This window comes from Pseudonocardia bannensis (assembly GCF_012911875.1).
In the GTDB taxonomy this organism is placed as follows: Bacteria; Actinomycetota; Actinomycetes; order Mycobacteriales; family Pseudonocardiaceae; genus Pseudonocardia; species Pseudonocardia bannensis.
Map to the genome: position 1 here is coordinate 1 of NZ_JAAXKZ010000044.1, position 41,784 is coordinate 41,784.

Annotated in this window: 40 protein-coding genes; 22 read left to right on the forward strand and 18 right to left on the reverse strand. The window is 73.2% G+C overall.

Annotation, left to right across the window (positions count from 1 at the left end):
• Window positions 1-272 precede the first annotated feature (272 nt).
• The 4 genes from dnaK to HF519_RS13800 are packed head-to-tail and all read left to right on the forward strand — an operon-like array spanning window position 273 to window position 4,556.
• Window positions 273-2,141 (forward strand): molecular chaperone DnaK, encoded by a 1,869-nt coding sequence (gene dnaK, locus HF519_RS13785; protein ID WP_169413330.1) that lies wholly within the window; start codon window positions 273-275, stop codon window positions 2,139-2,141.
• Complete coding sequence (gene grpE, locus HF519_RS13790; protein ID WP_169413331.1) at window positions 2,138-2,848, forward strand: nucleotide exchange factor GrpE; 711 nt, start codon at window positions 2,138-2,140, stop codon at window positions 2,846-2,848. Before dnaK ends, grpE begins: the two co-directional genes overlap by 4 nt.
• A gap of 29 nt (window positions 2,849-2,877) precedes the next feature.
• A complete protein-coding gene (gene dnaJ, locus HF519_RS13795; RefSeq protein ID WP_169413332.1) occupies window positions 2,878-4,080 on the forward strand; it encodes a molecular chaperone DnaJ in 1,203 nt (400 codons plus the stop codon).
• A gap of 14 nt (window positions 4,081-4,094) precedes the next feature.
• A complete protein-coding gene (locus HF519_RS13800) occupies window positions 4,095-4,556 on the forward strand; it encodes a heat shock protein transcriptional repressor HspR (RefSeq protein WP_169413361.1) in 462 nt (153 codons plus the stop codon).
• A 69-nt stretch (window positions 4,557-4,625) separates the two neighbouring features.
• Here HF519_RS13800 and HF519_RS13805 read toward each other — a convergent pair whose 3' ends face one another.
• The gene (locus HF519_RS13805; RefSeq protein WP_169413333.1) at window positions 4,626-5,798 is read right to left on the reverse strand and encodes a globin domain-containing protein; all 1,173 of its coding nucleotides are present in this window, start codon (window positions 5,796-5,798) and stop codon (window positions 4,626-4,628) included.
• Window positions 5,799-6,022: 224 nt separating this feature from the next.
• Here HF519_RS13805 and HF519_RS13810 point away from each other — a divergent pair, with 224 nt between their 5' ends.
• From HF519_RS13810 to pyrE, 5 genes are all read left to right on the forward strand, one after another.
• Complete coding sequence (locus HF519_RS13810; RefSeq protein ID WP_312860096.1) at window positions 6,023-6,871, forward strand: pyridoxamine 5'-phosphate oxidase family protein; 849 nt, start codon at window positions 6,023-6,025, stop codon at window positions 6,869-6,871.
• 138 nt (window positions 6,872-7,009) lie between these two features.
• On the forward strand, window positions 7,010-9,631 hold the full coding sequence (gene clpB / locus HF519_RS13815; RefSeq protein ID WP_169413334.1) for an ATP-dependent chaperone ClpB: 2,622 nt from the start codon (window positions 7,010-7,012) through the stop codon (window positions 9,629-9,631).
• Window positions 9,632-10,082: 451 nt separating this feature from the next.
• Window positions 10,083-10,742 (forward strand): TtfA family protein, encoded by a 660-nt coding sequence (locus HF519_RS13820; RefSeq protein ID WP_169413335.1) that lies wholly within the window; start codon window positions 10,083-10,085, stop codon window positions 10,740-10,742.
• A 90-nt stretch (window positions 10,743-10,832) separates the two neighbouring features.
• Window positions 10,833-11,606 (forward strand): SDR family NAD(P)-dependent oxidoreductase, encoded by a 774-nt coding sequence (locus HF519_RS13825; protein WP_169413336.1) that lies wholly within the window; start codon window positions 10,833-10,835, stop codon window positions 11,604-11,606.
• A 41-nt stretch (window positions 11,607-11,647) separates the two neighbouring features.
• Window positions 11,648-12,217: an orotate phosphoribosyltransferase gene (gene pyrE / locus HF519_RS13830; protein WP_169413337.1), complete on the forward strand. Its 570-nt coding sequence runs from the start codon at window positions 11,648-11,650 to the stop codon at window positions 12,215-12,217.
• A gap of 25 nt (window positions 12,218-12,242) precedes the next feature.
• Here pyrE and HF519_RS13835 read toward each other — a convergent pair whose 3' ends face one another.
• On the reverse strand, window positions 12,243-13,163 hold the full coding sequence (locus HF519_RS13835) for a DUF4142 domain-containing protein (protein WP_169413338.1): 921 nt from the start codon (window positions 13,161-13,163) through the stop codon (window positions 12,243-12,245).
• A 24-nt stretch (window positions 13,164-13,187) separates the two neighbouring features.
• Complete coding sequence (locus HF519_RS13840; RefSeq protein ID WP_169413339.1) at window positions 13,188-14,510, reverse strand: ferredoxin reductase family protein; 1,323 nt, start codon at window positions 14,508-14,510, stop codon at window positions 13,188-13,190.
• Window positions 14,511-14,900: 390 nt separating this feature from the next.
• Between HF519_RS13840 and HF519_RS13845 the strand changes: the two genes are divergently transcribed.
• From HF519_RS13845 to HF519_RS13855, 3 genes are all read left to right on the forward strand, one after another.
• Window positions 14,901-15,590 (forward strand): hypothetical protein, encoded by a 690-nt coding sequence (locus tag HF519_RS13845; RefSeq protein WP_169413340.1) that lies wholly within the window; start codon window positions 14,901-14,903, stop codon window positions 15,588-15,590.
• Complete coding sequence (locus tag HF519_RS13850; RefSeq protein WP_169413341.1) at window positions 15,587-17,983, forward strand: AAA family ATPase; 2,397 nt, start codon at window positions 15,587-15,589, stop codon at window positions 17,981-17,983. The genes HF519_RS13845 and HF519_RS13850 overlap by 4 nt, the downstream gene beginning before the upstream one ends.
• Window positions 17,984-18,084: 101 nt before the next feature.
• Window positions 18,085-18,768, forward strand: coding sequence for a TrmH family RNA methyltransferase (locus HF519_RS13855; protein WP_169413342.1), 684 nt, complete (start codon window positions 18,085-18,087; stop codon window positions 18,766-18,768).
• A 9-nt stretch (window positions 18,769-18,777) separates the two neighbouring features.
• On the opposite strand, the gene HF519_RS13860 is transcribed toward HF519_RS13855, so the two are convergent.
• Both HF519_RS13860 and HF519_RS13865 read right to left on the reverse strand, forming a co-directional pair.
• Window positions 18,778-19,416, reverse strand: coding sequence for a DJ-1/PfpI family protein (locus HF519_RS13860; protein ID WP_169413343.1), 639 nt, complete (start codon window positions 19,414-19,416; stop codon window positions 18,778-18,780).
• Window positions 19,417-19,429: 13 nt separating this feature from the next.
• Complete coding sequence (locus HF519_RS13865) at window positions 19,430-20,410, reverse strand: GlxA family transcriptional regulator (protein WP_312860097.1); 981 nt, start codon at window positions 20,408-20,410, stop codon at window positions 19,430-19,432.
• Window positions 20,411-20,563: 153 nt separating this feature from the next.
• Between HF519_RS13865 and HF519_RS13870 the strand changes: the two genes are divergently transcribed.
• Complete coding sequence (locus tag HF519_RS13870) at window positions 20,564-21,634, forward strand: glycoside hydrolase family 76 protein (RefSeq protein WP_169413345.1); 1,071 nt, start codon at window positions 20,564-20,566, stop codon at window positions 21,632-21,634.
• 12 nt (window positions 21,635-21,646) lie between these two features.
• Here HF519_RS13870 and HF519_RS13875 read toward each other — a convergent pair whose 3' ends face one another.
• The 4 genes from HF519_RS13875 to HF519_RS13890 all read right to left on the reverse strand — a co-directional run bounded on the left by HF519_RS13875 (window position 21,647) and on the right by HF519_RS13890 (window position 24,044).
• On the reverse strand, window positions 21,647-22,366 hold the full coding sequence (locus HF519_RS13875; RefSeq protein WP_169413346.1) for a DedA family protein: 720 nt from the start codon (window positions 22,364-22,366) through the stop codon (window positions 21,647-21,649).
• Window positions 22,367-22,434: 68 nt separating this feature from the next.
• Window positions 22,435-23,091 carry a DedA family protein gene (locus HF519_RS13880; RefSeq protein ID WP_169413347.1) on the reverse strand — a complete coding sequence of 219 codons (657 nt, stop codon included), beginning with the start codon at window positions 23,089-23,091 and terminating at the stop codon, window positions 22,435-22,437.
• A gap of 28 nt (window positions 23,092-23,119) precedes the next feature.
• Window positions 23,120-23,389 carry a hypothetical protein gene (locus tag HF519_RS13885; protein WP_169413348.1) on the reverse strand — a complete coding sequence of 90 codons (270 nt, stop codon included), beginning with the start codon at window positions 23,387-23,389 and terminating at the stop codon, window positions 23,120-23,122.
• A 37-nt stretch (window positions 23,390-23,426) separates the two neighbouring features.
• The gene (locus tag HF519_RS13890; RefSeq protein WP_169413349.1) at window positions 23,427-24,044 is read right to left on the reverse strand and encodes a SigE family RNA polymerase sigma factor; all 618 of its coding nucleotides are present in this window, start codon (window positions 24,042-24,044) and stop codon (window positions 23,427-23,429) included.
• A gap of 100 nt (window positions 24,045-24,144) precedes the next feature.
• Here HF519_RS13890 and fbaA point away from each other — a divergent pair, with 100 nt between their 5' ends.
• Genes fbaA through HF519_RS13905 form a run of 3 tightly spaced genes read left to right on the forward strand, consistent with a single transcriptional unit; the run spans window position 24,145 to window position 26,807 of the window.
• Window positions 24,145-25,179 carry a class II fructose-bisphosphate aldolase gene (gene fbaA / locus HF519_RS13895; RefSeq protein ID WP_169413350.1) on the forward strand — a complete coding sequence of 345 codons (1,035 nt, stop codon included), beginning with the start codon at window positions 24,145-24,147 and terminating at the stop codon, window positions 25,177-25,179.
• 56 nt (window positions 25,180-25,235) lie between these two features.
• Window positions 25,236-25,649: a DUF3151 domain-containing protein gene (locus HF519_RS13900; RefSeq protein WP_169413351.1), complete on the forward strand. Its 414-nt coding sequence runs from the start codon at window positions 25,236-25,238 to the stop codon at window positions 25,647-25,649.
• An 18-nt stretch (window positions 25,650-25,667) separates the two neighbouring features.
• A complete protein-coding gene (locus tag HF519_RS13905) occupies window positions 25,668-26,807 on the forward strand; it encodes an FUSC family protein (protein WP_312860098.1) in 1,140 nt (379 codons plus the stop codon).
• Between the two features lie 56 nt (window positions 26,808-26,863).
• Here the strand turns inward: HF519_RS13905 and HF519_RS13910 are convergent, their stop codons facing one another.
• Window positions 26,864-28,498: an ABC-F family ATP-binding cassette domain-containing protein gene (locus HF519_RS13910; protein ID WP_246243509.1), complete on the reverse strand. Its 1,635-nt coding sequence runs from the start codon at window positions 28,496-28,498 to the stop codon at window positions 26,864-26,866.
• 264 nt (window positions 28,499-28,762) lie between these two features.
• Between HF519_RS13910 and HF519_RS13915 the strand changes: the two genes are divergently transcribed.
• Window positions 28,763-29,437 carry a lysophospholipid acyltransferase family protein gene (locus tag HF519_RS13915; RefSeq protein ID WP_169413352.1) on the forward strand — a complete coding sequence of 225 codons (675 nt, stop codon included), beginning with the start codon at window positions 28,763-28,765 and terminating at the stop codon, window positions 29,435-29,437.
• A gap of 7 nt (window positions 29,438-29,444) precedes the next feature.
• Here HF519_RS13915 and HF519_RS13920 read toward each other — a convergent pair whose 3' ends face one another.
• Window positions 29,445-30,146, reverse strand: coding sequence for a hypothetical protein (locus HF519_RS13920; protein WP_312860099.1), 702 nt, complete (start codon window positions 30,144-30,146; stop codon window positions 29,445-29,447).
• Between the two features lie 43 nt (window positions 30,147-30,189).
• Between HF519_RS13920 and HF519_RS13925 the strand changes: the two genes are divergently transcribed.
• Window positions 30,190-31,470: an adenylosuccinate synthase gene (locus HF519_RS13925; RefSeq protein WP_169413353.1), complete on the forward strand. Its 1,281-nt coding sequence runs from the start codon at window positions 30,190-30,192 to the stop codon at window positions 31,468-31,470.
• Between the two features lie 300 nt (window positions 31,471-31,770).
• Here HF519_RS13925 and HF519_RS13930 read toward each other — a convergent pair whose 3' ends face one another.
• From HF519_RS13930 to nth, 4 genes are read right to left on the reverse strand one after another with little or no spacing between them, the layout of a single operon-like run.
• Entirely contained in the window at window positions 31,771-32,967 is a 1,197-nt protein-coding gene (locus HF519_RS13930; RefSeq protein ID WP_169413354.1) for a MarP family serine protease, read from the reverse strand.
• 24 nt (window positions 32,968-32,991) lie between these two features.
• Entirely contained in the window at window positions 32,992-33,681 is a 690-nt protein-coding gene (locus HF519_RS13935) for an NUDIX hydrolase (protein WP_169413355.1), read from the reverse strand.
• Window positions 33,678-34,316 carry a TlpA family protein disulfide reductase gene (locus HF519_RS13940; RefSeq protein WP_211169991.1) on the reverse strand — a complete coding sequence of 213 codons (639 nt, stop codon included), beginning with the start codon at window positions 34,314-34,316 and terminating at the stop codon, window positions 33,678-33,680. The genes HF519_RS13935 and HF519_RS13940 overlap by 4 nt, the downstream gene beginning before the upstream one ends.
• Before the next feature lie 44 nt (window positions 34,317-34,360).
• The gene (nth, locus tag HF519_RS13945; RefSeq protein ID WP_312860100.1) at window positions 34,361-35,170 is read right to left on the reverse strand and encodes an endonuclease III; all 810 of its coding nucleotides are present in this window, start codon (window positions 35,168-35,170) and stop codon (window positions 34,361-34,363) included.
• Between the two features lie 182 nt (window positions 35,171-35,352).
• Here nth and HF519_RS13950 point away from each other — a divergent pair, with 182 nt between their 5' ends.
• From HF519_RS13950 to HF519_RS13960, 3 genes are all read left to right on the forward strand, one after another.
• Window positions 35,353-35,607: a hypothetical protein gene (locus tag HF519_RS13950; protein ID WP_169413357.1), complete on the forward strand. Its 255-nt coding sequence runs from the start codon at window positions 35,353-35,355 to the stop codon at window positions 35,605-35,607.
• Between the two features lie 183 nt (window positions 35,608-35,790).
• Window positions 35,791-36,465, forward strand: coding sequence for a Crp/Fnr family transcriptional regulator (locus HF519_RS13955; protein WP_169384272.1), 675 nt, complete (start codon window positions 35,791-35,793; stop codon window positions 36,463-36,465).
• An 89-nt stretch (window positions 36,466-36,554) separates the two neighbouring features.
• Window positions 36,555-37,796, forward strand: a complete 1,242-nt coding sequence (locus HF519_RS13960) for an MFS transporter (protein ID WP_312860101.1) — start codon at window positions 36,555-36,557, stop codon at window positions 37,794-37,796.
• A gap of 25 nt (window positions 37,797-37,821) precedes the next feature.
• On the opposite strand, the gene HF519_RS13965 is transcribed toward HF519_RS13960, so the two are convergent.
• Complete coding sequence (locus tag HF519_RS13965; RefSeq protein ID WP_312860102.1) at window positions 37,822-38,649, reverse strand: MBL fold metallo-hydrolase; 828 nt, start codon at window positions 38,647-38,649, stop codon at window positions 37,822-37,824.
• On the reverse strand, window positions 38,646-39,503 hold the full coding sequence (locus HF519_RS13970) for an NUDIX hydrolase (protein ID WP_169413358.1): 858 nt from the start codon (window positions 39,501-39,503) through the stop codon (window positions 38,646-38,648). Before HF519_RS13970 ends, HF519_RS13965 begins: the two co-directional genes overlap by 4 nt.
• Window positions 39,504-39,591: 88 nt before the next feature.
• Between HF519_RS13970 and HF519_RS13975 the strand changes: the two genes are divergently transcribed.
• On the forward strand, window positions 39,592-40,491 hold the full coding sequence (locus tag HF519_RS13975; RefSeq protein WP_169413359.1) for a Gfo/Idh/MocA family protein: 900 nt from the start codon (window positions 39,592-39,594) through the stop codon (window positions 40,489-40,491).
• A gap of 15 nt (window positions 40,492-40,506) precedes the next feature.
• Here HF519_RS13975 and HF519_RS13980 read toward each other — a convergent pair.
• On the reverse strand, window positions 40,507-41,784 hold a 1,278-nt coding region (locus tag HF519_RS13980), incomplete at its 5' end, for a hypothetical protein (protein ID WP_211169993.1).

The window sequence follows — 41,784 nt, forward strand, 5'->3', positions numbered from 1 at the left end:
CCCCGGAACCCCGACTCGCGCTCGCGCAGACCCCGACTCGCGCTCGCGCAGACCCCGACTCGCGCTCGCGCAGACCCCGACTCGCGGGGAAGTTGAGTGTGGTGGGAACAAGGTCGCCTTCCGGGTCGTTGGGCGAATCGGGATCAAGTTGAGCGAGGCCGACTCAAGCCGGGTTTGACGGCGGGGGCAGGATCTTGTAGAGACTTGAGTCAAGGCAACTCAAGAACGCCGCAGCAACTTCACATCAGCAGTAACACACGGAGGCAACCACCATGGCTCGTGCGGTCGGTATCGACCTCGGGACCACCAACTCCGTCGTCGCCGTCCTGGAGGGTGGCGAGCCGACGGTGATCGCGAACTCCGAGGGTTCGCGCACCACCCCCTCGGTCGTGGCGTTCGCGCGCAACGGCGAGGTCCTCGTCGGGCAGTCGGCGAAGAACCAGGCCGTGACGAACGTCGACCGGACGATCCGTTCGGTCAAGCGTCACATGGGCACGGGCTGGTCGACGGACGAGATCGACAGCAAGAAGTACTCCGCGCAGGAGATCAGCGCGCGCGTGCTGCAGAAGCTCAAGCGTGACGCCGAGTCCTACCTGGGTGAGGAGATCACCGACGCGGTGATCACGGTCCCGGCCTACTTCGAGGACGCGCAGCGCCAGGCCACCAAGGAGGCCGGCCAGATCGCGGGCCTCAACGTGCTGCGGATCGTCAACGAGCCCACCGCCGCCGCGCTGGCCTACGGCCTGGACAAGGGCGAGAAGGAGCAGACCATCCTGGTCTTCGACCTGGGTGGCGGCACCTTCGACGTCTCGCTGCTGGAGATCGGCGAGGGCGTCGTCGAGGTCAAGGCGACCAACGGCGACAACCACCTCGGTGGCGACGACTGGGACGAGCGGATCATCAGCTGGCTCGTCGACAAGTTCAAGTCCGCGCAGGGCATCGACCTGACCAAGGACAAGATGGCCATGCAGCGGCTGCGTGAGGCCGCGGAGAAGGCCAAGATCGAGCTGTCCAGCAGCTCGAGCGCCACGATCAACCTGCCGTACATCACGGTCGACGCGGACAAGAACCCGCTGTTCCTGGACGAGACGCTGTCGCGTGCGGAGTTCCAGCGGATCACCTCCGACCTGCTCGACCGCACCCGCGCCCCGTTCAACCAGGTGGTCAAGGACGCCGGCATCTCCGTCGGCGAGATCGACCACGTGGTGCTCGTCGGTGGCTCCACCCGCATGCCCGCCGTCACCGACCTGGTCAAGGAGCTGACCGGCGGCAAGGAGCCCAACAAGGGCGTGAACCCGGACGAGGTCGTCGCCGTCGGCGCCGCCCTGCAGGCTGGTGTGCTGCGCGGTGAGGTCAAGGACGTCCTGCTGCTCGACGTCACCCCGCTGTCCCTGGGCATCGAGACCAAGGGCGGCGTGATGACCAAGCTCATCGAGCGCAACACCACGATCCCGACCAAGCGTTCGGAGATCTTCACGACGGCCGACGACAACCAGCCGTCCGTCCAGATCCAGGTGTTCCAGGGCGAGCGCGAGATCGCGGCGTACAACAAGAAGCTCGGCATGTTCGAGCTGACCGGTCTGCCGCCGGCCCCGCGGGGCGTGCCGCAGATCGAGGTCTCCTTCGACATCGACGCCAACGGCATCGTGAACGTCTCCGCGAAGGACCTGGGCACCGGCAAGAGCCAGGCCATGACCATCACCGGCGGATCCGCCCTGGGCAAGGACGAGATCGACCGGATGATGCGCGAGGCCGAGCAGCACGCCGAGGAGGACAAGCGCCGCCGCGAGGAGGCCGAGGTCCGCAACCAGGCCGAGTCGCTCGTCTACCAGACGGAGAAGTTCGTCAAGGAGAACGACGAGAAGCTCCCCGGTGACGTCAAGGACGGAGTGAACGCCGCCCTCGGCGAGGCCCAGGAGGCCTTGAAGGGCACCGACACCGACGCCATCAAGGCCGCCATGGAGAAGCTCGCCACCGAGTCGCAGAAGCTCGGCGCCGCGCTCTACCAGCAGCAGGGCGCCGACGGTGCCGCTGCCGCGGGTGCTCCCGGTGACGCCGGCGCGTCGAGCCAGCAGGCCGACGACGTCGTCGACGCCGAGATCGTGGACGAGGACGACAAGAGCGACGGAGCCAAGAAGTGACCTCCCCCTACGACGGTCCCAACGGAAACGCGGGGGTCGACGGTGAGGGCGAGCGGATCGTCGTGCGCGACCGGCGCCGGATCGACCCGGTGACCGGAGAGGTCCGCACCCCGGGCGGCGAGACGCCGCCCGGGCCCTCCGGCCCGGCCGAGTCCTCTGCGGACGCCGCGCCGGCCCCCGAGGCGAACCCCGAGCTCGCCGAGCTCGCGGCGCAGGTCGCCGAGCGCACGTCCGACCTGCAGCGCGTCACGGCCGAGTACGCCAACTACCGGCGCCGGGTCGACCGGGACCGGGAGGGCGTTCTCGTGGGCGCTCGCGTGCACTTCGTGTCCGAGCTGCTCACCGTGCTCGACGACCTCGACCGCGCGGAGGCGCACGGCGACCTGACCGGCCCCTTCAAGTCGGTCGGGGACAAGGTCGTCGGCGTGGTCACCAAGCTCGGCCTGGAGGCCTTCGGCGAGGAGGGCGAGCCGTTCGACCCGTCCCTGCACGAGGCCGTCCAGCACGAGACCGCCGCCGACGCCGGCACCGGCCCGACGGTCACCGTCATCTCGACGGTGCTTCGCCGGGGCTACCGGATGGCCGACCGGGTGCTGCGTCCCGCGATGGTCACGGTGGTGGACCGGGCCGAGCAGCCCGGCACCGCACCCGCGACCGGCACCGAGGGCACCGCGGCGGCCGAGCAGCCACCCACCGACCCGGCCTGAGCTGATCTGACATCGCGAGAGGAGGCGGAGTGACCCAGCGCGACTGGATCGAGAAGGACTTCTACCGCGAGCTGGGCGTCGACTCTGGCGCGTCTGCGGACGAGATCAAGAAGGCCTACCGGAAGCTCGCCCGTGAGCTGCACCCGGACGCCAACCCGGGCGACGCCAGGGCCGAGGCGCGGTTCAAGTCCGTGTCCGAGGCCTACGGCGTGCTCTCCGACGACAAGAAGCGCCGCGAGTACGACGAGACGCGGGCGCTGTTCGCCGGCGGAGCCTTCTCGGGCGGCCCGGGCGCCGGCGGCTTCCCCGGCGGCGGCTTCGGCACCGGTGCACAGAGCTTCGACCTCGGAGACCTGTTCGCCCGGTCCGGTGCCGCCGGCCCGGGTGGCGCCGGTGGGCTCGGCGACCTGTTCGGCGGGCTGTTCGGCAACCGGGGCGGGGCCACGGGCGCCCGCACCACCGCGAACCGGCCGCAGCGCGGCGCCGATGTGGAGAGCGAGCTGCGCATCGACTTCATCGACGCCGTTCGCGGTGCCGAGGTGCAGATCCGGCTGTCCTCCCCCGGCCGCTGCGATCGCTGCGGCGGGACCGGGGCCCGGCCGGGCAGCACGCCGCGGACGTGCCCGACCTGCAACGGCGTCGGGCTCGTCAGCACCAGCCAGGGGGCGTTCGCGTTCTCCGAGCCGTGCCGCGACTGCCGCGGCACCGGCCGCATCATCGACGACCCGTGCGCGGAGTGCGGCGGCGACGGTGTGGCGACCCGGACCCGGACCCTGACCGTCCGGGTGCCGGCCGGCGTCGACGACGGGCAGAAGATCCGGCTGGCCGGTCAGGGGGAGCCGGGCCGCGGCGGCGCCCCGGCGGGAGACCTGTACGTCAAGGTCCACGTCACCCCGCACCGGATCTTCGGCCGGTCCGCCAAGAACGCCGACGACCTGACCCTGAAGGTCCCGGTGACCTTCCCGGAGCTGGCGCTGGGCGCCACGCTGACCGTCCCGACGCTGGACGGGACGGTGTCGCTCAAGGTCCCACCGGGCACGGCCAGCGGCCGGACGCTGCGGGTCCGCGGGCGCGGTGTGCAGCGGCGCAACGGCAAGACCGGTGACCTGCTGGTCACGGTCGAGGTGGCGGTCCCGGCCAGGCTCGACGACGCGGCCACGGAGGCCCTGCAGGCCTACGCGGACGCGACGAAGTCCTTCGACCCCCGGGCCGAGCTGCTCGGCGGGAGGTGATCGGTGCGATGAGCATGCGGCCCCCCGCGGGCGGCGCGCCGGACGAGTCCACCGTCCTGCCGCCGGGCGCCAGCCCCGACAGCCCGGTGTTCGTCATCTCGGTGGCGGCGGAGCTGGCCGGGCTGCACGCCCAGACCCTGCGCAGCTACGACCGGCTGGGGCTCGTCAGCCCGGGCCGGTCCGCGGGAGGCGGGCGTCGCTACTCGGCGCGCGACATCGCGCTGCTCCGCGAGGTGCAGCGGCTGTCGCAGATCGACGGTGTGAACCTGGCCGGCATCAAGCGGATCATCGAGCTCGAGCAGATGGTCGACGAGCTGCGGAGCCGCGTCGAGGAGCTCACCGAGGAGCTCGCCGCCGCCCAGGCGGCGGCCGAGCACGCCGCGGCCATGGTCCACCAGTCCTACCGGCGCGACCTCGTGCCGGTCGACCGGCGCTCCGCGCTGGTGGTCTGGCGGCCCAAGCCCCGCCCCGAATAGACACCCGACAGCCTCGCCCCGCTCATCGGCTTCCGATGGGCGGGGCGAGGCTGTTCGTCGTGGTCGGGGTCAGTCAATGGTGAACGGGTCGTACGTGATGCGGTCGAGCGGCGTGCCCGCGACCAGCATCCGCGACACCGTGGCCCGGATCATCGATGGCGACCCGCACACCAGCACGTCGTGGTCGGCCCACGCGCCGTAGCGCGTGACCACGTCGGCGAGGGTTCCGTGCTCCGCACCCGACGCGCCGTCGTCCTTCTCGACGACGGGGATGACGTCCAGCCACGGGTTGCTGTACGAGAGCTTGCGCAGCGCGCCGAAGTCGTACAGGTCCTCCCAGGTGCGGCCGCCCAAGAAGACCTGGGTGCGGGGCTGGTCCGCCTGCCGGCCGAGGTCGTCGAGCAGCGCCTTGATCGGGGCCATCCCGGTACCCCCGGCGACCATGAGCAACTCGCGCCCGGTGCCCTGGTTGATGCTCATGCGGCCCATCGGCGGGCCGATCCGCCAGGTGTCGCCGATCCGGGAGTGCGCCACGATGGCCCGGCTGACCCAGCCGTTGGTCACCGCGCGCACGTGGAACTCGAGGGTCCCGTCCTCCCGCGGCGCGTTGGCCGGCGACAGGTAGCGCCACAGCCGGGGACGCTGCGGGGTCTCCACGCTGAGGTACTGGCCGGCGCGGTACGGGATGGGCTCGCTGGTCTGGACGGTGATCACGGCGAGGTCCCAGCCGACGCGCCGGTGGTCGACCACGCGGCCCATCCAGGACGCGGGGCCACGCTCGGCATCGGCCGCGACGCTCATCGCCTCGGCGGACAGGTCGTAGGCGTCACGCCACGCCTTGGCCACCGGAGGGGTCCAGGCGTCACCCGCGAAGGTCTCGACCGCGCTGAGCAGCGCGTCGCCCACCGCCCCGTAGTGCTCGGCGAGGACCCCGAACTTGCGATGGTCCCGCCCGAGCTGCTGCAGGAAGGGGATCAGCTCGTCGGGCTGGTCGACCATCTGCACGACGTGCACCAGGGCCCGCAGCAGCCGGCTGCGCTGCACCTCCATGTTGACCGGGAAGAGGTCCCGGGTGTCGGGCGCGGTGGAGAAGAGCGTCGCGTAGAAGTGGCGACCGATCTCGTCGGCCCGCTCCTCCATCCCGGCCCAGCTGGCCCGGATGGTCTTGACCGTTCTCGATGCCTCGGTCGCCGGGAAGAAGGCCGCGGGGAGGTCGGCGGCGAGCAGCTGTTCGGCGGTCATCGGTGGCCGACACCCTCCTCGATAGTGCTCCCTCGGGATGGCGACCCGCGCCGGACGGCGGCCGGGCCCAGGGCCTTCGGCGCGCGCGGCACTACACCGGTCATGTTCATCCGTTCGGGGACGGCGGTCACGCGGAGTGATACCGCTAGTGGTATCAGCAATCAAGCGTAGCGCCTGGAGATGCCGGGGATGACTCCCTGGGTACGGACTGGCACGGTGAGGACGTGCCGTTCCGAACATCCGCCCTTCTGCGCCCCGTCTCGACGCGGCGCCGTGGCATCTCCGTCGCCGCCGTCCCGCCACCGTCGATCACCCTGGAAGGGCAGGTAGAAGGCCCTGTCGACGTGCGCCCAGGGTCCGCAGGAGAGCATCTGCTGCAGTGCGCCTTCGGGACCCAGGACCGCGCCGACCGGTTCTACGCCGAACAGTTGCGCGACCGACTGCTGCCGCGCATGGTCGAGTTCATCACCCGAATGGACATGCTCTTCGTCGCGTCTTCGGATACGCAGGGTGAGTGCGATGCCTCGCTGCGCGCCGGTCCGCCCGGGTTCATCCGGGTGCTCGACGACCGGACGCTGGCCTACCCCGAGTACCGCGGCAACGGCGTGCACGCCAGTCTCGGCAACATCAGTGAGAACGCCCACGTGGGTCTGCTGATGGTCGACTTCGTCTCCGACCTGATCGGGCTGCACGTCAACGGCACCGCCCGGATCGTCGAGGACGCGACCTTCCGTGCCGAGTTCCCCGAGGTGCACGGTGAGCAGGTGCCGGGACGGCGGGCCGAGCGCTGGGTGGTGGTCGGCGTCGAGGAGGCCTACATCCACTGCCGCAAGCACATCCCGCGGATGGAGCGGCTCTCGCAACGCCGCGAGTGGGGCACCGACGACCCCGCGCGCAAGGGCGGGGACTACTTCCACGCCAAGGGCACGGCCGCGGTCGCGCCCGGCTCCGAGCGGCGGTCCTACCCGCCGCTGCGCCGGCGGTTCCCCAGCACCACGCACCTGAGCAGTGGCTCCGCCCGGGCACTGCGACCCCGTCCCGCCGAACCGGCTCGGCGCGTCCTGCCGGGCTGACCGGATCGGGTGTACTGATCACGAAACTCGTACCTGAGCGGAACAGACTCAACTTTCCTGACGTTGGTCCGGTAGAGGATCACACCGGGCGAGGGGCACGATGGTGCCCAGCGACATGACGACGCAGGAGGACGGGGGATGGACTCCTTCAACCCCACCACGAAGACACAGCAGGCGATCTCGGCGGCGGTGCAGGCAGCCACTCTCGCCGGCAACCCCGACGTCGGCCCCACGCACCTGCTCGGCGCGCTGCTCGCCCAGGGCGACGGCATCGCCGCGCCGCTGCTCGCCGCCGTCGGAGCCGACGCCGCGGCCGTGCGCGCCGAGCTGACCAAGCTCGGCAACCGGCTGCCCTCGGCCGCCGGTTCCACCGTGAGTGCCCCCCAGCTCAGCCGCGATGCGCTGGCCGCTATCACCGCCGCCCAGCAGCTGGCCACCGAGATGGGTGACGAGTACGTCTCCACCGAGCACCTGCTCGTCGGGCTCGCTTCGAGCGGCGGCCCGGTCGCCGAGCTGCTGCGCCGCAACGGGGCCACCCCCGAGGCGCTGCGCGACGCGTTCACCACGGTGCGCGGCTCGTCCCGGGTGACCAGCCCGGACCCCGAGGGCACCTACCAGGCGCTGGAGAAGTACGGCGTCGACCTGACCGGGCGGGCGCGCTCCGGCGAGCTCGACCCCGTGATCGGCCGCGACACCGAGATCCGCCGCGTCGTCCAGGTGCTGTCCCGGCGGACCAAGAACAACCCGGTGCTGATCGGCGAGCCGGGCGTCGGCAAGACCGCGATCGTCGAGGGCCTGGCCCAGCGGATCGTGGCGGGCGACGTCCCGGAGTCGCTGCGCGGCAAGCGGGTCGTCGCGCTGGACCTCGGCTCGATGGTCGCCGGCGCGAAGTACCGCGGCGAGTTCGAGGAGCGGCTCAAGGCCGTCCTCAAGGAGATCACCGACTCCGCGGGCCAGGTCATCACCTTCATCGACGAGCTGCACACCATCGTCGGTGCGGGCGCGACCGGCGAGGGCGCGATGGACGCCGGCAACATGATCAAGCCGATGCTGGCCCGCGGTGAGCTGCGGATGGTCGGCGCGACCACATTGGACGAGTACCGCCAGCACATCGAGAAGGACCCGGCCCTGGAGCGCCGGTTCCAGCAGGTGCTGGTCGGCGAACCGTCCGTCGAGGACACCGTCGGCATCCTGCGCGGTCTCAAGGAGCGCTACGAGGTGCACCACGGCGTGCGGATCACCGACGCCGCGCTGGTGGCTGCCGCGACCCTGTCCGACCGCTACATCACCGCGCGGTTCCTCCCGGACAAGGCGATCGACCTCGTCGACGAGGCCGCCTCGCGGCTCCGGATGGAGATCGACTCCCGGCCCGTCGAGATCGACACCGTGGAGCGGGCCGTGCGCCGGCTCGAGATCGAGGAGATGGCGCTGGAGAAGGAGTCCGACGCCGCCTCCGTCGACCGGCTGGCCGCGCTGCGTGCCGAGCTCGCCGAGAAGAAGGAGGAGCTCGCCGCCCTGACCGCGCGCTGGCAGAACGAGCGCGGCGCGATCGAGTCGGTGCGCGAGCTCAAGGAGCAGCTCGAGGCGCTGCGCGGGGAGTCCGAGCGGGCCGAGCGCGACGGCGATCTCGGCCGGGCCGCCGAGCTGCGCTACGGAAAGATCCCGGGGATCGAGAAGCGGCTCGACGAGCTGACCGCGGCCGGGGCGCCCGCCTCGGGCGACGTGATGCTCAAGGAGGAGGTCGGCCCGGACGACGTGGCCGACGTCGTCTCCGCCTGGACCGGGATCCCGGCCGGCCGGATGCTGGAGGGTGAGACGGCCAAGCTGCTGCGGATGGAGGACGAGCTGCGCAAGCGGGTCGTCGGCCAGGCCGACGCCGTGCGCGCGGTGTCCGACGCCGTGCGCCGGGCCCGGGCCGGGATCGCGGACGAGGACCGTCCGACCGGCTCGTTCCTGTTCCTCGGCCCCACCGGCGTCGGCAAGACCGAGCTGGCGAAGGCGCTCGCGGAGTTCCTGTTCGACGACGAGCGGGCCATGGTCCGCATCGACATGAGCGAGTACTCCGAGAAGCACAGCGTGGCCCGGCTCGTCGGCGCCCCGCCCGGCTACGTCGGCTACGACCAGGGCGGGCAGCTCACCGAGGCCGTGCGCCGCCGTCCGTACACGGTCGTGCTGTTCGACGAGGTGGAGAAGGCCCACCCGGACGTGTTCGACACGCTGCTGCAGGTGCTCGACGACGGACGGCTCACCGACGGCCAGGGCCGCACCGTCGACTTCCGCAACACCATCCTGGTGCTCACCTCGAACCTCGGGTCGCAGGCGATCGCCGATCCCGCGCTCGACGAGCAGGGCCGCAAGGACGCGGTGATGGCGGTGGTGCAGCGCCACTTCAAGCCGGAGTTCCTCAACCGGCTCGACGACGTCGTGGTCTTCCACGCGCTGTCCACCGAGGAGCTCACGTACATCGTGGACATCCAGCTCGGTGTCCTCGAGCGTCGACTGGCCAAGCGCCGGCTCACCCTCGATGTGACCGACGCGGCCCGCGAGTGGCTGGCGATGAACGGGTTCGACCCCGTGTACGGGGCTCGGCCGCTGCGCCGGCTCGTGCAGTCGGCGATCGGTGACCAGCTGGCGAAGGAGCTGCTCTCCGGATCCGTCCGCGAGGGCGACACCGTGCAGGTCGACCTCGACCCGTCGGCCGGCGGCGGCACCGGCGGCCTGACCGTCGGCCCGGCACTGCCCGTCGCCGCCACCCAGTAACCCCGCGAGTCGCGGTATCGCCGCCACCCAGTAACCCCGCGAGTCGCGGTATCGCCGCCCGCGAGTCGCGGTATCTACGCCCGCGAGTCGGGGTGTCGTCGCTCGCGAGTCGGGGTGTCGCCGGGCGCGTGTCGGGGTGCTCCTGCGCGCGAGTTTCGAGTCGTCGTCGGCAGGCCGGCGTCGGCACCGGACTTGCAGCGCGGTCGGCACCCCGACACACGCGCCATCACCCAGCCTCGCGCATGGGATCACCGCGACTCGCGCGGAACCACCGCGACTCGCGCGCGGAACCACCGCGATTCGCGCGCGGGATCACCGCGACTCGCGCGCGGGATCACCGCGACTCGCGCGCGGGATCACCGCGACTCGCGGGGTGATCACCCGGTAGACCCCATCTGGGTGATCGTGGCGCTACCGCACGTCGCAGGACCACGGGTCTAGGCTCCGTGACGTGGGAATTCCGGCGTCGGTGTGGTTCCTCATCGCCCTGGTCGCGCTGCTGGTCGGCGGCGGCCTGCTGCTGGCCGATCGGGCCCGGGGCAGCGACGGCATGCGCGATCGCAAGCGCTGGGCCGCGTTGCGCGGGTGGGAGTACCTGGACAGCGATCCGGTGCTGCCCAGCCGCTGGCGCTACGGCACGATCCACCAGGGCGGGCCCGGGGTCGCCCGCAACCTGGTCAGCGGCTCGGTGCCCACCCCCGACGGACCGCGCCAGGCCTACGTCTTCGACCACGAGCAGGCCGGCCGGATCGGCTCGGTTCTCGCCGCCGTGCAGGTCCAGACACAGCTGCCCGCCGCGGTGGAGCTGCGGCTGCCGTCGGCCCCCCTGCCCGACGACGCCGGCCTCGACCTGCTGGAGCCGGTCGGGGACCGCTACGCCTTCGTCTCCGACGCCGAGGCGGTCAAGCCGCTGCTGACCAACCGTCTCGCCGACGCCGGCAACGCGATCGGCGACGACGTCGAGCTGCTGTGGGCCGAGGACTCCTGGGTCCTCGCGGCCGCCCCGGCGGACTCCAGCCCCGAACGCCTGCAGGACCTGCTCGCCGACATGGCCGAGGTGGCCACCGCACTCGAGCAGGGGCAGGGCGCCCGGCACCGCATGGGCCGCTGACCTGCGCCGTCGCCGCTCGAAGGGCCGGTCGGCCGGGGCGGAGGGAGATCACCGGCCGCGCCGTGCAGCGCGGCGGCTAGTGTCCCGGGCGTGCCCACCGCCCTCATCACCGGAGCCACGGCCGGCATCGGAGCCGCGTTCGCGGCCCGGCTGGCCGCCGACGGCCATGACCTTGTCCTGGTCGCGCGTGACGTCGAGCGGCTCGAGGCCACCGCCGTCCGCCTGCGTGCCCGCGGGGTCACGGTGCAGGTGCTGCCCGCCGACCTCGCCGATCGGGCCGGACGCGAGCGGGTGGCCGCACGGCTCACCGACCCCGACGTCGCCCCGGTCGACCTGCTGATCAACAACGCCGGGTTCGCGCTCAGCACCGGCTTCCTCGAAGCGGACGCGGACGCCCTGGCCCGTCAGCTCGCGGTCAACGTGACGAGCGTGCTGGAGCTGACCCGGGCGGCGCTGCCCGGGATGGTCGACCGCCGCCGCGGCGCGGTGGTCAACGTGTCGAGCGTGGCCGGCTTCCTGGCCGGGCGCGGCTCCACCTACAGCGCGGACAAGGCGTGGGTCACCACGTTCACCGAGGGTGTCGCGGCGTCGGTGGCGGGTACCGGGGTGCGTGCGCTGGTGCTCTGTCCGGGATTCGTGCGTACCGAGTTCCACTCCCGGGCCGGTATCGACGTCGGCGAGCGGACCGGCCCGCTCTGGCTCGACGCCGACCGGGTCGTGGACGAATGCCTGGCCGACCTGGCCCGGGGCCGGGTGCTCTCCGTGCCCAGCCCGCAGTACAAGGCGATCGTCGGCCTCGTCGACGTGCTGCCACGGGCGCTGCTGCGTCGGCTCACCGCCCGGTTCGACCGGGACCGCACATGAGCGAGCCCGGCCGCGCCGCCCGCCGTCGAGAAAGAGGAACCATGAGCATCGATGACACCGAGCGTGAACGGCTGGCGGCACTGGTCCGTGAGCTGGGAGTGATCCACGAGCGGGTCACGCTGTCCTCCGGAGCCGAGGCCGACTACTACGTGGATCTGCGCCGGGTGACCCTGCACCACGAGGCCGCGCCGCTGATCGGCCGGTTGCTGCGGGTGCTCACCGCGGACTGGGACTACGACGCCGTCGGCGGGCTCACCCTCGGCGCCGATCCGGTCGCCACCGCCATCCTGCACGCCACGGCCGCCGAACGGGCCGCGGCGCCCGAGACGCCACCGATCGACGCCTTCGTCGTCCGCAAGGCGACCAAGCAGCACGGCATGCAGCGCCAGGTGGAGGGCCCCGACATCGCCGGTCGCCGGGTGCTCGTCGTCGAGGACACCTCGACCACCGGCGGATCCGTGCTCACTGCGGTGAAGGCGGCCCGGGAGACCGGCGCGACCGTGGTCGGTGTCGTGACCGTCGTCGACCGCGACACCGGGGCCAAGGAGGCGATCGAGGCCGAGGACGTCCCCTACCGCGCGTTGCTCGGGCTGGCCGACATCGGCCTGTGAGCAGCGGCCGGCGGTGGATCCGGGGTCAGGACCGCCGCCGGCCCGACATCGCCTCGTCCTGGTCGAGGGACCGCAGCGGGTCGACCGATCTGCCCAGCGGGTACTGCGATGTCGCGTTGCGGCCGATCGAGTGCCGAGGCCCCTGCTCGGGCGCGAGCCGGGGGGCGGGCAGCACCACCTCCGAGCTGGTGCGGCGGCCGTCGCGGCGGTCGCTGCGGCGCTCACCCTGGCGCCCGCGCAGGGTCCGGAGCAGCCCGATGACGGTCCCGACCAGCCCCAGGAAGACGATCCCCGGCACGACCAGATCGCTGACATCGCGGTTGGCCAGCGGCGCGGGTGTCGTCTCGAGCTGCGGTTCGGGCAGTGCCTCGTAGTCGACCAGCCCGGTGCTCTCCAGGTGCTCGATGTGCCGGGCGACGAAGACCTGGGCGATGTCGGCGAAGTCGCGGATGGCCTGGTTGCGGGTCCCGGTGCGGACCTGGGCGATCACCGGCAGGACCGTTCCGTGGGCCTGGCGGAGCCGGTTGACGGCGACCCGGTCGTACTGCGACCCGGTCTGAGCCGCGATCTCGGCCATCCACCCCTGCTGCTGGTCGCTGGGCAGGCTGGGCAGGACCACCCCGAGCTGTCCTGCCGTCGCCCGCACGATGCCGTCCAGCTCGGTGTGCTCGGCGGCGAGGATGCCGCCGAGCTCGCGGACGTCCTCGCTCGTGGCCTGCTGCTGCATCTGCTGACCGGTCGGGATCTCCCAGAGCCCGGCCTGCCGGACCTTGACCAGCAGCTCGCGGTCGGCCGGGCCGAGTACACCGGTCTCGGTCTGTACCCGGCGATCCGAGAAGCCGGAACCAGGCCCGAAGGTCCAGGACTGGAACACCGACGCCGCCACGGCGACGATGATCGCGGCCAGGACGCTCCAGCGGACGGCTCGGGGGATGCGCCGCAACATGGGACTGCCTTCCTGCAGGTGATGTCAGACCATTCCGAACAGCTCGGTGTGGATCCGCTCGGCGGGAACGCCCAACGCATCGAGGGCGTCCAGGGCGGACTCGACCAGTGACGGCGGCCCGCAGATGAAGTAGTCGAGATGATCACGGCGGAAGTCGCCCGGGAGCACGGTTGCGAGCAGCGCGCCGTCGATGCCGCCGGTCTCGCCCTCCCAGCCGGCCGGGGGCCGGCGCAGCACCTCGATGACCTCGAGGTCGATCTTGCGGCGCATCTCCGCGAGCTCGCTGCGGAACAGCAGGTCGGCGGGCGTACCGGCGACGACGATGAACTTGTGCGGGCGCCGGTCCCGGCGATGGGCCAGGGTGCGCATCATGCTCATCATCGGCGTCACGCCCACCCCGCCGGCGATCAGCACCAGCCCGCTGGAGGTGACGAAGTCGGCGGTGAACGAGCCGTACGGGCCGTCCACCCACACCGAGCTGCCGGGCTGCAGCGCCCGGATCTGCTCGGTGAAGTCGCCCGCGTGCCGGATGGTGAACTCCACGGACTGGTGCTGGTGGGCGCCGGAGGCGATCGTGAACGGGTGCTCCTCCGCGGCGGTGCGCTCCAGCCGTAACCAGGCGAACTGGCCGGGCGCGAACTGGAGGGCCGGGGCGGTCCCGGCGCGCCGCCGGGGTTCGAGCACGAGGGTGCTGATCGACGGGTTCTCCGGGCGGACCTCGCGGACCAGGAACTCCGACGCCGGGTCGAGCATGGACCGCCACACCCAGCGCATCGTGAACACCCCGAGCAGGAGCATGCCGAGCAGGACCAGCACCGGGCCGATCACGCCGTCGAGGACGAGATGCTCGAGCCACCAGACGTGCAGCGCCGAGAACCCGAGCACGGCCGTGGCCAGCACGAGGTGCAGCCATCGCCAGGTCTCGTAGGGCAGGCCGAGGCGCTCCCGTCGGGCGGTCAGGGGCACCAGCGCGGCCAGCGCCAGCGAGGCGGCCGTGGCCGCCTGCGCCCGGGGCGGTGCCGTGAAGATGTTGAGCAGGGCGATCTTCGCCGGATCGGCCGCGATCACGAAGGCCAGGTGCGTGGCGATGAGCACGGCCGTCAGGACGCCGAGATAGCGGTGGATGCCGATCACGTTCTCGATGCCGAACGCCCGGGTCAGCGACCGCATCCGCGACGGCAGCGCCGCCGTGCAGATCAGCGCGGAGAGCGCCAGCAGCCCGGTGATGATCGAGAGCTGGCGCCAGAGGCCCATGGGCTCGGCTCGGGGGAGCCACAGCAGCACCGGACCGAGCAGCACGGCCAGCAACACCGCGGTCCACCCAGCCTGGGCCGTCGTCCGACTCACAGCGGGGGACCGTATGCAACGCCCCGGCGATCCGAGCCGAAGCTGAGAGATCAGCGGCCCGTGGTCGCCCACGTTCCGGGTCACCGTCGACGAGCGGCGCCCGATTGCTCCGAACGTCGTGGCAATTGCGCCGTTCGCTCTGTAACACCCTCAGGTTGGCCGTGGATCTTCTCAGCGAGCCGACCGTTCGTCGACGGAACGATCACCGCCGGCGCAGTCGAGGCAACCTCAGCCGCTCCCGCTGCCCGTCGTACCTGTCGGCTCCGACAGGTCCTCCATGGGCCGAACGGTGGGTTCGGAGCGCGGATGATCGCAGCCTGATCGGTGCAGTCCCGCAGCGGTTTCGTGGCGCATACTTCAGGTCACGGATGGGTCACGGCGGGAGGTCCGATGGCTATCCTGACTGGTAAGAGCGCTATGCGCGGGTGGTCTGGACTGTCCGTCGTGGTCTTCGTGATCCTGGCCGGATTCGGGCTCGTCGGCTGCGGAGCGCCTGCGTTCACCTACGTGACCAACTCCGGCGACCGCACCTATCTCAAGGTTCCGGCCAGCTGGCAGCAGATCGACAGCCAGGAGCTCGCCCGGGCGATCGGCGTGGACCCCTCCTCCGGCGGCCAGGCGGGCCTCTGGATGGTCGGCTACGACGCCGACATCAGCCCGTCGCCGGTGCACCTGTTCGGTCCGCACACCCCGGCGCCCGCGGTCTTCGTCGGCGTGAAGGCGATCCCGCCCGCCGCCCGCGGCCAGCTCTCGCTGGACACGCTGCGCGACATCTTCTACCCCGTGTCACCGACGGCGCGCCAGCAGCTCGGCATGAGGGCCACGTCCACGAAGACGGACTTCGCGCTGCTCGCGGACGAGGTGCTCACCCCCGGGCACGGGTTGCGCGGGGTGCACGTCGTCTACCGCTACCGGCAGGCCACCGGGCCCGCGCAGATCGTCGATCAGACCGGCTACCTCAACGACGACGCCAGCAAGCTCTACGTCGCGTTCGTGCGCTGCTCCAGTGAGTGCTACCAGCAGCGTCAGCAGGAGATCCAGAACGTGGTGTCCTCATTCACCGTCCGGGAGACCCCATGACCGCTCCGGCAGCACCGCAACCGGAGGGCCTGAGCCCTCCGGACCCCCACGAGCCGGGTCCGTCCCGGCCCCGGCCGACCCGCAAGAAGATGTCACCGTGGGACCGCATCCGGCTCCTGCTGCTGTTCGTCGTCGCCTTCCTGGTCGTGGTGTGGGCGGCGATGGCGGACAACCCGCTGCTGCCGTTCGCCGACTCCGTGCGCATCGAGGCCGTCGAGACCCGGTGGCTGCTGTGGCTGGCGGGCCTCGAGCTGCTCCGCCAGCTGCACTTCCTCGTCTGCGAGCACTGGTCGGGCTACCACCGGTTCTGGAGCGAGCGGGTGTTCGGCGGTATCGACCGGCTGCTGCGCAGGCGGTTGTCCGACTGGACCCGGTTCCGCCTGGGCCGGCTGCTCAAGATCGCGGCCTTCCTCGCGGTGTTCGCCCTGGTCGCGGCGCAGATCCTGGGCACCTCGCCGGTGCTCGCCCTGTTCCAGCTGCCGGCGTTGGTGTGGTCGGCGATGCCGTTGATCCTGCAGCTGGCGTTCGCGTTCTTCTTCATCGCGTTCCAGTTCATCGGCCTGTTCTGGCTGCTGTCGCGCGGCGGCATCGACACCTACTACCCCGACGACATCAAGACCCGCTTCCGCGGCGTCTGGGGCCAGGACCACGTCGTCGAACGGATCAAGGAGAACATCCTGTTCCTGGAGAAGCCCGACGAGATCGAGCGCAAGGGCGGCTACGTTCCCGGCGGCATCCTGCTGTGGGGACCGCCCGGCACCGGCAAGACGCTGATGGCCGAGGCGGTGGCCGGCGAGACGGGCCGACCGTACGTGTTCGTCGATCCCGGCGCGTTCATCAACATGTTCATGGGCATCGGGATCCTGAAGGTCAAGGTGCTGTTCCGGAAGCTGCGCAAGCTCGCCCTGCGCTACGGCGGGGTCATCGTCTTCTTCGACGAGGCGGACGCGCTGGGCAACCGCGGCACGCTGGCCCAGGTCGGGCCGGGTGGGGGACGCGGCATCGGGCACCGGCCCCCGTTCCAGCCGACCGGCTGCCACGGCCACACCTACCTGTCCGGGCAGACCCGGTGGCTGCTCGCCCGCGAGGCGCTCAGCAGCGCCCCGTCCGAGGAACCGGACACCCGCCGGAGTCGCTTCATGATGGGCGGGCTGGCCGGCGGCGGGGCGGGATCGGGCACCTTGCAGGCCCTGCTCACCGAACTGTCGGGGTTGAAGAAGCCGCGCGGGCTGATCAACCGCTGGGGACGCCGGGCGCTGGGCATGCGGCCCAAACCACCGCCGCAGTACCGGATCCTGGTCATGATGGCGACCAACATGCCGGAGGCCCTCGACGAGGCGCTGCTGCGGCCGGGGCGCATCGATCGCATCTACAAGGTGGGCTATCCGAGCAAGGCCGGCCGGATCCGCACCTACCAGGGCTACTTCGACCAGGTGCCGCACGAGATCACCGCCGACCAGCTCGACAAGCTGGCCACGATCACGCCCTATGCAACCGGCGCGACGATCAAGGACCTGGTCAACGAGGCACTGATCATCGCCATCCGCGACGGCCGCGACGTCATCACCTGGCGCGACGTGATCCGGGCCAAGCAGCTCAAGGACCTCGGCCCGCCCGAGGACGTCGAGTACATCGAGCGGGAGCGGCACGCCGTCGCGATGCACGAGGGCTGCCATGCCGTCGTCGCGTTCCGGGTGCGCCAGCACATGGAGATCGATCTCGCGACCATCGAGAAGGGCAGCGACTACCTCGGCATGGTCGCCAGCATCCCGCCCGAGGACCAGTTCACCCGGTGGCGCTCGGAGTTCGAGGCCGACATCCTCGTCTCGCTCGCGTCGCTGGCCGGGGAACGGATGTTCTTCGACGGCGACTCGTCGTCGGGTGTGTCCGGCGACCTCGAGTCGGCCACCACCCTGGCCTCGTTCATGGAGGGGTTCTGGGGGATGGGTTCGACCGTGTCGTCGTACTCGACGGCACGGCGGCTCGAGGTGGGCAGCCCGGGCGGGCGCGGTGGGGCCGGCAAGCAGGCCGAGACCCCGGAGGCGGTGGTCCGCACGGCACTCGCCGACCGTATCGAGGACCAGCTCTCGGTGCTGCTGGAGCGGGCCGAGGCGATCCTGCGGGACAACCGCTCCGCGGTGCTCGCCATCGCGCACGCCCTGGAGACGCACAAGACGCTCTCCGGCGAGGACGTCGAGGCGGTGCTCGAGGGCAGGCCGGGGACCGCCGTCGACGGCCGGATCTACACCGATCCGCAGTTCGCGAACCTGCTGGAGGAGTACCACGCGGCGGCGGTCGGGGCGCACCACGGGCACACCGCGGTCCAGCTCACCCTGCCCGGCGTGCGCCGGGAGGAGGCCACCACGGCGGCCGCCGCCCAGCACCCCCAATAACCCGCGAGTCGGGGTATCCACGCGGGCGAGTCGGGGTGATCCCGCGGACTCGCGGAGCACGTGCCGCGGAGCCGCCGCTCACGTCACGGCATCATCGGGACGTGACCGACCAGCGCACGACCACCGATCCGGACCCCGCCGGACCCACGGAGTGGACCGTCCCCGGCCAGGTCGGCGTCGGGCCCTGGCCGGGCGGCCCGGCGGCGTGGCCCGACGACGATCGGTACGACCCCGAACTGCTCGAACACGGCGACCGGCGCAACGTCGTCGACGCCTACCGCTACTGGCGGCGCGACGCCGTCGCCGCCGACCTCGCCGCCCGCGCGCACGGCTTCCACGTGGCGATCGAGAACTTCGGCCACGACCACAACATCGGCACCGTCGTCCGCACGGCCAACGCGTTCGCCGCGGCGGCCGTGCACATCGTCGGGCGGCGCCGGTGGAACCGCCGCGGCGCGATGGTCACCGACCGTTACCAGCAACTGCACCACCACGCCGACATCTCCGAACTCGCCGGGTTCGCGGCCGGTCTCGGCCTGACGATCGTCGCGGTGGACAACACGCCCGGGGCGGTCCCGTTGGAGACCACGTCGCTGCCCCGGGACTGCATGCTGCTGTTCGGCCAGGAGGGGCCGGGGCTCACCGCCGAGGCCCGCGCGGCCGCGGGGCTGACCGTCTCGATCGCCCAGTTCGGCTCCACCCGGTCCATCAACGCCGGGGTCGCGGCCGGGATCGCGATGCACGCCTGGGTGCGCCGCCACGCCGACCTGCACCGGGCCTGGTGACCGGCCGGCTCAGGACCTCGAGGTCCAGTACTCGGCCACCCGCTCCATGACCTCGGCGGAGACCTTGCGCGGGTGGCCGGCGTCGAACGGCGGCTGCGGGTCGTACTCGATGAAGACCTGGGCGGCCTGCGCGGCGACGTCGTCGACCAGCAGTTCGACCAGCCGGATCGCCATGTCGATGCCGGCAGAGACCCCGGCGGCGGTGATGATCCGGTGCTCGAGGTGCTCCACCACGCGCGTCTCGACCGGGGTGGCGCCGGTCCGGGCGAGCAGCTCGGTGGCGCCCCAGTGTGTGGTCGCGGCGAGCCCGTCGAGCAGCCCGGCCGCGCCGAGCACCAGCGACCCGGTGCACACCGAGGTGGTGAACCGGGTCGTGGGGTGCGCCGCCCGGACCCAGTCCACGACGTCACCGCCGTGCGCGAAGGCCCGGGTGCCGACCCCGCCGGGCACGACGATCACGTCGGGTCTCGGGAGCTCGTCGAAGGCGGCGTCCGCGGTGAGTCCCAGGAAGCCGTTCTCGGTACGCACCTCGCCCCGCTGCGCGCCGACGAAGGTGACGTCGATGGACGGCACGCGCTGCAGCACCTCGTAGGGCCCGATCGCGTCGAGCGCGGTGAGCCGGGGAAACAGCGGGATGGCGACCTGCACAGGGATGTCCTCTCTACGGAGCCGGTGGGGTGAAGCGGCGGCGGTAGTGGTCGGGGGCGACACCGAGCCGGCGCAGGAAGGCCCGTCGCATCGTCTCGGCGGACCTGAACCCGGACCGGGTGGCCGCGGCCGTGACGGTGACGGGCGCGGACTCCAGCAGCCCGCGGGCGGCCTCGACGCGGACCCGCTCGACGTAGTCCCCGGGCGGCGTCCCGACGAGCCGGGTGAACTCGCGACTGAAGTGCCGCGCACTCATCCCGACCCGCGCGGCCAGCACCGGGACCCGCAGGTCGGACGTGGGCTCGGCGTGGATCAGGTCCTGCGCCGCGCGCACGGACGGCCGGGGCGCGGGCGGGGACCACACCGGGCTGGCGAACTGGCTCTGCCCGCCGGCCCGGCGGACGAACATCACCAGCTCCCGGGCGATGTGCTGGGCCACCTCGGCGCCGTGGTCGGCCTCCACGAGCGCGAGCGCGAGGTCCATCCCGGCGGTCACCCCGGCCGCGGTCCAGATCCGGCCGGACCGGATGAAGATCGGATCGGGGCGGACGTCGACGTCCGGGTAGGCCTCGGCCAGCCGGGCGGTGAAGCGCCAGTGCGTGGTGGCCGGGTGCCCGTCGAGCAAGCCGGCCGCGGCCAGCAGGAACGCTCCGGTGCAGACCGACACCACCCGGTCGGCCCGGGCCGCCGCCTGCCGGATCCAGTCGACGAGCGGTGCGCCGGCCCGCCGCGCGCCCGGACCGCCGGGTGCGAGCAGCGTGCCGATGGCACCGCCGGCCGGCAGCGCCGCCGTGGCGGTGAGGTGCAGCCCGCTCTCGGCGACCACCGTCCCGGGCTCCGCCGCGACGAGTTCGACCTCGTAGGCGGGCGGCGCGCCCGGCCCGGCCCGGCCGGCGAGCAGCGCGGTGGCACCCATGAGCACCTCGTGCGGGCCGACCACGTCGAGCGGCTGAACGCCGTCGAAGAGCGGGATCAGGACCCGGTGGGTGCGCACGCGTCCACGGTGGCCGGGCGGCGTGATGGCGTCAACGACGGGCATCCCTCGGATTCAGCCATCCAGCGCTGTCCGGCGCCATCCGAGCGCCACCGCAGCCGGCCACCGGGATGAACCGGGCAGGACCGAACCGATCGGTGCGATGATCCGGCGGTGACGGAATCGTGGGCGGACCGTGCGGCGGCCGCCGAGCGCGCCGTCACCGATCGGCACCTGCGCCGCCTCTGCGGCGTGCTGCCCGGGACCCGGATCGGACGGATCCGGTGGCCGCGGCCGACGCCGATCCGGCCCTGGCCGTGGCACTACTGGTGGCAGGCGCACCTGCTCGACTGCCTCGTCGACGCCCAGCTGCGCGCGCCGTCGCCCCGCCGCGCGTCGGACATCGCGGCCCTGACCCGGACGGTGTGGTTGCGCAACCTCGGACGCTGGACCAACGACTACTACGACGACATCGCCTGGTTCGGACTCGCCGTGCAGCGCGCGGGCGCGCTGGCCCGCCGGTCCGGTCCGCGGGCGCTGGCTGCGGTGTCCGCGCAGCTGCGCGCCGGGTGGACCCACCACGGCGGCGGCGGGATCTGGTGGCGCCGGGGCGACGACTTCAAGAACGCCCCCGCGAACGGGCCCGCCGCGATCCTGCTGGCCCGCGACGGCCAGGTCGGGCTCGCGGCGTCGATCACCGACTGGATGGCCGAGGCGCTGGTCGACCCGGCGACCGGGCTGGTCCGCGACGGGATCCGGGTCGATCCCGACGGGTCGGTGCGGACCGTCGAGTCCACCACGTACACCTACTGTCAGGGCGTCTACCTGGGCGCCTGCGTCGCGCTGGCCGAACGGGACGGCGCACCGCGGTGGGCGGAGCGGGCGGGCGCGCTGCTCGACGCGGTGACGGCCAGGATGGCCGGGCCCGACGGGGTCATCCCCGGTTACGACGACGGCGGCGACGGCGGGCTGTTCAACGGCATCCTCGCGCGCTACCTCGCCGACGCGGCCCGCCGGCTCCCGAAGCTCGCGCCCGCTGCCCAGCGGCTGGTGCTGGCGAGCGCCGACGCGGCCTGGGCCGGGCGGGCCAAGGCCACCGACGGATCCGGTCCGGTGTTCGCCCAGGACTGGCGGCGCCCCGCCCGCCGGCCCGGCCCGGGCACCCCGGAGGCCGACCTGTCGGTGCAGCTCTCGGGTTGGATGCTGCTCGAGGCCGCCGCGGACGTGGAGCGCGCGGCCGGCTGAGCGGGCGGGCGCTCAGCGCCGGCCGTCGCGCATGGCCCCCCGGTCGACCAGCTCGTCCTCGGGCAGCGGCTCGTCGGTGTCCACCGGCCGGCGCATCTCCTGCCAGTAGCGGAACAGGCCGTACCCGGTGCCGATCACGAAGAATCCGATCGCGCCGACCGCCGAGGCCGTCTTGAGCCACGGGATCGAGTCGAGGAGCCCGGCTCCGTAGTAGCCGAGCATCATCAGCGTCGGCACCCAGAGCACCGCGCCGACCGCGTTGGCCAGGATGTAGCGGCGGTTGTCCATCCGGGCCGCCCCCGCGATCATCGGCGCCAGCGTGCGCACCCACGGCACCCACCGGGCCACGACGATCGACCAGAAGCCCCAGCGCTCGAAGAACCTGCCGGCCCGCTCCAGGTTGGCCCGGTTGAGGATCCGGCCGTCCTTGCGGGCGAGGATCTTCGTCCCGGTGTAGCGCCCGACCAGGTAGCCGACCTGGTTGCCGACGACCGCCACCACCGCGGCGCTGATCGCGAGACTCCACGCCCCGGCCTCGTGGCCGTGCTGGGCGAGCACCACCCCGGCCGCGATGAGCAACGAGTCACCCGGCAGGAAGAGCCCGACGATGAACGCGCACTCCAGGAACACGAATGTGAGCACCACGAGCCACACCGTGACGGGGCCGGCGCTCTGCAGCGGCCCCGCGGCGAGGTTCGAGGTGGCGGCCGCGAGGGCCGGCGTCGTGGTCACAGGTCTCCAGGGTAGGTACCTCGTCCGTCGCCGGGTACGGCTCCTGCGTTACGGGCGGGCCGACCCGCTCAGGCGGGACGGTGTCCCGGCCGGCGGGCCCGGACGAGCTCGACGACGATCGGCAGCAGGGAGATCAGCACGATCAGGATCAGCATCGCCTCGATGTTGTTCCGCACGAACGCGAACTGGCCGAGCCAGAAACCGAGCACGGTCACCCCGGCGGCCCAGGCCACCCCGCCGAGGAGCGAGTAGGTGAGGTAGCGGCGTGAGTCCATCCGGCCGACACCGGCCATGACGGTGATGAACGTGCGCACGATCGGCACGAAGCGGCCGAGCACGATCGCCCGGTTCCCGTACCGGTCGAAGAAGCCCTGGGTCTTCACCACGTGCTGTGGCTTGAACAACCGCGACTGCGGGCGGTCGAAGATCGCCGGTCCGGCCTTGCGGCCGATCCAGTAACCGGTCACGTTGCCGACGAACGCGGCGACGACCAGGATCACGCAGACCGCCCACAACGGCGTCCTGATCGCGCCGTTGGCGACGAACAGCCCCGCGGTGAACAGCAGCGAGTCACCGGGCAGGAAGAAGCCGAGCAGCAGGCCGCACTCGGCGAACACGATCAGAGCAAGGCCGACCAGCGCCCACGGGCCCAGCCAACTGATGATCGTGTCGGGCTTGAGCCATTCCGGGCCGAGCGCAAGGGTGCCGGCGGCGAGGTGTGTCACGGCACAGGACCGTACCGGTCCCGGCCGCTCACCCGAGCGGTGGCAGCAAACCCGGAACGAGCACCGACAGCAGCGCCAGCGCGCATCCGAGCACCGCACCGGCCAGGAACGCGACGACCAGGGCGCGGCCGGCCTGGGCGAGCGGTGGTGCGGGGCGGGCGGCCCCGGTCCGGCCGCCCGGTGACACGGGACGCGGGGCCGGGGCCGGGGCGTACGGCGGGGGCGCGCCACCCGGCCGACCGGCCTGGGTCGCGCGCGCCCGCAGCGCCTCGCTCAGACGCTGCTCCGACTCGTCCATTGGGCTCCCCGCAGACATCGTGGGTGTTCCGGCCCCGTCATCTTCCCCCGGCGCGCCCGGCCATCACCCGGGCCACCGTGTCGAGCGCCCGACTGGCCGTCGACTTGACGGTGCCGCGGCTGATCCCGGTGGCCTCGGCGATCTCCGCCTCCGACAGCCCGCCGTAGTAGCGCAGCACGAGCACCTCGCGCTGTCGCGGGGGCAGCGTGCCGAGCGCGTCGACCACCGCCTGGTGCTCGGCCGAGAGCATCGCCAGCGACTCCGCCGATCGGGCGTTGACCTGGTGCGGTGGCACGTAGTCCCGCGCGGTGCGGCGGCGGCGCAGCACCGATCGCGAGCCGTTGACGACCGCCGTGCGCAGGTAGCCGACCGCCGCGGCCTCGTCGCGCAACCCGCTCCAGTGCCGGTGCAGCCCGGCGAACGCCTCCTGCACGACGTCCTCGGCGGTGCCCGGCTCGTCGACCAGCAGAACCGCCAGCCGGATCAGGCGCACCCGGTGGTCGCGGTAGAGGTCGGCGAGGGTGCGGGGCGCGACGGCGCCCGCCGACTCCCGGGCCGGGGCCGCGGCGGGCACCGTGGGGTCGGGTCGGCTGTCGATCCGCCGCAACCGACCCAGTGTCTGTTCGACGGCACTCTCGATCCCGTCGAAGGCCACCCATCCACCCTATCGGCGTCCGTATCCGCCGACCGGGGTATCCGGAGCAGGGTGCGGGATACTGACCGGCGAAAGCCGCGGACATCGAGGAGGCCGACACATGCCGATCGCCACCCCCGAGATCTACAACCAGATGCTGGACAGCGCCAAGGCAGGTGAGTACGCCTACCCGGCGATCAACGTGACCAGCTCGGAGACGCTGAACGCCGCGCTGCGCGGGTTCGCCGAGGCGGAGAGCGACGGGATCATCCAGGTCTCCACCGGAGGTGCGGAGTTCCTGTCCGGGACCAAGGTCAAGGACATGGTGACGGGCTCGGTGGCGTTCGCCGAGTTCGCGCACGTGGTCGCCGCCAAGTACCCGGTCAACGTGGCGCTGCACACCGACCACTGCCCCAAGGACAAGCTGGACAACTTCGTCCGGCCGCTGCTGAGCATCAGCCAGGAGCGGGTGGCGCGCGGGGAGAACCCGCTGTTCCAGTCGCACATGTGGGACGGTTCCGCGGTCGAGCTGGAGGAGAACCTCGAGATCGCCGCCGAGCTGCTCGAGCTCGCGAACAAGGCGCGGATCATCCTCGAGGTGGAGATCGGCGTCGTCGGCGGCGAGGAGGACGGCGTCGCCCACGAGATCAACGAGAAGCTCTACACCACCGAGGGCGACTTCGCGCGCACCGTCGAGGTGCTCGGCGCCGGGGAGAAGGGCCGCTACCTGCTCGCGGCGACCTTCGGCAACGTGCACGGGGTCTACAAGCCCGGCAACGTCAAGCTCCGCCCGGAGATCCTCAAGCTCGGCCAGGAGGTCGCGGTCCGCAAGCTCGGCCTGGCGCCGGGTGCCAAGCCGCTCGACCTGGTCTTCCACGGCGGGTCCGGCTCGCTGCTCGAGGAGATCCACGAGGCGCTGAGCTACGGCGTGGTGAAGATGAACGTGGACACCGACACCCAGTACGCGTACACGCGACCGATCGCGGACCACATGTTCAAGAACTACGACGGCGTGCTGAAGATCGACGGCGAGGTCGGCAACAAGAAGACCTACGACCCGCGCAGCTACGGCAAGCTCGCCGAGGTGTCGATGGCCGACCGCGTCGCGCAGGCCTGCGAGAACCTGCGTTCCGCCGGCCGGATGGTGGCCGGCTGAGCCCCGGTCCCGGAACCCGCGGCGCGCGGCCGCGGGTTCCGGGGCAGGATGACCGCATGTCTCTGCACGGCAATCTTCTCGGCCCCGAGCCCACGCTGCTGCCGGTCGACCCGGCGGCCGCGGCCCTCGACGACGGCGCCGACCCCGTCGAGGTCGCGGCGTCGAACCCGACGTCCAGCATCGCGTGGGCCACGCTGGCCGAGGCGGCGCTGGCCGACGGCCAGACGATCGCCGGCTACGCCTTCGCCCGCACCGGATACCACCGCGGTCTCGACCAGCTGCGTCGGGCGGGCTGGAAGGGCTTCGGTCCGATCCCGTGGGCGCACGAGCCCAACCGCGGGTTCCTGCGCGCGCTGGCCGCACTGCTGCGCGCGGCCGAGGCCATCGGGGAGTCCGACGAGGTCGCGCGGATCCGGACGTTCCTGGCCGAGTCCGACCCGGAAGCCCCCGCCGCGCTCGGCGTGAACTGACCCTGCTCGGACCGCCCTGTGAGTGCCAGGCTCCCGCCGTCCGGCCGGCGGCGCCTGCGCGCCGGGCTGCAGAGGCGGACCCGCCGGTTGGGGATGTCGGCGCTGCCGATCCTGCAGTGCGCCCTCGCCGCCGGGATCTCCTGGTGGGTGGCGCACGACCTGGTCGGGCACGAGCGGCCCTTCTTCGCCCCGATCGCCGCGGTGATCAGCCTCGGGGTGTCGCTCGGGCAGCGGCTGCGCCGGGTGGTCGAGCTGGTCGTCGGGGTCAGCGTCGGGATCCTGGTCGGTGACCTGCTCATCTCCCAGATCGGCAGCGGCGCCTGGCAGCTCGTGATCGTGGTCGCGCTGGCCATGGCCGTGGCGGTGTTCGCCGACGGCGGGGCGCTGTTCGTCGCCCAGGCGGGGTCGTCCGCGGTCCTGGTCGCGACGCTGCTGCCGCCCGGGGAGACCGGTGGCGTGGACCGCTGGGTGGATGCGCTGATCGGCGGCGGGATCGGTCTGCTCGTGGCAGCGGTGCTGCCGTCGGACCCGGTCGGCCCGGTGCGCCGCGAGGCCCGCGCGGTCCTCGACGAGCTGGCCGCGGTCCTGTCCGGGACCGCGGAAGCGCTGCGCGACCGCGACGTCGAGGCGGCGGGCCGGGCGCTGCGCCGCGCCCGGCGGAGCCAGCCGCTGATCGACAGCCTGCGGGCGGCCCTGAGGTCGGGCCGGGAGGTCACCACGGTGGCGCCGATGCACCGGCCGCGGCGCCGCACGATGGGCCGGTACGCCGAGCTCGTCGACCGGGCCGACTACGCGATGCGCAACGCCCGGGTGCTCGCCCGTCGCGCGTACACCGCCCTCGGCGACGACGAGCCGGCCGCCAACGCGCTGCCCGACGCGATCTCATCGCTCGCGAGGGCGGTCGGCCGGCTGGGCGACGAACTGGGGGCCGAGGGCGACCGGACCCGCGCCCGCGAACCCGTGCTCGACGCGGTCCACGACTCCCCGGTGCTGTCCGACGCGACCGCGGCCCGGCTCGGGCCGTCCGAACAGGTCATGGCGGCCCAGGCCCGCTCCATCGCCCTGGACCTCCTGCAGGCCACCGGCATGCCCCGCGACGAAGCCCTCCAGGCCCTCCGCGCCGACCCGAACCCGCCCGACCGCGTCGTGGAGTCCTGACGCGCTGCCAGCGGGCCCGGAAGCGCGTTGTGGAGCCTTGACGCGCCGGCGGTGGGTCACGCGGGGTGGCCGTTGTGGAGTCGCAGTTCCCGGCCGGGCCAGCGGTGGCGTAGCCAGCGGTCGTGGCTGGCCACCACGATCGCCCCGGCGGACGTCCGCAGCGCCTCCTCCAGCTCCTCGGCGAGCACGGGCGAGAGGTGGTTGGTCGGTTCGTCGAGCAGCAGCAGGTGCGGGGCGTCCGCGACGAGCAGGGCGAGCGCGAGCCGGCGGCGCTGACCGACCGACAGCTCGCCGACCGGGCGACCGGTGTCGCGCGGGGCGAGCAACCCGAGCGAGGCCAGCGGGATCCGCTCGGCGCGCTCGGCGCCGAGGTGGGTCGCGTAGACGTCCTGGGCGGTACGACCCGGCCGGTGGAACACCACGTCCTGGGCCAGCAGCCCGGCTCGCAGGCCGCGGCGCCGCCGCACCTCGCCGGCCGCCGGGGTCAGCTCGCCGGCCAGTACCGCCAGCAGCGTCGACTTCCCGGCCCCGTTCGCTCCGGTGACGAGCAACCGGTCGGCGGCGGCCACGTCGAGCCGGTCGAGCGCCAGCCGGGCCGGCACCCGGACCCCGGTCAATGCCACCGCGGGGCCGTCACCGTCGGCCGCGCCGGCGGGCACCGGCGCCCGGAAGCGCAGCGGCTCGGGTGGGCGGCGGACCTGCTCACGAGTGAGCGAGTCGAGCCGCTGCGCGGCATTGCGGACGCGTCGGGAGACCTGTGACTGGACCCGGCCACCGAGGAAGTCGTAACCCATCTTGTCGTTGTCCCGCGGCCCCCGGCCGGGGGCGACCCGCCGGGAGGTGATCGCCACCGCGTGCCGGAGCGCGGCGAGCTCGTCCTGCTCGCGGGCGTAGCGCTGCTGCCAGCGAGCCCGCGCGGCGCGCCGGGCGGCCAGGTAGTCGGTGTAGGTGCCGCCGTAGCGGGTCGGGCCGTCGAGCGCGGGATCCAGGTCGACGACGTCGGTGCACACCGCGTCCAGGAACGCGCGGTCGTGGCTCGCCACGACCACCACCCCGGGCAGCCTGCGCAGCTCCCGCTCGAGGAAGCCCGCGGCGTCGTCGTCGAGGTGGTTGGTGGGTTCGTCGAGCAGCAGCGCGGCGGGGCGGCGCAGCAGCTGGGCGGCGAGCGCCAGCCGGCTGCGCTGCCCCCCGGAGAGGGTCTCCAGCCGGCGGGTGCGCGCGACCCCGGCGAGACCGAGGCCGGCGAGGACCAGCTCGGCCCGGCGGTCGGCGTCCCACGCGTCGTGGCCCTGGGCCCACTCGAGACGCTCGCCGTACGCGGCGAGCAGGTCCGGGTCGTCGGGTCGGGCGGCCAGCGCGGTGGCCAACCGGTCGAGTTCACGGACCGCGTCGCGGGTCTCGCGCAGCGCGTCGTCGAGCACTGCGGCGACCGTGCGGTCACCGGCGAACGGCAACTCCTGGTGGCCGAACCCGAGCCCGTCCGGCCTGGTGACGGTGCCCGCGTCGGGTTCCTCGACGCCGGCCAGCAGCCGCAGCAGAGTCGACTTGCCGGCGCCGTTCTCACCGATCAGGCCGATCCGGCGCCCGGGCACGGCGGTCAGCGAGACACCGTCGAGGACACGGCGGTCGCGGTAGACCTTGACCAGGTCACGCGCGATCAGCGCCGTGGACGGGCATGACAGGGACGACAACGCGCACCACCGGAGGTCGGCAGGGCACCCGCCGGGCGACGGCCTCGGGCACGGGTGGGGGCGTGATCAGATCCGCATGACGGCGTGAGCATGGCGGGCGGCCGGGACCTACCGCAACCGAATTGTCCCCTGCCTGCCCGTCCGCGCCCGCGGTAACGCGCTCGACACCGGCCGGGTCCCGAACGGCATCACGGATCACACGCCATCCGCACCCGGCCGTGCCAGGCTGTGAACACCGTCTTTGCTCGGACCCGGAGGTGGCGCATGCACCTGTTCATCAGGTGGTTCCTGGCCCCGCTCGTGCGATTGATCTACCGGCCGACCGTCCACGGCGCGGACCGCGTGCCGCGCACCGGGCCGGTGATCCTCGCCGCCAACCACCGTGCCGCCGTGGACACCGCTGTGATCCCGATCGTCACTCCGCGACCCGTGTCGTTCCTCGGCAAGGCCGAGTACTTCACCGGCACCGGGCTCAAGGGCCGGCTGGCGGCGCGGTTCCTGTCCGCCCTGGGGTACATCCCGGTCGACCGCGCCAACGCGAAGGCCGGGCTCGCCGCCTTGGACGCCGGGCGCGGCGTGCTGCAGGCGGGCGGCGTGTTCGGCATCTACCCGGAGGGCACGCGATCACTCGACGGGCGGTTGCACCGCGGGCACACCGGGGTCGCCGCCCTGGCGCTGGGGACGGGCGCCGTCGTGGTGCCCGTCGGGCTGGTCGGGACCGAGAAGGTCCAGCCGGTCGGGAAGCGGATCCCGCGCGTCGCCCCGGTGACGGTGCGATTCGGCGAGCCGCTGGACTTCTCCCGCTACGAGGGCCTGGAGAACTCCGCCGTGATCCGCCGGGCGGTCACCGACGAGATCATGGACGCCATCGCGCGGCTCACCGGGCAGGAGTACGTCGACCGGTACCACCGCCGCCCCGGCGAGGGTGCCGCTGCCTGACGCGGTGTCAGGGCCGGACCAGCCGCCAGTCGACCAGGTGCCGGTACCAGGTCCAGCGCGGCACCGCCCGCGGGTGCTCCCGGCCGTCCACGACCGCCGTGGCCGACACGCAGCCCACCTGGACCGCCCGGCCGGTGGCCGCCCGCACCCCGCGACCGGCCTGCACGCGGATCCCGTCCGGCCCGGGGGTGACGACGAGGCGGCGCGCCCGCCCGCGGAGCACGAGGGAATTGTCACAGTAGGCCTCGCCCTGGAGCCCGCGGATCTCGCCGCGACCCACCAGCACCCCGCCGGCGTCGTCGCGGATCAACGGGACCGGCGAGGCGGCGCCGTCGAGTGCGAGCGCCGCCGCGGCCGCCGGATCGGTGGGCAAGCCCCACGCGGCCGCCGCGGCCGACGATCGGGAGGCGGGCAGGTACGCCACCTCGACCGTCTCCAGCCGCTCGGTCCGCAGCAGCCTGAGCAGCACCGCGCCCAGGTCGGCGTCCTGTCCGGCCACGATCAGCCGGCGTGGGAGGTGCTCGGCGAGCACCGGGTCGATGTCGGTGCGGCCCGGGTCCGGGGGTAGCTCGACGGCCGGCACATGAGCCAGTACGGCGGGCACCCGGGCGACCCGGGACGCGGGGCGGATACCGTGGAACGGGAAACGGCGCCTCGACCCGCCACCATGGCAGGTCAGCAGCACCACATCCGAATCGATCGAGCTCACCTGATCGGTTAACCTCTCGCCGCAGCCAGGAGTGGAGTTTCACATGCCGGCGATCGTGCTGATCGGCGCCCAGTGGGGCGACGAGGGCAAAGGCAAAGCGACCGACCTTCTGGGCGGTCAGGTGCAGTGGGTGGTGCGTTACCAAGGAGGTAACAACGCCGGCCACACCGTCGTGCTACCCAACGGCGAGAACTTCGCCCTGCACCTCATCCCGTCCGGCATCCTCACGCCGGGCGCGAAGAACGTCATCGGCAACGGGGTGGTGGTCGACCCGGGCGTGCTCCTCGAGGAGCTGTCCGGTCTCGAGGCCCGCGGTGTCGACACCAGCGGCCTGCTGATCTCGGCCGACGCGCACTTGATCATGCCGTACCACATCGCGATCGATAAGGTCACCGAGCGGTTCCTCGGCAAGGCCAAGATCGGGACCACCGGGCGGGGCATCGGGCCGGCGTACCAGGACAAGGTCGCGCGGGTCGGTGTCCGGGTGGCCGACGTGCTGGACGAGAAGATCCTGCACCAGAAGGTCGAGGCCGCGCTGGCCTACAAGAACCAGGTGCTGGTCAAGGTCTACAACCGGCGCGCGCTCGAGGTCGAGGAGGTCGTGGACACCGTGCTCGAGCACGGCCAGAAGTTCGCGTCCCGGATCGCCGACACCCGGCTGCTGCTCAACCAGGCCCTCGAGGCCGGGGAGACCGTGCTGCTGGAGGGCTCGCAGGGCACCCTGCTCGACGTCGACCACGGCACCTACCCGTTCGTCACCTCGTCGAACCCGACGGCCGGTGGGGCGGCGGTGGGGTCGGGCATCGGTCCCAACAAGATCACCCGCGTGATCGGGATCCTCAAGGCCTACACCACCCGTGTCGGCTCCGGTCCGTTCCCGACGGAGCTGCTCGACGAGATGGGCGAGCGTCTGCGCAAGGTCGGCGGCGAGTTCGGGGTGACCACCGGCCGGTCGCGCCGCACCGGCTGGTTCGATGCCGTGATCGGTCGCTACTCCGTCCGGGTCAACGGCATCACCGACTACTTCCTCACCAAGCTCGACGTGCTCTCCGGGCTGGAGAAGGTGCCGGTCTGCGTGGCCTACGACGTCGACGGCAAGCGCACCCACGACATGCCGATGACCCAGACCGACGTGCACCACGCCCTGCCGGTCTACGAGGAGCTGCCCGGCTGGTTCGAGGACATCTCGGGGTGCCGGACGTTCGAGGAACTGCCGGCCGCCGCGCGCGCCTACGTGCACCGGATCGAGGAGCTCACGGGAGCGCCGGTCTCGGCGATCGGGGTCGGCCCCGGCCGGGACCAGACGATCACCCGCGAGGTCTGAGCCCCCTGCCGCCGTGACCGCGGGCCGCTGACCGGCCCGCGGTCACGGCGGTGCCGGCGAGCCGGGCGCCGGGTACCCCTCCGACCCGGCGCGCCGGCCCGCCGACGTCCTTCACCGGCGTGCGCCGCGTCCTCCTCGCGCGCCCGCATCCCCGCCGGGAGCACCTCTGCGGCGCCCCGTGAGCAGCGCGCCCCCCACGACCACGCCGCGCGATGACACGGCGGCCGTGCACCGCCGCGACACCACGGGGGGAGGAGCGCGGCCCGCCCGGTCCTGATACGAGCCGGGCGGGTGGTCTGCTCAGGCTGCGCAGGAACCGGTGTCGACCCGGCGGGAGAGACCCTGCGATTCGGCCAGCGCGACGGCCACCTGATCGGCGGTGAGCACGAAGCCGGTCTCGGAGTCGTCCAGCGCAGCGCCGAACACCACACCCACGACCTGACCGTCCGGGGAGATCATCGGCCCACCGGAGTTCCCGGAGCGCACGACTGCGCGCACGGTGTACACGTCACGGGTCACGGTGCCGCTGTCGTAGATGTCCGGGCCGCGCAGCTGGATCCGGTCCCGGACCTTGGCTGCGGTGGCCGTGTACGGGCCGTCGAGCGGGTAGCCCAGCACGATGGCGTCGTCGCCGACCTGCGCCGGGTTCGGCGCGAACTGCAGCGGCTCCGCCTGCAGGTCGGGCACGGCGAGCACCGCGACGTCGATCTCGGCGTCGTACGACACGACGGAGGCGCGCAGGTCCCGGGTCCGTCCGTTGCGACCCACCACCTCGACGCTGGTCTCCGACGTGCCGGCGACCACGTGGGCGTTCGTCATGACCCGCTGCGGGCCGATCACGAACCCGGTGCCCTCGAGCTGGCGGGAGCACGACGGCGCGCGTCCGCGGATCTTCAGCACGCTCCCGCGGACGTCCCGGACCACCGGGCTGTCCAGCAGTGCGGGGTCCGGCGGGCCGACCGCGGTGATCGGGGTCTGCGCGAACGGGCTGAGCACGTCGGGGAAGCCGGAGTTGTCGAGCAGTTGCCGAAGCTCCGCGGGCAGCTTGCGGGCTCCCGCAGGCATCATCGAGTCGACGGTCTGCAACACCTCGGAGCCGCGCACACTGGAGGCCAGCCCCGGAAAGCTGGCCGAGGCCAGCGGCAGCGCGACCAACCAGGCCGCGACCACCACCGTCGCGGCCTGCAGCACCGAACCGAGCGTGGAGTCGACCCGCAGGGAGCGCTCGCCGGTGATCCGGTCGCGGATCCGCCGACCGAAGAACACCCCGGTCGTCTCGCCGAGGGCCACCAGCAGCACGACGATGACGATGCTGACGATGATCCGGGTGCCGGGCGCCTGGATGTTCTCCACCAGCAGCGGTGCCAGCCGCACGCCGAGGATCGCCCCGCCCAGCACGCCGACGAACGACAGCAACGCGACCGCCATGCCGTGCCGCCAGCCGGAGACACCGGCGACCAGCGCGAGCAGGACGACGAGGACGTCCACCCAGCTCATGATCTGCTCACGCGGAGACCGCCGTCATCTTCCTGCGACCTCCTGCCTCGCGGCCCGGGCCGCGGACCACGCCGTGCCCAGATCGTCGACCCGGGACCTGTCCCAGGGCCGTTCCCATCCACCCAGATGCAACAGCGCGGACAATAGGCCCCCGGTGAAACCCCACACCAGCAGACCCGCCACGCTGAACGCGGGCCCGATGTAGCCGGAGGGATGACTCACCTGCAACCGGTTGGCGGGATCGGCCAGCGCCGCGACCGGAACCCGCACGACCCGGGCCGTTTCGCCAGGATCCACCGCCCGTACCGGGACCGGCCGCTCCCAGTGCGCCAGCACCGGGGTGACCACGAAGCCCGACGGCGGGATGAACAGCTCCGGCAGCAGCGTCAGCGGGACCACACCCGACGGGTCCAGCCCGGTCTCCTCCTCCGCCTCGCGCAGTGCGGCCGCGAGCGGGCCCGCGTCGGTCCGGTCGATGCCCCCGCCGGGGAAGGAGACCTGGCCCGCGTGGTTGCGCAGCGCGGCCGCCCGCTCCATGAGCAGCACGTCGGGGCCGTCCGGACCCTCGCCGAACAGCATGAGCACAGCGGCGCGGCGGCCGCCGGCGGGCGGGGGGATCCGGTGCCGGCTCAGGGTGGCCGCGTCGACGCCCTCCACGCCGTCCAGCAGCGGCTGCATCCAGCCGGGCGCCCGATCGGGTGCGAGACCGGTCACCGGGCGGCTCCCGGGCCGAGGCGGGCGACGGCGGCCGCGACGTCGTCGGCCGAGCGGAACGGCACCGGTGGATCGACCATCGTGACGCTGCCGTCGGCCGCCACCAGGTAGCTCACCGGCAATGCCGGCGGCAGCGACAGGGCGGCGCGCAGCGCGTCGCCGGGGTCGGTGATCGAGGGCAGCCGCACGCCGAGATCGGCGAGCAGCCGCAGCGCGGAGCGCGGGTCGTCCCGGACGGCCACCCCGACGACGGGTATCGCACCCGGACGGGCGGCGTACTCGGCGAGCACCGGGAGTTCGGCCCGGCACGGCTCGCACCAGGAGGCCCACACGTTGAGCAGCGCCGGTCGGCCGGCGAGCGCTGCGCCCAGGTCGACGGTGCCCGCGGCGCCGAGGCACGGCACGGTCACCCCGGCGAGCGGGCCGCCGGCCGGGCCCGTCCCCGTCGGGCACGGCTCGAGCGCTGCCGCCGCCCGCAGCGGGGCGAGTTCGGAGTCGCCGACGGGGACCACGGCTGTCGGTGCCGGGGCCGTCGACGAACCGGACCCGCCGCCCGGCCACAGCGCGACCACGGCCACGACGGCGAGCAGCACCACCACGACCGTGGTGACGATCTCGGAGCGGGACGCGCGCAACCGACCCACCCGCGAGGCTGTGCGGGCGGGACCACCGCCCGCGCTCACGCGGCTCCGCCCGACCCCTCGGCCGGAGCCGGGTCGAAGCCGGCCAACGCCAGCAGGTGTGGCGCCTCCGGGCCCTTGACCAGGGCGGCGGCCTGGGCCGGATCGGTGGGGCCGGTGCCGAAGGCCGGGCAGTCGAGGGCCAGGGTGCACACCCCGCAGGCCGGTTTGCGGGCGTGGCACACCCGCCGGCCATGGAAGATCACGTGGTGCGAGACGATCGTCCAGTCCCGCTTCGGGACCAGCTCGCCGACCGCGTGCTCGATCTTGACCGGGTCCTCCTCGCCGGTCCACCCCCAGCGACGGACCAGCCGGCCGAAGTGGGTGTCGACGGTGATGCCGGGGATGCCGAACGCGTTGCCGAGGATCACGTTCGCGGTCTTGCGGCCGATGCCGGGCAGCTTCACCAGCTCGTCGAGGGTCGCCGGCAGCACGCCGTCGTGCCGCTCGACGACCGCCGCGCCCAGGCCGATCAGCGAGGCGGCCTTGTTCCGGAAGAAGCCGGTCGGCCGGATGAGCTCCTCGAGTTCGGTCCGGTCGGCGCGGGCGTAGTCGAGCGCCGTCGGATAGCGGGCGAACAGCGCCGGGGTGACCTCGTTGACCCGCTTGTCCGTGCACTGCGCGGACAGGATGGTGGCGACGGCCAGCTCGAGCGGCGTGGTGAAGTCGAGCTCGCAGTGTGCGTCGGGGTAGGCGGCGGCCAGGGCGCGGAGCGTGCGCCCGACGCGGCGGGCGCGACCCAGGCTGCTCTCCCCGGCGGCGACCCGGGCGGCCAGCTTGGCCGCGCTGCGCCGGGTGGGGGTACTCACGGGCACGAGGGTACGGGCACGCGGGGCGGTACCCGACGTGACCGGGCCGCCGGCGAACCGCCCGGCCGGGCACGGAGCCGGACAGACCGGTCCTGCGCGGGTCACGAATCGGTATCGCCCACGGCGGTTCACGCACCCCCGCCGCCTGGCCCCGGCCGCGATGCGGAATCATTTCTCCCGACATGACTGCATGGTTGTCCGTCCTCGTGCCGCTGTTGGTGATGTTCTTCGCGCTCGGTATGGAGCGCGTCGAATCCCGGCTGCGGGAGGCCACCGTCCGTCAGGAAGAGCTCGACGAGCTGCTCGAGCAGCCGCGGCCCGACGAGGTGCGTGCGCTGTTCCGGCAGGGCACCAGTCGGGCGCTGGAGCTGTTCCGGTTGCGGAGCCGGGGGGCGGGTACCCGGCGCGCGGCGAGAAGGAGCAAGGTCTCCCCGTAGGCAGCTGGAAGGTCGGCGACAACGGACCGGGGGCCCGGACCTCCAACCGCTGGTCACGATCGTGTCGCCCTGATCGGGCGGACCTTGAGGACGGCGTCTCGTCGTGGTGTGGGGCCGACCCCCTAGACTGACGCGCCGATGATCCGTCGCGTGGACGCGGCCGGATGGACGAGGAGCGGAGTTGTGGACGAGGTTCTGATCCGCGCAGGGATCTTCCAGGGCGTGGAGCCGCAGGCTGCGGAGGTACTGGCCCAAGCGCTGGAGCCGGCCGAGTTCCCGCGCGGGCACGTGATTTTCTCGGAGGGCGAGCCGGGTGACCGGCTCTACATCATCGGCAGCGGCAAGGTGAAGATCGGCCGTAAGTCGCCGGACGGTCGTGAGAACCTGCTGATGGTTGCGGGGCCCTCGGACATGTTCGGTGAGCTCTCGATCTTCGACCCGGGCCCGCGCACGTCGTCGGCGACGGCGGTGACCGAGGTCCGCGCTTACACGATGGACCGTCAGGCGCTGCGCGAGTGGATCGGCAAGCGGCCGGAGATCGCCGAGCAGTTGCTGCGGGTGCTCGCCCGCCGGTTGCGCCGCACGAACAACATGCTGGCCGACCTGATCTTCACCGACGTTCCCGGCCGCGTGGCGAAGTCGCTGCTGCAGCTGGCTCGTCAGTTCGGCTCGCAGGAGTCGGGCCTGCTCCGGGTGACACACGACCTCACCCAGGAGGAGATCGCGCAGCTGGTCGGGGCGTCGCGGGAGACCGTGAACAAGGCGCTGGCCGACTTTGCCCACCGCGGCTGGCTGCGGCTCGAGGGCAAGAGCGTGCTGATCCTGGAGCCCGAGCGCCTGGCCCGCCGCGCCCGCTGATCCCCGGCGGCCCCACCCGGGGCCGGCCGGGGCGGTAGTGACCGAAAACTTCTGGTACGGGCGTACCAGAACGTGCGAGGCTTCACGGCGTGTCCGTCTCGCTCGCCGACTACCGCGCCGCGGTCTGCGCCCCCGGTGCGGCCGTGCCCGTGCTCGCCTCCGCTGTCGGGCGGTTGCCCATCGCGATGTTCGGCCTGGCCACGCTGCTCTACGTGCAGCGTGAGACGGGATCCTTCGCGGTGGCCGGCCTGGTGTCGGCGGGCTCGCTGGCGGGGGTCTCGGTCGGCTCGGTGATCCAGGGCCGGGTGATGGACCGGCTCGGGCCCACCCGCCCGTTGCTGCTCGTGGCCGGCATCTTCGCGCTGGCCGTCGCGGTGCTGGTGCTCGCGATCGAGTCGGGCCGCCCGCTCGCCGTGCTCGTGCCCGCGGCCGTGCTCACCGGACTGAGCATGCCGGCGATGCCGGGTGCGTCGCGGACGCTGTGGGCCCGGCTGGTCCCGCCCGGGCCGCGCCGCGAGGCGGCGTACAGCTACGAGGCGATCAGTCTCGAGGTCTTCTTCATCCTCGGCCCGGCGCTCGCGGCGTTCCTCGTCACGGCGCCGTGGCCGGGGACCGGGGCGGTCGCCGCTGCGGCGGCGATGGTGGTGGGCTCGATCGGATTCGCGCTGAGCGGGCCGGTCCGGGCGCAGCGTCCCGCACCCTCCGACCCTGCGGCTCCGCGCACCGGTCTGCTCGGCGCCCTTGCCCGGCCCGGGATGCGCACGGTCGCGCTCGCCTCGCTGGGCTTCGGGCTGGTCGTCGGCGCGGTGGAGGTCGGCGTGCCCGCGGTGGCGGCCGCGGCCGGCTCCCCCGCCCTGGGTGGGGTGCTGCTGTCGGCGTGGTCGGTCACCTCGGTACTCGCCGGGGTGCTCTACGGGATGCGGCCCTGGCCCCGCCCGCTGCACCTGCGCATGCCGGTGCTGCTGGCCGGCTTCGGGGTGCTCGTCGTCGCGATGGCCCTGACCGGACCGACCGGTTCGATGCTCGTCCTGCTGCTCGCGATGCTGGCGGCGGGTGCGCTCATCACGCCGCAGATCACGGCGCACTCGATGGCGGTGGACGTCGCGGCGCCCGCCGGCACGGCGACCGAGGCGTTCGGCTGGGTCGTCACCGCGGCGACCCTCGGGCTGGCTGCGGGGCAGTCCGTCGCGGGAGTGGTCGTCGAGGCGGCCGGGCCGCCGGCGGCGTTCGTGGTCGGCGGGACCATGGGGGTGCTGCTGGCGGTGGTCCTCTGGGCGTGCCGCCACACGCTCGCCGAGGCCTCCCCGCCGCCCGCTCTGGCCTCCGCCTGAGCGACCCGCGCCCGGCCGGCGTGGGCTACGCCCGGAGGTAGTCCAGCTGGGCCCGGACCGACCACTCGGCCGCGGGCCACAGCACCCGGTCGACATCGGCGTAGACGATCTCCACGACCTGTCGCGGCGTCGCGTCCGGGCCCAGCCGGCCCAGCGCAGCGCGCACCTGGTCGAGCCGCTCCTCCCGGTGCGCGAGGTAGGCCGTCGCGACGGCCGGGGCGTCGGCCAGTTCGGGGCCGTGCCCGGGGAGCACCGCCGTCCCCGGCGGCAGCTCCGCGAGCAGCCGCAGGGAATCCAGGTACGGCCCGAGCGAGCCGTCCGGGTGCGCGATGACCGTCGTGCCCCGGCCCAGGATGGTGTCGCCGGTGAGGACGGTGGAGGTCGTGTTCCCGGGGCCGTCGAGCACGAACGAGATCGAGTCCGAGGTGTGCCCGGGCGTCGCCAGGACCCGGATCTCCAGCCCGGCCGCCGCGACGACGTCACCGTGAGCGAGTGCCTCGGACCCCAGGACCAGCGACGCGTCGAGCGCCCGCACGGGGGCGCCGACCATTTCGGCGAACCGGCGGGCACCGCCGGCGTGGTCGTGGTGGTGGTGGGTCAGCAGTACCTGGGTCACCGGACCGTGTTCGGCGATGCGCCGCAGGTGCTGCTCGTCGTCCTCGCCCGGGTCGACGACCACGCATTCCTCGACCCCGGGGGCGCGCAGCACCCAGGTGTTGGTGCCCTCCAGCGTCATCGGTGACGGGTTCTCGGCCAGCAACACCGATGCCAGCGGGGTGACCTCGCGGAGGACGCCGTAGGCGGGATGCTCTGTCACGGTGAGCGGCGGGGGCGGCTGATGCGGATCCGTCACGGTCGTCCTCCCGGACTCAGATGGTCGACCGCGGTGGCGTACTCCGGGTCACCCGGCACCACGACGACGACCTGCTCGCCCTGCCGGCGCACCTTGGGGATGACCGGGGTGATCGTCCGCTCGGCGGCTGCCGCGAGCGCGCTCGCCGCATCGGCGAACGCGGCCACCTGCTGCAGCGTGCGCAGGGTGGGCGCCATCAGCTCGATCTCACCGGCCTGCCACCGCTCCAGCGCCGCGGCCGGATGCCACCAGGCTGCCTCGACGGCCTCGGTGGTGGCGGCGTCGGCCTGCTGCCCGTCCGGGACGATCGCGGTGAAGAAGACCGTGTCGTAGCGGCGCGGGCTGGCGGGCGGGGTGATCCAGCGGGCCCAGCCGCGCAGCAGGTCGGAGCGCAGCACCAGGCCGGTCGCGGCGAGCAGATCGGCGAGCGTGCGCCGCCGCGCGACCAGATCCTCCCGGCCGGCGGCGAGGGCCGGGGCGAGATCCGGACCGAGCGCGGCCCCGCCCTCGGGCGGGCCGGCCAGCAACACCCCGCACTCCTCGAACGTCTCCCGGACGGCGGCCTGCACCAGCGCCCCCGCGAGCTCGGGCTCGCAGGCCAGCCGACGGCCCCACCACGCCGGATCGGGTCCGCTCCAGTGCGCGGGATCGGGCCGGTCCCCCGGGTCGACACCGCCGCCGGGGAAGACCGTCATGCCGCCGGCGAAGGCCATGCCGGCCACCCTGCGCTGCAGGAAGACCTGCAGTGGCGAGCGGCCGGGCGCGGGGTCGGGCGAGTCGCGCAGCATAACTACCGTCGCGGCCAGCCGTGGCACAGCGACAGCGCCGGGCTCGGCGGCTCCCCCGATGGTCATCTGCCGGACGATATGCCATGGCGGCGGCTCGCGCGGGTGACCGACGCCACGTCGCCTCGTCGGCGGGCCGGGTGGCCGTCTCGGAAGGATGGCAGCCGTGGAGCGACTGCGCATCGGCCTGGTCGGAGCCGGACCGTGGGCCCGGCGGGTGCACGCCCCCGCGATCGCCGCTCATCCCGGGACGACCCTGGCCGGTGTCTGGAGCCGCCGACGCAGCAGCGCGGAGGACCTGGGCCCGAGGGCCGGTGGGCGCGTGTACGACCGCGTCGCCGACCTGCTCGACGACGTCGACGCGGTGGCGTTCGCCGTACCGCCGCGGGTGCAGGCCGACCTGGTGCCGGTGGCCGCTGCGGCGGGCCGCCACGTGATCCTGGAGAAGCCGCTGGCCGACTCCCTGGGCGGGGCGCGGGCGGTGGCCGACGCCGTCGCCGCCGCGTCCGTCTGCTCGACGACCATGCTGACCCTGCGGTTCGACCCGGTGATCCGTGGCTGGCTGGCCGGCCTCCCCGACGGCCCGGCCGGCCCCGACACGATCGGGTCGGCGCGCTGGCTGTCGGGGGCCCTGCTCGGCGGACCGTACGCCGGGTCGGGGTGGCGGGCCGAGCACGGGGCGCTCCTGGATGTCGGCCCGCACGTCATCGACCTGCTCGATGCCGCGCTGGGACCGGTCACGGGCGTGGACTGGGCGCACCGTACGGACCCGGACACCTGGCGGTTCGGGCTCGTGCACGCGGGTGGTGCGCGAAGCACCACGACGGTGTCGCTGCGGCTGCCGGTGGACCCGTCCGAGGTGGAGGTCGCGGTGTTCGGCGGAGCCGGTCGACATGTGGTGACGAGCAAGCCGGCGGACGCCCGCGCCTGCTACGGCGTCCTGCTGGACGAGTTCTGTGACGCGGTGGCCGGCGGCCGGACCAGCAGCCCGTGCGACGCCGACCGAGCCCTGCACGTGCAGGAGATCATCGAGCAGGTGCGGTCCGCGGGACGCTGACCGCGCTGCGGGCGGTCAGCCGGCGAGGTCGGGGGGGTCGAGCCGACCCGGCGGGGCGACGCCGTTGGTTGCGCCGTGCGACCCGTTCGACATGCTGCGCCGACGCGAACGGGGACGCTCGCGTGCGGCCAGCTCGGCGTGCAGTTGGCGGAGCAGCTCACGCTCGGTGTAGCTCAGCGTCGACATCGCGTCGTCGTCCTGTTCGCCTTCCGGCGACTCGGGGCCGGGGGCCTGCGCCGCGTCGTCGGTGGGCTGCTCGGCGGGCGGTGCCACCGCACTCGCGTCCAGGCCCTGCTCGGTGTCCGGGTCGGAGCGGTGCCGGGCCCGGCGGCGTCTCGGCAAGGGGTCGGCCGGAGTGCCGAATCCGCCGCCGTCGGTGCCACCGGTGCGCTCGACGCCGTCGGTGTCCTCGAGGTTGCCTGTGTTCCTGCTGCTGTCGGCTCCGTCGCTTGTGGCGCCGCCGTCGAAGACGCTGCTGCTGCCGAAGGCGCTGCTGTTGTCGGTCCTGTTGTCGGTGGTGTTGTCGAAGATGCTGCTGCCGGCGGCCCTGCTTTCGGTGGCGCTGTCGAAGGCGTTGCGACCGGGGGCGCCGATGTCGGCCGGGCTGCCGTCGGTGGTGGGGTCGGGGTCGTCGTCGGTCGCGTTCGGAGCCGCGGATCTGCTCGGCGACGGCGCGGGACGCGGTGCGTGCCGATCAACCGGCTGCTCGTCGGGCCGGTCGGGCTCGGCCGCCGCGGAGGTCGACGGTACGGCCCATGCGCCGGAGGTCCAGTCGTCGACCCAGCTGCGGGTCGGCTCCGGTAACGAGGGCAGCGAGTCCAGGGACACCGACGGCGCCAGCGGGACCGGGGTATCCGTGGTGCCCAGCGTCGGGTCCAGCAGCGGGTCGAGCAGGGGCTGCCGCAACGGCCCGCTGAGCGGGTCGTTCATCTCGGCGAGCAACGGGAGGGCGCCATCGTCCGGGGACGGGCCGGCCACCGGACGCGGGGAGGGAGTGGGCCGCTGCGGGTCGAGCGCCGCCGGCCCCGGGTCGGCGGCCGTCGTCTCCGCCGCGGTCCTCGCGAGCGGTTCGCCTGCGGCCGGTGCGGAGTGGCGCTCCGCCGTCGGCTCGTCTCGTGGGGCGGGCCCCTCCGCGACCGCGGACATGTCCTCGCCGGAGGCCGGGGCGTCCACCTGCTCCGGCCGAACCAGCGGCGTGGGGCTCGGAGCGGGGGCCGGACGCAGCCGCACGACGGGCCGCGGGCGCGCATCCGCGGGCACCGCGTCGAGGGTGGGCACGATGCCCGACGGGGG

Coding starts and splice junctions, on each gene's coding strand:
- HF519_RS13975 (WP_169413359.1), top strand. CDS start 39,592: ATGGCAGCCGTGGAGCGACTGCGCATCGGCCTGGTCGGAGCCGGACCG.
- pyrE (WP_169413337.1), top strand. CDS start 11,648: ATGAGCATCGATGACACCGAGCGTGAACGGCTGGCGGCACTGGTCCGT.
- dnaK (WP_169413330.1), top strand. CDS start 273: ATGGCTCGTGCGGTCGGTATCGACCTCGGGACCACCAACTCCGTCGTC.
- HF519_RS13930 (WP_169413354.1), bottom strand. CDS start 32,967: ATGAGCTGGGTGGACGTCCTCGTCGTCCTGCTCGCGCTGGTCGCCGGT.
- HF519_RS13845 (WP_169413340.1), top strand. CDS start 14,901: ATGGCTATCCTGACTGGTAAGAGCGCTATGCGCGGGTGGTCTGGACTG.
- HF519_RS13970 (WP_169413358.1), bottom strand. CDS start 39,503: ATGACCATCGGGGGAGCCGCCGAGCCCGGCGCTGTCGCTGTGCCACGG.
- HF519_RS13850 (WP_169413341.1), top strand. CDS start 15,587: ATGACCGCTCCGGCAGCACCGCAACCGGAGGGCCTGAGCCCTCCGGAC.
- HF519_RS13805 (WP_169413333.1), bottom strand. CDS start 5,798: ATGACCGCCGAACAGCTGCTCGCCGCCGACCTCCCCGCGGCCTTCTTC.
- HF519_RS13835 (WP_169413338.1), bottom strand. CDS start 13,163: ATGTTGCGGCGCATCCCCCGAGCCGTCCGCTGGAGCGTCCTGGCCGCG.
- fbaA (WP_169413350.1), top strand. CDS start 24,145: ATGCCGATCGCCACCCCCGAGATCTACAACCAGATGCTGGACAGCGCC.
- clpB (WP_169413334.1), top strand. CDS start 7,010: ATGGACTCCTTCAACCCCACCACGAAGACACAGCAGGCGATCTCGGCG.
- HF519_RS13800 (WP_169413361.1), top strand. CDS start 4,095: ATGCGGCCCCCCGCGGGCGGCGCGCCGGACGAGTCCACCGTCCTGCCG.
- HF519_RS13900 (WP_169413351.1), top strand. CDS start 25,236: ATGTCTCTGCACGGCAATCTTCTCGGCCCCGAGCCCACGCTGCTGCCG.
- HF519_RS13950 (WP_169413357.1), top strand. CDS start 35,353: ATGACTGCATGGTTGTCCGTCCTCGTGCCGCTGTTGGTGATGTTCTTC.
- HF519_RS13915 (WP_169413352.1), top strand. CDS start 28,763: ATGCACCTGTTCATCAGGTGGTTCCTGGCCCCGCTCGTGCGATTGATC.
- HF519_RS13925 (WP_169413353.1), top strand. CDS start 30,190: ATGCCGGCGATCGTGCTGATCGGCGCCCAGTGGGGCGACGAGGGCAAA.
- HF519_RS13885 (WP_169413348.1), bottom strand. CDS start 23,389: ATGGACGAGTCGGAGCAGCGTCTGAGCGAGGCGCTGCGGGCGCGCGCG.